This is a genomic window from Clostridium sp. AF37-5, from assembly GCF_003477605.1.
Lineage (GTDB): Bacteria > Bacillota > Clostridia > Lachnospirales > Lachnospiraceae > Eubacterium_F.
On the sequence record NZ_QUDR01000013.1, the window covers coordinates 1 to 42281 of the forward strand.

General features: G+C 40.8%; 35 protein-coding genes and 1 pseudogene. 9 read left to right on the plus strand and 27 right to left on the minus strand.

Annotation, left to right across the window (positions count from 1 at the left end; translation table 11 throughout):
• The first annotated feature begins 11 nt into the window (after window positions 1-11).
• Complete coding sequence (locus DW019_RS09110; protein ID WP_279217644.1) at window positions 12-86, plus strand: hypothetical protein; 75 nt, start codon at window positions 12-14, stop codon at window positions 84-86.
• A gap of 674 nt (window positions 87-760) precedes the next feature.
• Here DW019_RS09110 and DW019_RS09115 read toward each other — a convergent pair.
• Both DW019_RS09115 and DW019_RS09120 read right to left on the minus strand, forming a co-directional pair.
• Entirely contained in the window at window positions 761-1096 is a 336-nt protein-coding gene (locus DW019_RS09115; RefSeq protein WP_117478763.1) for a hypothetical protein, read from the minus strand.
• Between the two features lie 307 nt (window positions 1097-1403).
• Entirely contained in the window at window positions 1404-1751 is a 348-nt protein-coding gene (locus DW019_RS09120; RefSeq protein ID WP_118443173.1) for a hypothetical protein, read from the minus strand.
• A gap of 796 nt (window positions 1752-2547) precedes the next feature.
• Here DW019_RS09120 and DW019_RS09130 point away from each other — a divergent pair.
• The 3 genes from DW019_RS09130 to DW019_RS09140 all read left to right on the plus strand — a co-directional run bounded on the left by DW019_RS09130 (window position 2548) and on the right by DW019_RS09140 (window position 6872).
• Complete coding sequence (locus DW019_RS09130) at window positions 2548-4668, plus strand: methyl-accepting chemotaxis protein (RefSeq protein WP_118443174.1); 2121 nt, start codon at window positions 2548-2550, stop codon at window positions 4666-4668.
• Window positions 4669-4870: 202 nt separating this feature from the next.
• Window positions 4871-5377 carry an SEC-C metal-binding domain-containing protein gene (locus DW019_RS09135; RefSeq protein WP_117478760.1) on the plus strand — a complete coding sequence of 169 codons (507 nt, stop codon included), beginning with the start codon at window positions 4871-4873 and terminating at the stop codon, window positions 5375-5377.
• 136 nt (window positions 5378-5513) lie between these two features.
• Entirely contained in the window at window positions 5514-6872 is a 1359-nt protein-coding gene (locus DW019_RS09140) for an MATE family efflux transporter (protein WP_118443175.1), read from the plus strand.
• Between the two features lie 435 nt (window positions 6873-7307).
• Here DW019_RS09140 and metF read toward each other — a convergent pair whose 3' ends face one another.
• The 7 genes from metF to DW019_RS09175 form a co-directional block, all read right to left on the minus strand.
• Entirely contained in the window at window positions 7308-8159 is an 852-nt protein-coding gene (gene metF / locus DW019_RS09145; RefSeq protein WP_118443176.1) for a methylenetetrahydrofolate reductase [NAD(P)H], read from the minus strand.
• A 101-nt stretch (window positions 8160-8260) separates the two neighbouring features.
• Window positions 8261-9751 (minus strand): alpha-N-arabinofuranosidase, encoded by a 1491-nt coding sequence (locus DW019_RS09150; RefSeq protein WP_207663925.1) that lies wholly within the window; start codon window positions 9749-9751, stop codon window positions 8261-8263.
• A 91-nt stretch (window positions 9752-9842) separates the two neighbouring features.
• Window positions 9843-11129 carry an endo-1,4-beta-xylanase gene (locus DW019_RS09155; protein ID WP_118443178.1) on the minus strand — a complete coding sequence of 429 codons (1287 nt, stop codon included), beginning with the start codon at window positions 11127-11129 and terminating at the stop codon, window positions 9843-9845.
• Window positions 11116-12360, minus strand: coding sequence for an acyltransferase (locus DW019_RS09160; protein WP_117478755.1), 1245 nt, complete (start codon window positions 12358-12360; stop codon window positions 11116-11118). The genes DW019_RS09155 and DW019_RS09160 overlap by 14 nt, the downstream gene beginning before the upstream one ends.
• 12 nt (window positions 12361-12372) lie before the next feature.
• Complete coding sequence (pta, locus tag DW019_RS09165; RefSeq protein ID WP_022377318.1) at window positions 12373-13350, minus strand: phosphate acetyltransferase; 978 nt, start codon at window positions 13348-13350, stop codon at window positions 12373-12375.
• A 526-nt stretch (window positions 13351-13876) separates the two neighbouring features.
• The gene (locus tag DW019_RS09170) at window positions 13877-14545 is read right to left on the minus strand and encodes a response regulator transcription factor (RefSeq protein WP_118443179.1); all 669 of its coding nucleotides are present in this window, start codon (window positions 14543-14545) and stop codon (window positions 13877-13879) included.
• A complete protein-coding gene (locus DW019_RS09175) occupies window positions 14542-16227 on the minus strand; it encodes a Na/Pi cotransporter family protein (RefSeq protein WP_118443180.1) in 1686 nt (561 codons plus the stop codon). The genes DW019_RS09170 and DW019_RS09175 overlap by 4 nt, the downstream gene beginning before the upstream one ends.
• A 162-nt stretch (window positions 16228-16389) precedes the next feature.
• Here DW019_RS09175 and DW019_RS09180 point away from each other — a divergent pair, with 162 nt between their 5' ends.
• A complete protein-coding gene (locus DW019_RS09180) occupies window positions 16390-18111 on the plus strand; it encodes an ABC transporter ATP-binding protein (protein WP_118443181.1) in 1722 nt (573 codons plus the stop codon).
• On the opposite strand, the gene DW019_RS09185 is transcribed toward DW019_RS09180, so the two are convergent.
• Genes DW019_RS09185 through DW019_RS09195 form a run of 3 tightly spaced genes read right to left on the minus strand, consistent with a single transcriptional unit; the run spans window position 18112 to window position 21348 of the window.
• Window positions 18112-19272, minus strand: a complete 1161-nt coding sequence (locus DW019_RS09185) for an ABC transporter permease (protein WP_118443182.1) — start codon at window positions 19270-19272, stop codon at window positions 18112-18114.
• Window positions 19259-20392, minus strand: a complete 1134-nt coding sequence (locus DW019_RS09190) for an ABC transporter permease (protein WP_117478750.1) — start codon at window positions 20390-20392, stop codon at window positions 19259-19261. The genes DW019_RS09185 and DW019_RS09190 overlap by 14 nt, the downstream gene beginning before the upstream one ends.
• A gap of 14 nt (window positions 20393-20406) precedes the next feature.
• Window positions 20407-21348 carry an ABC transporter ATP-binding protein gene (locus tag DW019_RS09195; protein WP_117478749.1) on the minus strand — a complete coding sequence of 314 codons (942 nt, stop codon included), beginning with the start codon at window positions 21346-21348 and terminating at the stop codon, window positions 20407-20409.
• Between the two features lie 157 nt (window positions 21349-21505).
• Between DW019_RS09195 and DW019_RS09200 the strand changes: the two genes are divergently transcribed.
• Together DW019_RS09200 and DW019_RS09205 are read left to right on the plus strand one after the other, a co-directional pair.
• Window positions 21506-22567 (plus strand): histidine kinase, encoded by a 1062-nt coding sequence (locus tag DW019_RS09200; RefSeq protein WP_118443183.1) that lies wholly within the window; start codon window positions 21506-21508, stop codon window positions 22565-22567.
• 2 nt (window positions 22568-22569) lie between these two features.
• Window positions 22570-23187 carry a response regulator transcription factor gene (locus DW019_RS09205; protein ID WP_117478747.1) on the plus strand — a complete coding sequence of 206 codons (618 nt, stop codon included), beginning with the start codon at window positions 22570-22572 and terminating at the stop codon, window positions 23185-23187.
• Here DW019_RS09205 and DW019_RS09210 read toward each other — a convergent pair.
• Window positions 23178-24362 carry a pyridoxal phosphate-dependent aminotransferase gene (locus DW019_RS09210; RefSeq protein WP_118443184.1) on the minus strand — a complete coding sequence of 395 codons (1185 nt, stop codon included), beginning with the start codon at window positions 24360-24362 and terminating at the stop codon, window positions 23178-23180. The genes DW019_RS09205 and DW019_RS09210 overlap by 10 nt on opposite strands.
• Before the next feature lie 15 nt (window positions 24363-24377).
• On the minus strand, window positions 24378-25172 hold the full coding sequence (thiD, locus tag DW019_RS09215) for a bifunctional hydroxymethylpyrimidine kinase/phosphomethylpyrimidine kinase (protein ID WP_118443185.1): 795 nt from the start codon (window positions 25170-25172) through the stop codon (window positions 24378-24380).
• 532 nt (window positions 25173-25704) lie between these two features.
• On the opposite strand from thiD, the pseudogene DW019_RS09220 reads away from it, so the two are divergent.
• Together DW019_RS09220 and DW019_RS15740 are read left to right on the plus strand one after the other, a co-directional pair.
• A pseudogene (locus tag DW019_RS09220) lies at window positions 25705-25852 on the plus strand (UPF0236 family protein); the annotation flags it as partial.
• Window positions 25853-25993: 141 nt separating this feature from the next.
• Entirely contained in the window at window positions 25994-26101 is a 108-nt protein-coding gene (locus DW019_RS15740; protein WP_347474415.1) for a hypothetical protein, read from the plus strand.
• Window positions 26102-26320: 219 nt separating this feature from the next.
• Here the strand turns inward: DW019_RS15740 and DW019_RS09225 are convergent, their stop codons facing one another.
• The 13 genes from DW019_RS09225 to DW019_RS09280 all read right to left on the minus strand — a co-directional run bounded on the left by DW019_RS09225 (window position 26321) and on the right by DW019_RS09280 (window position 41628).
• Entirely contained in the window at window positions 26321-27367 is a 1047-nt protein-coding gene (locus DW019_RS09225; RefSeq protein WP_118443187.1) for a Fic family protein, read from the minus strand.
• 122 nt (window positions 27368-27489) lie between these two features.
• The gene (locus DW019_RS09230; RefSeq protein WP_118443188.1) at window positions 27490-28830 is read right to left on the minus strand and encodes an MATE family efflux transporter; all 1341 of its coding nucleotides are present in this window, start codon (window positions 28828-28830) and stop codon (window positions 27490-27492) included.
• A gap of 3 nt (window positions 28831-28833) precedes the next feature.
• Window positions 28834-29766 carry a tRNA-dihydrouridine synthase family protein gene (locus DW019_RS09235; protein ID WP_118443189.1) on the minus strand — a complete coding sequence of 311 codons (933 nt, stop codon included), beginning with the start codon at window positions 29764-29766 and terminating at the stop codon, window positions 28834-28836.
• Window positions 29763-30539, minus strand: a complete 777-nt coding sequence (locus DW019_RS09240; RefSeq protein WP_022377283.1) for a TIGR03915 family putative DNA repair protein — start codon at window positions 30537-30539, stop codon at window positions 29763-29765. The genes DW019_RS09235 and DW019_RS09240 overlap by 4 nt, the downstream gene beginning before the upstream one ends.
• A complete protein-coding gene (locus tag DW019_RS09245) occupies window positions 30533-31915 on the minus strand; it encodes a putative DNA modification/repair radical SAM protein (protein ID WP_118443190.1) in 1383 nt (460 codons plus the stop codon). The genes DW019_RS09240 and DW019_RS09245 overlap by 7 nt, the downstream gene beginning before the upstream one ends.
• A 153-nt stretch (window positions 31916-32068) precedes the next feature.
• Window positions 32069-33442, minus strand: coding sequence for an SLC13 family permease (locus DW019_RS09250; protein WP_118443191.1), 1374 nt, complete (start codon window positions 33440-33442; stop codon window positions 32069-32071).
• Window positions 33443-33481: 39 nt separating this feature from the next.
• Window positions 33482-34684, minus strand: coding sequence for a cation:proton antiporter (locus DW019_RS09255; protein WP_117478740.1), 1203 nt, complete (start codon window positions 34682-34684; stop codon window positions 33482-33484).
• A 189-nt stretch (window positions 34685-34873) separates the two neighbouring features.
• Complete coding sequence (locus tag DW019_RS09260) at window positions 34874-36256, minus strand: TrpB-like pyridoxal phosphate-dependent enzyme (protein ID WP_117478739.1); 1383 nt, start codon at window positions 36254-36256, stop codon at window positions 34874-34876.
• 80 nt (window positions 36257-36336) lie between these two features.
• A complete protein-coding gene (locus DW019_RS15475) occupies window positions 36337-36663 on the minus strand; it encodes a hypothetical protein (RefSeq protein WP_243024135.1) in 327 nt (108 codons plus the stop codon).
• A gap of 22 nt (window positions 36664-36685) precedes the next feature.
• On the minus strand, window positions 36686-36865 hold the full coding sequence (locus tag DW019_RS15480) for a hypothetical protein (protein ID WP_243024136.1): 180 nt from the start codon (window positions 36863-36865) through the stop codon (window positions 36686-36688).
• Window positions 36862-37242: a hypothetical protein gene (locus tag DW019_RS09270; protein ID WP_147353021.1), complete on the minus strand. Its 381-nt coding sequence runs from the start codon at window positions 37240-37242 to the stop codon at window positions 36862-36864. The genes DW019_RS15480 and DW019_RS09270 overlap by 4 nt, the downstream gene beginning before the upstream one ends.
• A gap of 59 nt (window positions 37243-37301) precedes the next feature.
• On the minus strand, window positions 37302-38183 hold the full coding sequence (locus tag DW019_RS09275) for a LysR family transcriptional regulator (RefSeq protein ID WP_022377276.1): 882 nt from the start codon (window positions 38181-38183) through the stop codon (window positions 37302-37304).
• Window positions 38184-38235: 52 nt separating this feature from the next.
• Window positions 38236-41628, minus strand: a complete 3393-nt coding sequence (locus DW019_RS09280) for a DEAD/DEAH box helicase family protein (protein ID WP_118443193.1) — start codon at window positions 41626-41628, stop codon at window positions 38236-38238.
• Window positions 41629-42281: the final 653 nt, after the last annotated feature.

A 42281-nucleotide genomic window follows, 5' to 3' on the forward strand; every position in this document is an offset into this window, starting at 1 on the left:
AAGAGAGCATCTTGCAGCAGGCAGCTACTTCTATGCTGGCTCAGGCAAATCAGGCAAATCAGGGCGTACTTTCCTTACTTCAGTAAGAAATGTTGTTCGTTTCATAGAAAAAACCAGTCTTCGGACCAATGTCATTAAGTTAAGAATTTTGACATAATTATAAAACACATCATATTTGCAATTGTTTGATAAATATGATGTGTTTTTTTCTTTTGTCTATTTTGCAGCACAACAAAAAGACAGATTGTTTATCTGTCAAAAAAACTTATAATTATTTATGATTAAGCCACTCTATATGGAAAGCTTACAGATGCCTGGGGTTTGACTTTGCGAGGGTCTTTTCGACCAGGTCTTACTGGTAATACATGCTTTTCTAGCCTTATATGTGATTTCTGTCCGTCGGACCAAAGATTTGCTTACAGCTTCCTTCAGATTCCATCTCACGATGGACACCCTTGCTGTTCAGCTATACACTTCCCACTATCTGGGCGTGTTCGAGACTTTCACCCGTTAGAGCGCGCCCATGGCGCGCAAACTAAAAAGACCCTAGCATCATTTCTGATGCTAAGATCTTGATTGGTCATCTTAACTTAATGACATTGCCCTGATGGGTCTTTTTTCCATCCGCAGATATGGTTCCTTTCTCACGAATGGAGGTTTCTGCTTCATTTAATCTCGTCATTAATTCAATCTATTCGCATGTAAATTTGCAACACATTCTACATTTGTATTACGTTTTTGGAACGCTCACGGAGATATTCTATTCCTTCTCTCCCATCACTCCGCCATTCTTTTTTGCCTCTTCCTGCATTTCCTTTTTCACTTGTTTAAATGTTTTTCCCGACACATCCACATCGGTTACCGTGACTTTGAGAGAATCATCATCTTCAAGCACATACTTTTTGTCTTTTTGCGCTTTTTTTTGCTCACTGGCATCTGTCTCTTTAATTGCATCTGTTTTTGCACTTGCCTTTGATATGTTGGCATCATCGTTGTTTGCTCCCATAAAACTATGGGCAAAATATCCCCCTGTCAAAAACAGCAGTGCCATAACAACTATGGCGATATGTACTTTCTTGCTTTTAATTTTATTCATATTACCCTGTCTCCTTTCATCATGATTTAGTCAACGACAAAGAACACACACCCTTCGGAGTACATTTCGCTGTAAATACCCGGTGTTTAGTGTAAGATTTTTTCTTTGCTGACCATTTTATGTCTCCCGAAATCCAATATTTAGCCAGCGATCTGCTTTTACTCGCTGAAGATGTATACCCTGATTTTCTATTGACATAAGATGCGCCATTATAACGATAATAAATGTATTCCTTATCCGAAACATACGCATATGTGCCATTATACTTAAATTCCGTAGATTGCTCTAGTCTTAATAATTTTTTCCCTTAAGATGATGACACCTCATATATATGAAAACTAAATCCCGTTTTGTATCCAGCAGCCTTCGCTTGAGCACTAACCATACTACTTGTTAAACTAGTCGGAAACAACTGTTGATATGTAATTTCCGTTTCAGTAATAACTAAATCATGCTCATGTATAACATTAGACCTTTTACTTGTTGGAACCATACCCTCCTGTACTATTCTACTCAACAACATATCACTGTTTGTTGAATAATTACTTGCCACCTTATCGGTTGATGTCTTTATGCTCTCAATAGTTATAACATCTCCTTTAGCAATTTCTGCCGCCGAAACATCTGTAACTTGAAGCATCGTCAATGCACACATTAGAGCCATTCCTATTACTTTTTTTCATTCTTACTTATCCCTTCTTTTTTTATTATAATACTTTTTATTATTTTAGCAAGAAATATTTTTATAACCTTCCTTGTCACAAAATCCTAAAAAACATGTGGGAGCAATGTCATTAAGTTAAGATGACCAATCAAGATCTTAGCATCAGAAATGATGCTAGGGTCTTTTTATTTTGTAATAAATGCTTGACATATGATTCGAAATGTGCGGCCGCTTTCGCTATTGAATGATAATGAGGTAGTGAAAGCGGCCCTTGTAATTAAGAACATCTTGATTGCAAGGAGGTAACGCATATGAGCAATTACTTTTGTATAACTATTGTGAATTGATAACAACACATGTAATAAAACAAATGAAAGACAATGATAAAACAAAACAGGTGAACTTTACAATCGCCATTTATATTTGTAGAGAATATCTCCGTAATAAACGCAATCTTAGTCCACCTGATGTGATTAACCTAATAGAAAAGCATGTATTACCAGTAAGACCTGGTCGAAAAGGCCCTCGCAAAGTCAAACCCCAGGCATCTGTAAGCTTTCCATATAGAGTGGCTTAATCATAAATAATTATAAGTTTTTTTGACAGATAAACAATCTGTCTTTTTGTTGTGCTGCAAAATAGACAAAACAAAAAAAGTGCAAACGAACACTTGCCACAAACTTATGCTATTTTTTTTGACTATTCTCCCACAAAATGATAAAATACAATTATATCTTTGTTTTGAGGGAAAAAACTATATACTTACGTCGGGAGGAGGTTACTTAAGATGAATTATGACGAGAGTATCTATAAAGAGAAAGCGAACAGGCGGGCGCGGAAAATCTGGCTTGTTTTCGCCATTTTACTATCAGCCAATTACGGCTCTGACACAGCAAACGGACTACGGACCGGTCCTTATTATTTAACCTTTTTACTTCTATGCTGGGTTCCGTTTATTATCGGACAAATTCTATTAAAAGTAAAAGGTATGTCAACCGATTGGTACAAATATGGAATTGCCGTTGGATATGGTATCTTCTATTCCTTTGTACTGATTACCAGCCCATCCAACATTGCATTTACCTACATACTGCCGGTAACCAGTCTTTTGGTTTTATACAAAAACCAGAAATTTATGATTCAATACGGCGTTGCCAATGCGTTAATCATCATAGCCAATGCAGTTGTTAAATATATGAACGGATTCAACACCGATGCCGATGTCAAAGAATTTACTTTGCAGCTTTCCTGCATCATTCTCTGCTACATCTGCTATGTAATGTCCATCCGTCATTTGAATGAATCGGACGGCTCCATGTTAAACTATGTAAAAGATGATTTGCACCGTGTTGTAACAACGGTTGAGCAGGTAAAAGACGCAAGTAATTCGATTGTTGACGGCGTTACCGTTGTCCGCGAACTTGCGGTTGAAAATAAACACGGAGCGGATGTCGTTGTACTCGGCATGAATGAGCTGACCACAAACAATCAGACCTTGCAGGATAAAACAAATTCGTCACTCGATATGACAACGGATATCAACACGCAGGTAATCAATGTTTCTTCCTTAATTGAGCAGATGGTTGAACTTACCAAAGAATCCGGCGAACATGCTGCTACTAGCAGTAAAGATTTGGACGGCGTAGTTGAGACCACTTCAACGATGGCGTCATTATCCGCAGAGGTAGAAAATGTATTAAAAGAGTTCAAATCTGAATTCGAGCGCGTAATTACGGAAACCGGAACGATTGAGGATATTTCAAGCCAGACAAATCTTTTAGCACTGAATGCTTCAATTGAAGCGGCTCGCGCCGGTGACTCCGGTCGGGGATTTGCTGTTGTTGCTGACCAGATTCGAGTGCTGAGCACTGAAACACAGACCTCTTCCGGACAGATTCGCGATGCGCTGACCCGCTTGTCAGAAACTTCCGCAAAGATGACTTCCGCAGTCGAGCAAACGCTTGAACTGATTCAGCAGTCGCTAGAAAAAGTTACGCTGACAAACAAAAGTGTCGAAAAAATCACAACCGATTCCAAAGAACTCGGTGACCACATTCAGGTAATCGATTCCGCCATAAAAGAAGTAGAAACCTCGAATACACAGCTGGTTTCTAACATGGAACAGATTTCCTCCATTGTGGATAAGATGACAAAAAGCATTTCTCATTCAGATGGAACAACCCATGCAATGCTTAGTAAATATGCAGAAACAGCAACAAATATCAACAGCATTGAACATATCGTAGAGGGCTTGATGACAGAACTTGGTATCGGTGGCTTTATGGGTGTTGAAGATTTGCGTGCCGGCATGAAAGTTATGCTTTTGCCAAATGATGACAGCAAACATCCAAAAGAGTATCATGGTGAAATAGTAAAGCGTACAGACCAGAGTTTATTAGTTGCCATCAATCCGAAAAATCCTCTGCCAGTCACCAAAACAACCTGGCAGATGCAAATTACGGCAGGAAATATTTTGTACTGCTGGGAATCCGTAAACTGGAAAATGGTAGAACAAGATGGCAGGAATTTGTGTCTGATTGAGCTCCGCTCACTTCCAAAGATTCACAATCGCCGTAAATACCCTCGTATGGATTTGTATAATTTCTGTCAAATCACCGTACTGGAAACCGGCGAAAGTTATATGGGTAAAATGGAAAATATCAGTGCCAATGGTTTTGCTTTTGTATCCGGCAATGAATTTTTCGCCGACTGCAAAGGTCAAAAAATCCGCCTTGAAATTGAAAACTTTGAATTAACATCAGAGAGCACTTTGGAGGGTCGTATTCTCAGAAGTTCCGACAACAATGGCATTTACATTGTCGGCTGCCAGATGCCGGAGGACAATCCGTCAATTATGAAATATGTAGCAGGCAAATTGGAAAAGCAGAAAAAATCTCCCCGCCACTAAAGGCAGGGAGATTATAAGGGGAGGATAAGTATTCAACGCTTTATCCGCTGAATACAGCAAATCAAGGCAGAGGGGGAATCGACCTCGATTTGCCGGTACTACTATTGTTGCCGCTTTTTAGAAACTTATACATATTTTTTGATTTTTTATAAAAAATGTGATATAGTCAGTAACGTACTATTTATATCAGGAGGAAATTAGCATGGCTTTATTACAGGAATGGCGCGAATACGCCTATAGCGAAGAAATGCAGAATTCAAAAGAAGGACAGAAGTTGTGGGAGAACTATTTCACTCTGGAAAAGGGTATCTATGAAAAGTTATTAGCAAATCCATCTGAAATTGTAGAAGGTACCGTACAGGAATTGGCAGACCGCTATGAAGTACCGCTTTCCATGATGGTTGGCTTTTTAGATGGTATTAATGACAGTTTGAAAGAAGCAAATCCAATCGACGAAATGGAAAAAGATACCAAGGTAAAACTTGACATTGATTTAGAAAAATTGTACTACAACATGGTTGAATGTAAGGCAGAATGGCTTTACACACTTCCACAGTGGAACGATATTCTGCCGGAAGACAAGCGCAAGGAGCTTTATAAAAAGCAGAAGAATTCCGGTACGATTCATAATGAGAACCGTAAAGTCGGAAGAAATGATCCATGTCCATGTGGTTCCGGCAAAAAATATAAGCAGTGCTGCGGACGCTAATTAAACCACACCCATTTATTTGAATGTTTTGTAATGAAAAGAACATGAAAAATTAATAGATAATACATTGACGATTGACTTAGAAACGAGTATATTAGGAATTCGAAATTTACAAAAAAAGTGAGGTATATTCAGTATGAAAGGAAATCGTTCGATGCAGGATATGACAGAGGGAAGACCAATTTCACTGATACTGAAATTTTTCTTTCCTCTTTTATTTGGAATGTTATTCCAGCAATTTTATAACCTAGTGGACACTGCCATTGTCGGAAAGTTTTTAGGTCCGGATGATTTGGCGGCAGTTGGTGCTACGGGTTCCGTGAACTTTTTAATTCTCGGATTCTGTATGGGTGTCTGCAATGGCTTTTCCATCCCTGTTGCCCAGAAATTTGGTGCAAAGGATGAGAGCGGTCTTCGCCGCTTTGTGGCAAACAGCGTTTGGCTTTCTGTCATTTTTGCAGCCGTCATGACCGTTGTTGTCTGTATTTTGTGCCGCCAAATTTTAATTTGGATGGACACCCCGGCAAATATTTTAGAAGGTTCGTACCGCTATATCTTTGTGATATTTTTAGGAATCCCTGTCACCTACTTATATAACCTGCTTTCAGGCATTATGAGAGCACTTGGTGACAGCAAAACCCCACTCATTTTCCTCATTCTGTCCTCGGTCTTAAATATTGTTTTTGACCTTGGTGCGATTTTGATTTTACACATGGGTGTTGCAGGAGCTGCATGGGCTACCGTTACGGCTCAAGGAATTTCCGGCGTTTTGTGTTTGATTTACATGAAAAAGAAATATACGATTTTGAAAATTTCAAAGGATGAATGGAAATTAAACGGAAGCTGTATTGCCAGACTCTGTGGTATGGGAATTCCTATGGGGCTTCAGTATTCGATTACAGCAATCGGCAGTGTCGTTTTACAGACTGCCGTAAACCGTCTTGGTTCCACCGCAGTTGCAGCTGTTGCCTCCGGCGGAAAACTTGCCATGTTCTTCTGCTGTCCGTTTGACGCAATGGGTTCCACAATGTCCACATATGCCGGACAGAACTTAGGAGCCCAGAAACTTGACCGTGTAGACAAGGGAATTTTTGCATGCAGCGGATTAGCTCTTGTTTATTCTGTGATTGCCTGTGCTGTCCTTTTGTTTACCGGACAATATTTAGCACTTTTATTTGTCGACGGCACAGAAACCCGGTTAATTGAAATGATTGCTGCATTCCTTCGCTGGAACTGCATTTTCTATTTCCCATTAGCACTTGTAAACATTGTCCGCTTTACGATTCAGGGCTTGGGATTCGGAAAATTGGCTATTTTAGCCGGCGTGTGTGAAATGGCTGCCAGAAGTATTGTCGGATTCTATTTTGTTCCGGTATTCGGCTTCACCGCTGCCTGTCTGGCAAGCCCAATCGCCTGGATATTGGCAGATGTGTTTTTAATTCCGGCGTATTTTCTTGTGGTGAGGCATTTAAAGAAGGAACTTTGCATAAGCTAGGTTTTTAATTTCATAATTGTTTCTCCTAAATAAATTGGTATCTCTTGTGCCGCTCCCGCTCTAGCAAACGCGTAAGGGTATCGACATGTAAACTACACATGTCTCATACCCACGTGTTTGCAGCACAATCAATACCAATTTATTTAGGAGAAACTATCAGAAATTAAGAACCTCTCCTCAAAGATTCCATCTATTTCTTTTTTTGTGCATTTAACCTTCCGCTATTTAGCTATCATTTTTTTGCAGTCGATGTTCGCAGACATTTTAGGATTCGAGTAATTTATCAAAAAAAGATGGATGGAGAGTGGGTTTGAACGCGTCAGCAGGAAACACTGGTATTTTCAGTGTCCCTGCTGCTACGCAGTTCAACAAACGGGAGTGCCCACTCTCCATCCATCTTTTTTTGATAAATTACGGAAACCAAATATGTCCCTCTTATTCATAAATTGCCTTAGCAATTTCTACTTTATTCATAGAGTACAAATGGATTCCGTCTACGCCATGCGCAAGCAGATTCTCCATCTGACGTTTGGAGTAATCTAAGCCGGCTTTTTTCAAGTCAGCCGGATTATCTTTATATTTCTCAATGGCATCTGCTAATTCCTTTGGAATTTTGGTGCCTGACATTCCGATGATGTTTTTGACCTGTCCGGCGGATGTAATCGGCATTAAACCAGGAAGAATCGGTACTGTGATTCCGGCATTACGTGCCTCGTCCAAGAAACGGAAAAATGTTTCATTGTCATAAAATAGCTGTGTAATCAAAAAGTCTACACCTTTATCCACCTTGATTTTCAGGTTTGCAATGTCTTCCGAAAGGCTTGCTGCTTCCTGATGTACTTCCGGATAGCACGCTCCTGCCACACTGAAATCAAACATCTCTTTTACATCGGTAACCAAATCCGAAGCATGGTCATAATAGCGGGCGTCAAACTGCTCATCGCTCATCCACTGCGGTTTATCGCCACGCAGCGCTAACAAATTGTGAATTCCATTGCGGTACAAATTCGTCAAGAAATTTTTCAAGAATAACCGGTCCGGAATGGCTGCACAGGTCAAATGGGTAAGTGCCTCAATCCCACACTGATTCTGAATATAAGAAGCTATGGCAAAGGTGTTTTCTGCTGTGTTGCCACTAGCTCCGTAAGTCACACTGATAAAACTTGGGTGAAGTGTTTTAAACTCATCTAATGCGTCATAAATAACGGATACATCGGCGTCCTTTTTCGGTGGAAAAACTTCCAAAGAATAGGTTGGCCGGTTTGTATGAAATAAATCTTTAATCATGTCTTTTTTCCTCGCTTTCGAGACATTAGTATAACATAAAAAAGTGCGCCTGAAAAGCGCACTTTCTTAATTTTCAGCCATAGCCTTATACTAAATATCTATCACTTGGTATAGAATCTAACTATATTGTATGAATGAGGTTCTAAAATAACGACACCGTCTTTGACACCGGTTCCTTTTTTCGGCACTACATTTTCAGGATTTTCCGGTGAGTTTACTGCTTTCATATCGTCATTGTTAAGTACCATATGCTCTGCCAGTGTCAGTTCGCCAAAGCCCTCAAAGTCAAGAGAAACCTCTGCTGTTTCATCCATATTACGGTTCACGGCAAATACGGTCAGTTCTTTCTTCTCTTCATTCCAGACAACGGAGCTGTCCACATATGGAATCGCATCACGCTTGCCGGCTGCATAAGTGCCACACTCAACATCTGCCTTCAAGGCAACACCCTGTCCGTAACGGCAGGCATACATAAATGGATAGAAAATCGTCTGAAGCCACATTTTACCACCATTTACTGTCATAATCGGTGCAATTACATTGACAAGCTGTGCCAGACAGGCAATTTTTACACGGTCCGAATTATTAATCAGCGTGTTCAATAGACATCCGACTGCTAACGCATCTTCCATCGTGTAAATATCCTCTAACAGTGGTGGCGCAATCTGCCATTTCTCCTGTTTTTTATCCTGCTCCTGTGAATGGAACCAGATGTTCCACTCATCGAAAGAAAGGAAAATATCTTTATCACTTTCCTTTTCTTTCTTAATCCTATCGCAGATGGCTCCGACTTTTTTAATAAAATCATCCATGTCCATCGAGCAGCTTAAATACTTCTTCGTATCATCATCCGGATTTCCGTAATACTCATGCATCGACAAATAATCAATATGGTCGTATGCCTCGCGAAGCACCGTTTCTTCCCATTCGCCAAAGGTCGGCATGTTCTGATGAGAACTTCCGCAGGCAACCAGCTCAATGGAGTCATCGATCCATTTCATGATTTTTGCTGCTTCACATGCAGTACGTGCGTATTCAGTCGCTGTTTTATGTCCAATCTGCCAAGGACCATCCATCTCATTGCCAAGACACCAGGTATGAATGCCAAAAGGCTTTTCAAAGCCATTCGCGCGGCGCATATTAGCATAATAAGTATCGGTTACGGAATTGCAGTATTCGACAACATTACCGGCTTCTTCCGGCCCACGTGTTCCGAGATTTACTGCCATCATAATGTCCGTTCCCACACGTTTTGCCCATTCCTGAAATTCATCGATTCCGACTTCATTTGTCTCCACGGAACTCCATGCAAGCTCCATTTTCTTCGGACGCTTTTCTTTTGGTCCGGTTCCATCTTCCCAGTGATAACCTGATACAAAGTTACCACCCGGATAACGAACCATAGGAATGTTCATCTCACGGATAACCTTAAGAACATCCTGACGAAATCCCATATCATCGGCAGTCTCATGTCCCGGCTCATAGATACCATGATAAACGGCTCTTCCCAAATGCTCAATAAATGAGCTGTACAATCGTTTGTCAATCGCACTGATTTGTTTTTCTTTGTCTGCTTTAATTACTGATTTCATACTTACCTCCATCGAACTCTTTTTCCCTATTGTATATCAGTAGTTTATCTTTTACCATGTACTATTCTAACCTAACACTGGACAATCATTTCTATTTTGATTCGCCTACTTCCCGCACACGATAGAACGATTCCTTAGGTTTTGCATTCTTATCCCAAAGGTACAAACACTGTACTAAATCATCATACAGTGGATAATCATCACAGATACCAAACACCGTCACACTCGTAATATTACATGGTCCGCCACTCGCCGTATCCATCTTTTTCAACAGTTCAAACATTTCTTGATAGCGGTCTGCCTGGCGTTTTAAAGATTTTTCGTCACGCTCACCTGTCTCCTCATCAATCTTGAAACTCAATTCCGTAATCTGGATATCAACATTCAATTCGGCATATTTTTTCAAACAATTTTCAAAACTGTCGTAAGAATCGCCCTTCAATTCATCCGGATTATACAAATCTACCGTTGGCTGCAAACCGATTCCATCAATCAGATTTTTCTCTTTCAGTCCCTTTACAAGATTGTAAATATTCTGCTCTTTTGCAGGAACATAAACATTGTAATCATTGTAAATGAGTTTCATGCCCTTCTCTGCATATTTTCTTGCGTAAGTAAATGCTTTTTCCACATAGTCGGTTCCCATTGTGGCATACCAGAAATTATCGCCGCCGTTAAATGTAGTCCGGCAGTTCCAGTTCACAGAATCATCGCCCGTTCCGTCATCCACACACTCATTCACAACATCAAAACAATAAACAACACCGGGATAATTTTTCTTGCAGTACTCCAAAACACCCTTGATGTAGTTCTCCATGCGCTTTGCCATCACTTTTTTACTGACGTAGCCCTTCTTTGCATCATAATTCTTTTTAAAGAACCACTCCGGTGTCTGATTATGCCAGACAAGCGTGTGACCACGCATTTTAATTCCATTTTCTTTGCAGAAATCAAGGCTTTCTTTGCAGGAATCAAAATTCAGTGAAACATCTGTGGCATTTGCATTCTTTTTGCCCTTTTTCACACATGCCTTTTCGTCCAGTAAATAACATGGCTTCATCAGATTACTTAAGGTTGTTGAATTGTAATGTTTCTTCAAAATATTTGCCATGCCCTCATGGTGAATTGCTGCGGTACTCTTATCACTGCCGTTAATTGCGGCACCCATCATAAAATATTTTGCGTACAAATCTTTCAGTGCCGGACCGTCCACATCGCTTACATCACGACTTGTCTTTTTATTTTCCGTGACCGCAGAACCGGAAGCTGCTTTGTTTGAATTTGTCTTATTTTCTGTACTATTATTGCTGCCACATGCTGTCATGGACAACATCAGGCAAAAACACAAAATTAATGCTGTTATTTTACTGCTTTTCATTTTCTAGCTCCTTTTTTTCTCTTTTCTTCTGATACCATTTTTTTATTACCTTCGCTGCCGGAAGTTCAACCAGATACGTCATAGCAATTGCCACCACCAGAGAAAGCACAAAACACAAAATAGTATACTGCCACTGCCATTTAATATCTCCTGTCATATTTGGCAGTTCATCTCCCGACCAGTTCGGAATCCGAAACTCCTTTAATTTGACGGCAATGTACTGATGACAGATATAAAATTGGAACGAAATTCCTGCTAAAAATTTCATGACGCGGTTGTCAAGAATTTTGCGGAAATACTTGTGGGAAAGAATCATTCCAATCACAAACAGAGCAAATACAAGAGACAACAGAAAGCGGTTATCTAACTGCCACTGTGTTTCTCTGCCACTTGTCGAGCGCGCTATGCACATCTGATAAAAGAACATGACGGCACCAATTGCCATCACAATCCCGGCAAGACCTTCTGCCAGCGTTTGCTTTTTCCTCATTTTTGTATATTTCATATACAGCCAGGCTGCCATCATACCGTTAGCAAAAACGGAAAAGAACGTAAGCGTCTGATTCACTACTAAATTCTGGTCAATCGAATAGAATCGGCTGCTAAAATACCACGCACTTCCCACACCGATTGCCGTCATTCCAAGATATGTACCCACCGGACATTTGCGAAACAGCCACACAAGCAGTGGGAAAATCAGATACAGCTGCATTTCTACCGCTACCGTCCACAGAACGCCGTTTAGATGCGTCATACAATTTACATCTCCAAATAAATTGTTCGTAAATGTCAGATGCGTAATCAGATCTTTCATCATAAAACCGGTATCGCCGCCGTACTCCGAGAGTGGAATAGCAAAAGCAAACAATACGATTAACACCGACAGATAATACGATGGAACAATACGCGCCACTCTTTTTACGTAAAAGCCGGAAACCGTATCCGTTTTGTCGCCATACACCATGTCTCTGGCATATGGTAAAAAAAGACAGAATCCTGAAAGCAAAATCATCATATCTACTAAAATACTTCCGTTTCTTACAAGCCAGTCCAAATTTACATGTTCTGTAAGTGGCTGCAACCAGGACTGCTGCCAGATATGATACCACGCAACTAGAAAAATTGCGATTGCCCGAATTCCATCTAACACACCAATGCGATAAATTTCATAGTCACCTGCCAGTTCGGCAGGTGACTGTTTTCTTCTTTTTTTGTGTTGTCTTTTTCCCATAAAAACTCTCCGCTAAGCTAACGCAGCTGTAACGATTGCCATCGAGTATACTTCCGATGCGTTACATCCACGTGACAAATCATTAATTGGAGCATTCAAACCAAGCATAATTGGTCCGTATGCATCAAAACCGCCAAGGCGCTGTGCAATTTTGTAACCAATATTTCCTGCATTGATATCAGGGAAAATAAAGGTATTTGCAGAACCGGCAACCGGGTCTCCCGGACATTTTGTACGAGCAACTCGTGGTGATACTGCTGCATCAAACTGCATTTCTCCGGCGATCAAAAGATCCGGTGCAAGGTCTTTTGCTTTCTGTGCAGCATTTCTCATCTTGTCCACATCCTCGCCGGCACCTGAGCCGTAAGTTGAATAACTTAAGAATGCAATTTTCGGGTCAATTCCAAAAATCTTAGCACACTCTGCACAATCAATTGCAATTTCTGCCAACTCGCCCTCATTTGGCTTAATATTAATCGCACAATCACCCATTGCAAGTACCGTGTTACCACCGGTAGCGGACTCACGAACCAGAATAAAGCAGGATGCTACAATATTTTTACCAGGTTTTGTCTTAATAATCTGCAATGCCGGACGAACCGTATCCGCTGTCGAGTAGGTTGCACCGCCAAGAAGTGCATCCGCTTTACCCATCTTGACAAGCATCGTACCAAAATAGTTTGCCTGCTGACAGGTTGCTTTTGCTTTCTCCAATGTCATACCTTTATTCTTACGAAGTTCATACAGGCACTCAGCCATCTCATCAATGCCTTCATACTCCATCGGGTCTATAATTTCAGCTCCACGAATATTAAATGCACTCTCTTCTGCTGCCTTTGCAATTTCATCTTTGTTTCCAACCAAAATCGGTGAAAGGAAAGTACTTGCCAAAAGGCGGGATGCCGCTTCCAAAATACGTGGGTCACTGCCTTCTGTAAAAACAATCTTCTTCGGATTTTCTTTCAAGATATTAATCAACTTGCCAAACATACTACACGTTTCCTCCTAAATATTATTCTCTCTTAATCATACTATTTTTTGTACAAAAAACAAGGGGGTAATTAAGAAAAAATGTTAATAATTTTTTTAATTACGTAATTTGATTCAAAAAGTTTCCGTCACATGGGCGCTCCCGCTCAGACAACTACGCAGGGGTATCGACATGCACAAAACGCATTGTCTGATACCCGCGTAGTTGTACCCATGTGTCGTAAAACTTTTTGAACCAAATTACTGCAAATCAAAAAAATCAGTAACTATTTTTACCTATTATGAAAAATATTACCTTGCATTATACCAAACGGCAACAAAAAGCGTTGGGGCGTTTTGATTGGTGCACTTTTTAAATTCTGAATTTTAACAGAAAAAGATTTGTAACTTGTAGGTACGAACACGCGGGTATCAGACAATGCGTTTTGTGCATGTCGATACCCCTGCGCGTTCGTCTAGCGAAAGCGCCTACAAGCTGCAAACCTTTTTCTGCTAAAATTCAAAAATAAAAATCACCAACAAAAACCTACTCCAGACGATACCCAACATTCCTAACGGTATGTATCCGTTCTCCCGCCTCTCCCAATTTCTTGCGCAATGTTTTGATATGCATATCCAGTGTGCGGGATTCCCCCTCAAAGGTTGTTCCCCACACACGATCCATCAAAAGATTTCTTGGCATAACATTTCCGGCGTTACTCAAAAATACACGGAGCAGTTCGAACTCTTTATATGTCAGTTCAATAAGTTCATCATCCACATAAACACGGTGTTTCTCTACGTTCATCCGAATGTTTCCTGCCGATAATTCTTCAACAGATGCCTCCTGCGATTTGCTGCGGCGCAGTACGGCCTTCACGCGGGAAATCATCTCCAAAATACCAAACGGTTTCGCAATATAGTCGTCAGCGCCCGCGTCTAGCCCTCTTACCTTGTCAATTTCCGTGCCCTTCGCGGTTACAAGAATCACAGGAACATCGGAAAGTCTTGCATCTTCCCGCATTTTTTTGACAATCGAAATACCATCCTCATCCGGAAGCATAATGTCAAGAAGGACGAGTTCCGGAACTTCATTTTCACACAATTTCCAAAACTCTTTGGCGCACGACGCTTCTTTCGTCTCCATATGACAGTCCTTCATTGCGTACACTTCAATTTCCCGGATATTCGGGTCATCCTCTACAACACAAATCATTCCGGAACACCTCCTGCCTCATTTTCCTGCTCACTTACTAAACTCATGGCAATGTTTTCACAATGATCTGCCATTCTCTCATAATTAATCGCAAGTTCGTTGACATAAATTCCAATTTCCGGCGATGTTTTTTCTTTTTTTACCCGCTTTAAATTCTGCTTCTTAATGCGTTTGTTAATATCATCAATCTGTGTTTCTTTTTCTTCAATTACATTGGCAAGTGTGCCATCATCTTTTATAAAAGCAGAAACCGTTGTGCTTACAATATCATGCACCTGCTCCGCATAGAAATTCATTTCCTCCCTTAATTTCTTCGGCCATACGGCTTTGCTTTTTGAAATTTTTGCTGCTTCACTCATAATGTTTATCGTATGGTCAGAGATACGCTCTAAATCACGAATACAATACACAAGCAAATTCCATTTTGCATACTCTTCCACAATCACGTTGCGGTTTGCAATCTGACGCAGATATTCGCCTATTTCCTCTTCGTAACGGTCAATCTTTTCTTCCATTTCAATTACCTGATTACGCTTTTCTTCCGAGTAATCATGGATACCTTCTAAGGCAAGCGTCACATTTTCCAAAGTAAGATAAGCCATCTCATTTGCCGAGCGCTCACACTGCTCAAGAGCAAGTGCCGGACTATCTAAGAAACGAGAATCCAAACGTGCAAATTCCGACGTTGTTTCCTCCTCATCCTCTCGAATCGTAAGAGTTGCCAGTTTTTCAAGCATATTTGCAAATGGGAACAAAAGAATCGTTGCCCCAATGTTAAACAAACTGTGAATCACAGCAATTCCTGCGACTCCTGCTGCATCGTGCATAAAGGAAAAATCAATAAATGCATACAAAGAGTAAAATAAAACCATAAATACTGTTGTACCGATTACGTTAAAATATAAATGAACAAGTGCGGCACGCTTCGCATTTTTGCCGGCACCGATCGATGACAAAAGTGCCGTCACACACGTACCGATATTCTGTCCCATGATAATCGGAATTGCTGTCGCATAAGGAACACTTCCGGTCAGACAAAGTGCCTGTAAAATACCAACCGATGCGGAAGAACTCTGAATAATCGCAGTAAGAATTGCACCTGCCAACATTCCTAAAATCGGATTGGAAAACATCGTTAAAATATGCGTAAACTGTGGCACATCAGCAAGTGGTTTTACCGCAGCACTCATCGTGTCCATACCAAACATAAGGATGGCAAAACCAATCATAATTGCTCCGATGTCCTTACGTTTTTCCTGTTTGGATGCCATAATCAAAAAGATTCCGACAATCGCAAGAATCGGTGTAAACGATGTTGGCTTTAATAAAGTAACCAGTAAATTATTTCCTTCAATTCCCGTCAGACTCAGAATCCATGACGTCACCGTAGTACCAATATTGGCACCCATAATTACACCAATCGCCTGATTTAATTTCATGATTCCTGAATTTACAAAACCGACAACCGTTACCGTTGTTGCAGATGAACTCTGAATCACTGCTGTAACACCGGCTCCAAGTAAAACTGCCTTAATGCGGTTATCCGTCAACTTTTCTAATATTCGCTCTAATCTTCCCCCGGATAATCTTGTCAGTCCGTCTCCCATCACATTCATACCATAAAGGAAGAACGCAAGGCCGCCAATCAATGACAATGCCTGCAGCAAAAATTCTGTGTACATTTTTCATACCTCCATCTTTTTTCATTTCTTTCTACCAGTATTTACAATAACGTATCAAAGTAAAATTGAAATAGACGTTATGTAAAATTTATGTAAAAATTGAAAAATTTCTTTTCTTGTGCTAGGATAGGGCATGGAAAACAAGAATTGGAGGCATTATTTATGAATACATTAAAGAAATTTATTTCTTATTACCGGCCTTACCGTGCCGTCTTTTATTTTGATTTATTCTGCGCTGCCGTTATCAGCGTGGTCGATTTAGCCTATCCGCAGCTTTTGCGTAGTCTCACAAAAACACTTTTTACCGGGAACAAAAGCGCAATTTTAGGAGCACTGCCCTGGCTCTTCCTCATTTTACTTATGATGTATACCATACAAAGCCTGTGCAAATACTACGTCACCTGCCAAGGACACATTATGGGAGCGAAAATGGAACGCGATATGCGAAAACAACTTTTTGAACACTATGAAAAACTGTCCTTTTCCTATTACAGTACACACAACTCCGGTCAGATGATGAGTAAACTAGTCAGCGATTTGTTTGACATTTCCGAGCTTGCCCACCACGGTCCGGAAAACTTGTTTATTTCCTTAGTAAAAATTATCGGCTCATTTGTATTTTTGTTTTTGATTAATCAGAAACTCGCCCTGCCGCTTTTGCTGCTCGTCATTCTCATGATTTTATTTTCCATTCGGCAGAATAAAAAAATGCAGCAGACCTTTTTGGAAAATCGAATCCGCATTGGTGACATCAATGCCAGTCTGCAGGATACGCTCTCAGGCATCCGTGTCGTTCAGTCCTTTGCCAATGAGGATACGGAACTGCACAAATTTAATCACAGCAACGAGGCGTTCCTAGAGTCCAAAAAAGATAATTACCGATGCATGGGAACTTTTATGAGCTCTAACCTGTTTTTTCAGGGAATGATGTATCTCACAACGTTAATTTACGGCGGCTATCTGATTGCCATGGGACAAATGCAGGCGGCTGACCTTGCGATGTACGCTCTTTACATTGGTATTTTTATCAGTCCGATTCAAATCCTTGTCGAACTTGTTGAAATGCTGCAAAAGGGTCTTTCCGGGTTTCGCCGCTATCTCGAAGTCGTTGAAACTGAGCCGGAAATTCAGGATAAAGAAGGTGCCATTGATTTAAAAAATGTAAAAGGTGACGTTTGTTATGATAACGTTTCTTTCCACTACAGCGACGATAATAAAACTGTTCTCTCGCAGGTGTCCATTCACATTCCTGCCGGAAAATCCGTTGCACTTGTCGGTCCTTCCGGCGGTGGCAAAACAACAATCTGCTCCCTGCTGCCTCGTTTTTACGATGTGACAGCCGGAAAAGTTACAATTGATGGCAAAGATGTGCGTGATCTCACGCTCAAAAGTCTGCGAAACCAAATCGGAATGGTACAGCAGGACGTCTATTTATTTGACGGAACCATCCGGGAAAATATTGCTTACGGAAAGCCGGATGCAACCGATGAAGAAATCAAAGAAGCTGCCAGACGAGCCAATATGGATGACTTCATCATGCAGCTTCCAAAACAATATGATACCTATGTTGGTGAAAAAGGCACCCGCTTATCCGGCGGTCAGAAACAGCGAATCAGCATTGCCCGCGTCTTCTTAAAGAATCCACCGATTCTTATTTTAGACGAAGCAACAAGTGCCTTAGATAACGAGAGCGAACGCTACATCCAGAAAAGTCTGGAAGAACTGGCGAAAAACCGTACAACCATCACCATCGCCCACCGTCTCTCAACCATCAAACGTTCCGACGAAATCATTGTCATCACCGAAGATGGCATTGCCGAGCGCGGTACACACGAAACTTTACTTGCAAAAAACGGCATTTACGCCCGTTATTACAATTTATAATTATGCTGTCTGTTTTGTCTGCCGTTTCGCTCTTGCTAAAGCAAGTCCGAGGCAGACAAAACAGGCTGCAAATAACACTTCAATTCCCATATATCTCCACAGCAAGTCCGGTGAACTTTGATAATTTCCACTGTCAATCAGCCGTGCTCCCATGATATACCAGTAGGCCGGAAGGAAATGAGCAGCCTTTATAATTCCATCTCCCAGAAATTCAATTGGCACAAATACGCCGGACAGAAAACTCATTCCCAATGCAATGACATTTGATACCATGCTGACAGTCTCCGCCTTTTTCATAACCTGACCAATTAAAAATACAATACCAAGTGCCACCATCAAAAATGCAAGCAGGTTTAAACAGTGTAATCCGCCCTGCACGGTAAACACCCTTTCCCTTGCCCCAATCACGGCACACACAAGATATAAAATTCCAAACAACAATCCTGCCGATAAAGTACCCAAAATGGTTTCACGGTTTGTTTTAGCAAACGAGTACGAGGAGCACTGAATCCGTTCTCTAATCTGCGGTTTATGAAGCACTACCAAAACCGGTGATATTCCTACAATACACAGGCACAAAAGAATGTATGGAACATACGCAAAGAAATAATACACATAGCTGTGTGTCGTTTTTCCTCCTGTTTCCAATACGTTCACATCAACCGTTTTCTCATCTGCCTTTCCCGCTTTTGCAAGTGCCTCCTTCACAGAAAATCCGCCGCTAATATATCCTCTTACCAGATTCAAATATTGTGAAATCATCTGCTCAAATGATTCCTTGTAAATGGTTCCCGGAACACCGATAACTTCCATTTTTTTATTCTCGCTGCCACTCAGATAGGATTCAAAAAAACCGCTTGGAATCCGAAGGACACACGATATACTCCGGTTGTAAATCTCATCCTGAATGACTTCTTTTTTATCTTCAATATGGACTTTTTCATTTCCCTGCTCCAAATAAGCGATAAGCGCCCGGCTGATTTCCGAATTGTCTGCATCCATCACAGCAAATTTATACGTAGTTGGTGAAAATGTTGATTCTCCTGTCTTTTCTCCCTGTGAAGCAGCCGCTAATGCTACCGACAAAAAGATAACTAAGTACATAATAATCTGCCCTTTTTGCTTGCGCAGCACTTGAAAAAATAGTTTATATACTTGCATAACGATTCCTCCTTACACGCCAGATACAAATACCGCCAAGAAGCACGGTTAATCCTGCCAGTGACAATACATCTACAAAAAAGCGCTCATATGTGTCATAGACGTTTAACGCGTAAAATGCATCCGTGATTAACGCTGCCGGACTGATATCATTGACAATCGGTGCTGCTTTTTCAATGACTCCTTTTATCCCGGAAATCATCAAATCACTCATCGCACAGAGCACTAAGTTACTGCTGACTAATACACCGATTTTTCCACCTTCCGACAAGTGTGCAATGCTTCCAATCAACATACCAAACACAATACCAAAACTGGTTCCTACAAACAAAAGCAGTACAATCGCCGCATAACGCTCGCCAATTTGTAAATTCAAAACAAAACGCATATAGATGAGAAGTGCACATGCCAGAACAAACTGAACCAGCTCTGTCGCAGCAAAATCAGCTACAAACATGGTACTTTTTTTCATTCCGCATACATTACGCCTCTGTCCAAGCGGTGTCAGATTCGCCTGCATCTGAAGAATTGCTGCACAGCCGGAAAAGGATGCAAACAAACAAGTCATCGCAAAAATCGCATAGAAATAATTGACTACATTATCCTGATTTCCCCTCGTATTTTCCTCCTTTGTAAAATACGACATTTCCTGCTGCATCGGTTTCACTGCCTGCTCAATTTTATCCGGATTTTTTTGTGCCGTATCCTGAATTAATGTTTCATATTTTGTAAACTGTTTTAAAACGCTTTGCAGCATCGTCTCATCCATGCCGCTTTCTTTCACCGCGAGAGAAAGCTTGTTTCCCATATAAATGATGCCTTTTACCTGATCTTCTTCTAACAGTTTTTTTGCTTCCTTTTCTCCGGTATAAGTCGTAATAAGAAGTTTTTTGTCTCCCTCTGCCGACACTGCATTTAACATCGCCGTAAGTGTCATGTTATCCTGCTCTTTCACAATCGCAACCGGAACCGGTTCAAATTTTTCTGTCCGGTCAAAGATATCGCCAAGCGCCATATACATAAATGTGGTCAGTGCAAAAGGAAATAACAGCGTCCAAAAAATGAGTTCTCTGCTTCTCAATGAACTAAGAAGCATATACTTAAATTCACGAAAAAACATGAAATCTCCTCCTCTCACACATCCCGAAGTTCTTTTCCGGTAATCTCTAAGAATACATCATTTAACGTTGGCAGTTCCGAATATACTCTGCCAAATACAAGGTTTTTATCCTTCAGATAATCAAGGACATGAATCAGATTATGTGTACCGCCGCTGAAGTTTAACGTAAGTTTTCCTTCATCATATTCCGTTTTGTACACATGCTCCATACTTCCGAGTGCCTCTAAATTTTCTTCCTGAAGTTCCGGAATCTCAATCGAAACCGTCTCCGTATTTTTAATCATTTTTTTCAGTTCATCTTTCGTTCCAATGGCAATCTGCTGTCCCTTGTCCATAATGGCAATCCGGGTACAAATCTGCTCTGCCTCTTCCATATAATGAGTGGTGTAAACAATCGTTGCCCCCTCCTCATTTAATTTCTGGATACCCTCTAAAATTTTGTTCCGGCTCTGCGGATCAACTGCCACCGTTGGCTCATCAAAGAAAATGAGCTTTGGTTTATGGGCAATTCCACAGGCAATGTTTAACCGGCGCAAAAGACCTCCTGACAATTTCTTTGGATAAAATTTGCGAAATTCATCAAGACCGACAAAGGCAATTGCATCTTCTACATACTGCTTGCGGAGTCCCTTGTCTCTGATATACAAACCGCAAAAATAATCTACATTTTCATAAACTGTCAATTCATCAAACACGGCAACATCCTGCATGACAACACCAATTTCTCTTTTAATGTCATAAGAATCCGGCTTCATCTCCCTGCCAAATACTTTTACCGTTCCCTTATCGTATTTAAGCAGTGCAAGAATACAATTAATCGTTGTCGATTTTCCGGAACCGTTTGGGCCAAGCAAGCCAAAGATTTCTCCTTCTTCTACTTCCAGATTCAAATGGTCTAATGCCACTAGTTCCTTATATCGTTTTACTAAATTTTCAATTTGAATAACAACAGCCATCCTTATCCCTCCTCTTTGTGATGTTAAACACATTGTATCATTTTATGCCAGCCACAAAAAGTGTCATCCATCATTTTTGAATTGTGACATTTGTCATTTACTTTTTTTGTTTTTTTCCTTTATAATAGAACATATCAAATGATGGAGGTTAAAGAGCATGGTGCATTTGGGAAATAAGGCAGTTCTTTTTCTGCTTTGCAACTATTTTTTTATAAATAGTCAGAACATCACACAAACAAGCATTCTCTTTTTGTTATGCGCCTTTATCATCGGATGCCTTTTTTCCTATTGGGAGGGTTCAAAAGGAGGAATTCTTTTTCTAACCGCTCTCGTCTGCCTGCTAACGCTTTGTTTTCCTGCTTTTGGTTTTTATCTGCCTGTCTTTATTTATGATATCATTCAGGCTAAAGATTATTTTTTACTGATACCGGCAGGAATTGGTTTGATACGTTTTTGCCCTGCCTTTTTATCCTCTGCTTTTATTCTCATTCTGCTTATGATGCTGTCAGCAATTTTATCGTATGCTTTTGGCAGAATTTCGGATTACAAAGAAAAACTGCACCATATTCTGGATACCAGCAAAGAGCATGCCATTATGATGCACGAACGGAATCAGGCATTGATTGAAAAGCAGAATGCAGATATACACGCCGCCACGCTCTCGGAAAGAAACCGCATTGCCAGAGAAATCCACGACAACGTCGGCCATATGCTGACGCGTTCTCTCCTGCAGGTCGGGGCACTGAAAGTCATTGCCCGTGATGATGCTTTAGATGAACCATTGACTGAGCTGCAAAATACATTAAATACAGCTATGACAAATGTTCGCACAAGCGTCCACGATTTACACGACAACGCAATTGACTTAGAAAGTACCCTTTGGGAAATTATCGATGGGGTAAACACAACAAAAATATCCTTGGAATATGACGTGGAAGGGACACTTCCAAATCCGATTAAATATGCCTTTATTGCAATTGTAAAAGAGGCGGTAAATAATATTCAAAAACACAGTAACGCAAAAAATGCTTTTATCCGAGTCTGTATGCATCCCGGATTTTACCTGCTCTCGATTACTGACAACGGCACCAAAATTTCCACAACGGATTCCCGCGGAATCGGGCTGAGCAATATGGAAGAACGGGTTCGTGCCTTAAATGGCGTAATACGATTTGATACGGAAAATGGATTTAAAATAACAATTATCATACGGAGGTAGCTATGAACATTATAATTGTAGATGACGACAAATTAGTTTCTTTATCCTTAAAGACCATTTTGGAAGCCTCCGGCGAGGTTAATGTCTGTGCCATCGGAAACTGTGGGGAGGAGGCTCTTTCTCTTTATCCGAAATTCAAACCGGATATTCTTTTAATGGATATCCGAATGGATGGAATGAGCGGACTGACTGCCGGAAAGCAGATTCTTGAAACTTATCCAGATGCCAAAATTTTATTTCTCACCACGTTTTCGGATGATGAATATATTGTGCGGGCACTCCGCATGGGTGCAAAAGGATATCTACTGAAACAGAATTTTGAAAGTATTCTTCCTGCCCTTCAGGCGGTTCAGAAAGGACAAACGGTATTTGGCGAGGAAATCACGGATAAAATTCCGGATTTAATTAATAAGACGACGGCGCAGAGAGACTTTGCCAAGTATGGCATTACAGAAAAAGAATATGCCATTATTGAACAGGTAGCAAATGGTCTCAACAATAAAGAAATTGCTGAGACCCTCTACTTAAGTGAAGGCACGGTCCGCAATTACCTCAGTTCCATTTTGGAAAAATTGGAATTACGCGACCGCACCCAGTTAGCTATTTTTTATTACCGGTAACTTTCTGCAAGTGCCTTAAATGCCGGCAGTGCTTTTTCAATCTGCTCGGTGCTTACACAGTAAGAAATACGGACAAAGCCCGGAGTCCCAAAGCTGTCTGCCGGAACTAACAACAGTTCATGCTCTTTTGCACGCTCAGAAAATGCATTGGCATCCTTTTCGAGTGCTTCAACAAAAAGATAGAACGCACCGTCCGGTTTAATGCAGCGGTATCCATATTCCGTCAAAGCACGGTACAAGATGTCTCTGTTCTTTTCGTAAATCGAGATATCCGATGTTTGTCCAATGCATCGTGCTATAATTTTCTGGAACAGACTCGGAGCACACACAAATCCAAGGGCACGGCCTGCACCGCAAACTGCCGCATAAATCTGTTTCCAGTCTTTTGCTTTATCCGAAACCGCAATATAACCGATTCTTTCACCCGGTAAGGAAAGCGATTTGCTGTACGAATAGCAGACAATTGTGTTGTCATAATAATTCATAAGATACGGAACTTTTACATCCGAATAAACCAGTTCACGATATGGCTCGTCTGCAATCAAAAAGATTTCTTTTCCATATTCTTTCTGCTTCTTTTCCAATACGGCACAAACTTCTTTGATGCACTCCTCAGTAAGAACAACGCCGGATGGATTGTTTGGCGAGTTTAAAATAATTCCCTTTGTATGCTCTGTAATTGCATCTTCCAACAATTTGGTATCAATCTGAAAATCTTCTTTTCTGCTTGGTACAACAACGAGTTTTGAGCCTGTCATTTCAACAAACACACGGTATTCCGGGAAAAATGGAGCAAAGGTGATAAACTCATCGTCCGGTTCTGCCAGTGCTTTTAATGAAATCGTGAGCGATGCGGCTGCTCCAACGGTAACATAAAAATTGTCCGCCGTAAGATTTGTGCTATGCTGCTCATTTACGTAAGAAGCCAGTTTCTCACGAAGTGCTGCGTCTCCCTGTGCTGATGTGTAACCATGCAAGGCAACCGGGTCTCCGTTTGTGAGCAAATCAATAGCTGCTTCTTTTACACATTCCGGTGCCGGAACACTCGGATTTCCAATACTGAAATCAAATACATTTTCTGCTCCGATTTCTGCCTTTCTCTTATTTCCATACTCAAACAAATCACGGATTACCGAGCGATTTGTTCCTAACTGTACCATTTTTTCTGATAACATATCTATGTACTCCTTTCAATTTTTACTTGGGTTAAAGCGGAATGCATGGTTGAGCGGACCACTTCCCTGCCCTAAATCCATTCCATCCGCCAATGCGCCTGATATATATTCTTTGGCTTTTATAACGGCATCCGTTAATTCACAGTCCTGTGCCAGATAAGAGGCAATCGCACTGGAAAGCGTACAGCCGGTTCCATGCGTATTTTCATTATCAATGCGCTTACTCTCAAGCCAATTTCCACCATCTGCCCCATAGAGGTAATCGTTTGCATCCTCAATGCTGTGACCGCCTTTGCATATAACTGCTGTCTCATATTTGTTATAAAGTGCCTGTGCCGCCTGTTCCATTTTTTCTTTGGAATCAATCTTCGTTCCCGTAAGCACCTCAGTTTCCGGAATATTTGGTGTAATCACAGAAGCCATCGGCAAAAGTTCATTTTGCAGTGCCGCAACGGCATCCTCTTCAATCAGCCTTGAACCGCTGGTTGAAACCATAACCGGGTCGACCACAATAAACTTTGGCTTGTAAAAAGACAACCGTTCCGCAATCACATGAATTAATTCCGCAGAAGCCACCATGCCGATTTTCACAGCATCCGGTTTTATGTCAGTAAAAACTGCGTCCAACTGCTTTTTTAAGAATTCAGGTGTTACTTCCATAATACCGCTTACTCCCATCGTGTTCTGCGCCGTCAATGCGGTAATGACACTCATGGCATAAACACCATTCGCCATCATCGTCTTTAAATCTGCCTGTATTCCGGCTCCCCCACTACAATCACTTCCTGCTATCGTTAATGCCGTCCTCATCTGTCATTCCTCTCTTTCATTGCCTTTACTATTGTAGCGGAAAGGAAGGTTGTTTGTCAAATTTTTAGGGTTCCGTGTTTGTGTCAAGTGTTCGCTGGCACTTTTTTGTTTTCCGTAATTCCGTAGAAAAACTTTGCGTCTCGTGGTTCTACGTTCCACTCCGGTCCGCGCAGGTCAGAGGTTCCCCGAACCTCTTGCGCCACTTTCGCTTAACAAACGCGTAAGGGTATGGGCATGCAAAATACGCAAGCCTCATACCCACGTGTTTGTACCCACGAGTCACAAAGTTTTTCTACGGAATTACTGGAATCCAAAGGAACTGACAACGAACATTTGTTACAAACACGGGAATCTAAAAAATTGGCATCAAACACTTCATATAAAGTTAAAGTAATTCTTACAATGTAGCTCTTCCAATCATACAGTTTTTCTTTATGATGTTAGTTGCTAGAAAAACAATAAAGGAAACTAATTGTAGACGAAAACTTACTATCTTTCAAGGTGTTAGAGCAAAAAATATTCGATTATGAAACGAAAAACCTGTATCAAAACGGTATATGGCGAAGTAGAGTACAAGAGAACTGTATATCGTACAAAAACGGAACAAGAGGAAAACGCCTATGTCTATCTGTTAGATGAAGCCATGCAAATCGAATAAGATTGGATTGATTTCCACTAATCTTGCAGAAAAGATAGCGATGACGGCACCGGAATCACCTTACCATGTAACCGCAGAAACCATAAACAATACCTGCTCAGCAATGGAGGCGTATGGCTGCACACGCAGGATAGCAGTCATAAAAGAATGAAAAAAATACGATGTGGATGAAATTCAGCTAAGAATTCTAAGCGGAGATGGAGGAAGCTGGATTAAGGAAACGTATGACCCGGATGCAATTTTTCAGTTAGTTCGTTATCATGTTTATTAGGAAATCCTGCAAAAAATAAATAACCGAAGTGCGCAGAGAGAAGCAAGAAAGACATTTCGGAATGCGTTTATAAGATAAAGAAAAACTGAGTTTGGACTAATTGATTTGTGACAAATGTTCGCTGCCAGTTCCTTTGGATTCCAGTAATTCCGTAGAAAAACAAAAAAGTGCCAACGAACACTTGCCCCAAACAAAGATGTGGTATATCTTACTCTTAAACTATTTTAATCTTACATAGTAAGTAGCTTTTCCAGAACCACCTCGCATCAAATCGCCTTCTTTTACAAGCGTTCTCAATGAATTTTCTATCGAACTGATACTAAGTGATGGACAAAGTTCTCTGATATCTTGTTTTGAAAATTTTCCTATTTTATTTTCGGTAGCCTTACGCACCATCTCTATTGCCGGCCGTTTCACACCAATTATCGCAAAACGATCTTCAAATTCCTTATAAGCAGCAAGTACTGTTCCCAAAAGGTATTTTATAAAAGGAACAACATCCTCTTTCGCTTCATGCCAGCCATCTTGACTCTGTCCTAACGCTTCATAATATAAATCCTTATTCTTCGCAATTTTAGCCTCAAGCGAAATATACTTTCCTACGTAAAATCCGCTTTGATATAAAAGAAGCGTTGTAAGCAATCTGCTCATCCGTCCATTGCCATCATTAAAAGGATGAATGCAAAGAAAGTCATGTATAAAAACAGGAATAGCAAGCAGTGGCTCAACCTCTAGATTACCAATAACTCTATTGTATTCCTCGCAGATTCTTTCAAGTGCCTTTGGTGTTTCAAATGGTGTCACTGGTGTAAATAATACCTCTGTATGACCGTCCGGATATGTTGCACTGATATAATTCTGTACCGTCTTCGTTTGCCCGGCAATCGGATTATTCATATGACTGTAAAGTATTTTATGAAGTTGAAGAATATAATTCTTTGTTATCGGAATCACATCAAAACTTTCATGAATAATGTTTAATACATCTCTATATCCTGCAATTTCCTCTTCATCTCTGTTCTTCGGAGTTGTTTTTTCTTCAACCAGCTGCTTGATTCTTGTATTTGTTGTCACAATCCCCTCAATTGCATTGGAACTTTGAGTACTCTGAATCTTTGCAATTTCTACAAGTTTGCCCAATTCGTCTGGTCTTTGTTTTAAATACAATTCCTGTTTACCCGAATATTTATATATAGCAGCAATAAGTCTCAGCACATCAGAATCCCATTTCTGCTCTTTTATTCTACTATAATTAAACTCTCTCATTCCCTTAAGTTCACTCCTTTCCCTTAAATATTAGCACATTTTAAGGGAAAGTCAATTAGGTTATGTGTATTTTCCCTTAAAACATATACAAAAATAAGAGTATCCAATTTACTAAAGATCATTCATCCCAGTTTTGTCAAACAACTTCTCTTCCTCTTAACAACAAGTGGAACAGAAAACAGCACTGCCTTACATACATTGTCTGCTATCATGCAATACCACACAGTTTCAAGACCAAAGTGCCAGATTTTGACGCAGAAAAAGGTAAACAAAATACGGATTCCCCACATGCAGAAGGTTTCTACATAAAAAGCGTACTTTGTTTTCCCAAGCCCATAAAAGATTCCCTCCGTGACAATCATCAATCCATAAAATGGCTCGGAGAACGCGACAATACGCAGCATGCCGGCACCAATCTCAACCACACGGCTGCTCTCGGTAAGAAGTCCCATCAAGGGTCTTGCCACAAAAAACAAGATAACACCACTAACACACATTAGTATCATCGTCAATTTTACACTCACTGACGCAACGGCTTCCATTTGCTTCTCGTCTTCCTCACCAAGAGAAATGCCTATCAGGGTAGAGGTTGCCGTTCGGAGTCCGTAACCGGAAATATAAAAAATAGTTTCGGCGGTAACGGCAATCGAGTGGGCAGCAAAGATGGTTGTTCCCATCCCGGAAACAAGACCGGCAAACACAACATAACCAAAACAGGATGCAATACTGCTAAAAAGGACCGGCAGACCAATTCGCATACACTCTTTCATCACTTTGCCATCCACAGCAAAATGTTCCCACTTCCAGTGGAGATATTCGTTTCTCCGGTACGCAGCAAACATCAACAATCCGGCTGTCGTATAGGATATTGCGGACGCAATTGCCGATCCTCTGACGCCCAAACCCATTCCATAAATAAAGACAATGTTTAAAAGGATATTGGTTCCGTTGGCTCCCAGATTTATTAACATCGGCGTTTTTGTATCTTTTGTTCCCCGAATCGCAGCGCCCATAATCATCGTTGCCGAGCGGAAAATCATCGGAAGACTGACAATCAGGAAATAATCGGAAGCATCCTGCCAAATAGATGGCTCCGCCCCCATCCAAATCGGAATGTATGGACTTAGGATGACAGAAATTCCGCCGGCAAAAAGTCCACACGCAAAAACCAAAATTAAAATCTGCTTTGCGATTTTCTGCAAATACTCTCTATCGCCGCTCCCCAGTGCCTTTGCTGTCATTGACAACACCGCCACACCAAGTGCCGCCGGAATACTGTTCACAAGCCATGTCACCGTTGTTGTAACACTGACAGATGCTGTCGCTTTTTCTCCCAGGTGTCCAACCATCGCCGTATCCACATACTGCAATAACGTCGATAAAATTTCCTCTAAGATGGTAGGAATTGACAACATAACTAACGTTTTTAAAATTTCACGGCGGTTAATTTTTTGTTCCTGCATTCCTTACACCTCGTTTCCTGATTCCAGCATAAGCATAAGTTTATCATATTCTATTAACCGATTTGTTTTTCTTACCTTTTTCCATACTTTTTTCCCGTTCGGGTACCAGTTTACGAGATAAGACCAGATTTCTTTCATCTTAAATAACACCGGCTGATCCGGCATACACGCCTGATAAGCCACTTTCAATTCTCGCAAAAATACATGCAATTCATCTTTCTGCATCTTCTCCCCAGTCTGAATTTCACGGACAAGCCCCGGATTTGCAATCAACCCTCGTCCAATCATAATTGCCTCAATTGTAGGAAAACGCTCGCAAAAACGTTCATATTCCTCTACCGTTGTGATATCCCCATTATAGCAGAGCGAATTCTTACTGTGTTCCACTGCATATTCAAACATATCAAGGTTCGGTGTGTTTTTATAATAATCATCCCGAATTCTCGGATGAATGGTTAACTCCCGAATCGGATACCGGTTATAAATCTCTAGAAGTTCCGGAAATTCATCCGGTGAATATCTGCCCAATCTCGTCTTAACAGAAATCGGCACCTCACACTGTGAAAAAATATCATCCAAAAAGCGGTCCAGTTCCTCCGGTTTCGCCAGGAATCCAGAACCCCTCCCCTTCGACACAACTGTCCCTGACGGACAGCCTAAATTCAGATTAATTTCATGATATCCATATTCAATCAGACGACTGGCTGTATAAACAAACTCATCACTGCGGTTACTGAGAATCTGAGGCACAACCGGTATTCCCTGATTATGCTCCGGTATCACATCCTTTTTTGCCCGGCTCTTAAAATCATGATTCGAAGTCGGTGACACAAAAGGTGTAAAATATTTATCCATACTGCCAAATTTCTGATGATGTAAGTTTCGGTAAATATACGTTGTAATGCCCTCTAAGGGAGCAAAATAAAACTGCTTCATTCTGATTCGCTAAACTCCTTCATATATTTACGAAAACGAAGTGGCAGCATTTGTCTCTGCAATTTGGGATTTACACGTTCTTTAATCGCAATTGTGTCAACAAACAATTTCCATAATTTCTGAAGCTGCTTTTCGTCCTCGGAATAAGTCAGAGTAAGTTCATCCATATCTACTTCATCCATGGATAAATACACCGTTTTGTAATTTGCTTTATGAAGCAGCACCGTACGGTGCACGGTATCTGCAATCACCCACTGCTCACCGGCAAAGCGATCCGCAAAGTGGTCAGCTAAATATGGCAGAACTTCACTCTTAGGATTTATTCTACCAAATAATGTGCCATTTTCCAATTCCTCAAAACGAAGTATTTCAATAAAAAAATGTGATTCATTTGTAAAATTCCGCTCAATCGCAAATAAGGTCTGCATATAAGGGGCTGTGAGATGGCTCATAACCGCCCTTCCCATCCGAAGTCCTTCCTGCACAAACCGGTAAATAGCATCCGCCTTCTGCGCCTCATAAGAGCCGCAGCAGCGATGAATAAAATCATATGCCTCTTCTGAAATCTTGCGACGGATGGTGCGCGCTACTTTCACCGCATGCTCAAAATTTGTCACAACTGTGTGATATTCGCAAAAAAGCTCCATATTCCGCCCCTCTGTATCAATCACAACTTCATTATGCTCGTGGGGATAACCCTCCTCATAGGCACGGTATATCGCCGAGAAAATCCCTTCTGCACTGTTTTCACACAAATAAATATGTCTTACCATCCCTGCATCACATCCTCTAACATCATCTGTCTTCCGGTTCCCTGCGCCTCAATTTCCTTTGGAAGACGTTCCTTCAAGCCAAGCAGGTTAGCAAGAATAAATGTGCGGTTTAAGCGGATTGGAATCATCATATGCCCGTGACAAGTGATAAAGTACATCGCCCGTTTTAATACAACACCAAATTTCTTTAACGCATTAAAATCGAGCGTTCCTCTTCTTCGTGCCATTATAATACGCCTTGCCGATTTCACGCCAATCCCCGGCACACGTAACAATGTATGATAGTCTGCCTTTTCCACCTCAACAGGAAATGAATCCAAATGATACAGCGCCCAGTTACATTTGGGATCTACGGAGACGTTTAAATTTGGGTTTTCTTTTGTAATAATCTCATCCGCTCGAAACTGATAAAACCGCATAAGAAAATCTGCCTGGTACAGCCGGTGTTCACGCAGAAGCTCCGGTCCCCTCTCTTTCGTATCGGGCAAACGAGAATCCCCTGTTGTATTCACAAATGCCGAATAGAATACACGCTTTAAATCAAACTGCTGGTATAACGCCTGTGCCATATGGACAATTTCATAATCCGTCTCCTTCGTAGCTCCAATAATCATCTGCGTACTCTGCCCCGCCGGCACAAACCTTCCATCCTGATGAAACTCCTGCAAAGTCCCACCGGAAACCGCCGGTAACACAGTCTGGCTTTCCGACTGATACAGAGAAAGACGCCGTCTTTTTTCAATTCTCGCATCCTGCAGTAAAAGACTCTCACTTCTGCCAATCTGTATCTGGCGCATTGGTGTCAAAATTTTCTTCCGGCTCTTCTGCGGTGCCAGCAAATCAAGCCCCTTCGCCGTCGGCAGTTCCATATTTGCACTCATGCGGTCAGCAAGCCACCCGGTCTTCTCAATCAAAAGCGGATCCGCTCCCGGAATCGCTTTGACATGAATATATCCATTAAATTTATACTTCGTGCGGAGCAGATAAATCGTCTGGTACATCTGTTCCATCGTATAATCCGGATTCTTCTGAATGCCGGAACTTAAAAACAATCCCTCAATATAATTGCGGCGGTAAAAGGAAATCGTAAGTTCCGCAATTTCCTTCGGTGTAAAACCGGCGCGTTTCACATCATTGGACATGCGGTTCTGACAATATTTACAATCATACACACACTCATTGGTCTGCAAAATCTTCAAAAGAGAAATACACCTGCCATCTGCCGCAAAACAATGGCAGATTCCCCCGGCCACGGTATTTCCCATCATCCCCTGTCTCCCTTTCCGGCTGCTTCCGCTCGATGTGCAGGCAACATCGTACTTTGCCGCATCTGTCAAAATTTCTAACTTTTCAAATATCTCTTGTGTCACTGCCATACCTGCGCCTCCTTCTATATCGAACGTTTGTTCTATTATAGCGCAGCTTTTTATTTTTGTAAAGTAAATCTTTTAAATTTTCTTCTCATGTACGCAAAAAAGCCCCCTCGTCTCGTGAACATATCTCATCACAAAACGAGAGGGATTTCTTTTCTACATCATCAACAAATCGCCATATCGAATAAAAATGACAATCATTGAAATCAATACAACAATCAACGTCGCCGGTACTGCCGCTTTACAGTATTTTCCCCAGCCAATTCTATGACCTTCTTTTTCCGCCACGGAAATACCTACCACATTTGCCGAAGCGCCAATCGGTGTAGCACTACCACCGATATCCGTCCCCATCGAGAGTCCCCAGGCAAGAACCGGCAAAAATCCAGCCGGGCCGCCGGCACCTAAACTCTTAATTACCGGAACCATCGTTGCTGCAAACGGAATATTATCCACAAGGGCACTTGCTACCGCTGACAGCCAGATAATAATTCCTATCATTAAGAAACTATTTCCACCGCTGATTGTTTTAATCGCATCGGCAATTAATTCCAAAACACCGGTTTCTTCCAGTCCACCAACGACAACAAACAAACCAATAAAGAATAAAATGGTCTCATAGTCCACTTTTTTCAAGATGGCAAGTGCGTGTTTTCCCGCTGCCAAAAGCGTAAGAACCGCAATCAAAACACCAATAAACGCAACCGTAAGTTTCGTCTGCGCATGTGTCACTAAAAGAGCAACTGCCAGCAAAAAAATAGCAGTGCTGATTACAAAACCTTTCTTATCATGAATGGCTTTTGACGGGTCTAAATCCGCTTCCGTAACTTCAATTTTTCCTGTTTTCACTTTCAAATCCTTGCGGAAAACAAAGTAAAAATAAATCACAATTACAATCAGGGAAATACCGGCAATCACACCGGTATTCGACACAAAATCCGCAAAACTGTAATGAAGCGCTGTTCCAATAATAATATTCGGAGGGTCTCCACACATAGTCGCCGAACCGCCCAGATTTGCGCAGAAAATTTCTGCCATAATCATCGGCACCGGATTGAATTTCAAAAGCGATGACAATTCAATTGTCACAGCCGCCAAAAACAAAATCACCGTAATACTGTCGATAAACATAGCAAGAACTGCGGACATAATCATGAATGTAATGAAAATCGGAATGGTGTTAAAATGAACCATCTTTGCGATTCTCATACAGAGCCAATCAAAGAAACCAACTCTCGCCATACCTTCCACCATAATCATCATACAGGCAATGAAAATAACGGTTTCCCAGTTAATTCCAATCCCGGATTCCGCAGCCCCTGAACCCTGATACCAAAAGTCCAGTGTAAAAATGCTTCGCAGATTAATAATTTCCCATATTGCATTCACACTTCTCATGCAAATGCCAAACACCCCAATCAGGGTAAGTGCGCCGCAGCCAAGCGTAATATACTGCCTGCCGAATTTGTCCATCACAATCAAAACAAACATAGCGACAAAAATGGCTACCGCTAAGCCCTGTGCTACCATCTTCTTTCCTCCTAGTTTTTGCTTTCCCCAAAGTAAAAATTAAGCCTTCTCTTTTATCTCTTTTTTATCGTGGAACACCGGTTTCAAAAGAATCGGTGCAACAATTGTCGTAATAATAACAACGATAACGACCGGTCCCATCAGCTGCTCACTCATAAGACCAAGTGCTTCACCTTTGCTGGCAACAATCAACGCAACCTCACCACGCGAAATCATACCAACACCAATCTGTAACGATTCCCTTCCGGAATATTTACATAGTTTTGCGCCTAATCCACATCCAACAACTTTTGTCAAAATAGCTACAACTGTAAGCACAATGGCAAACCAGACAATTGTTGCTGACATCTGTGGAATTACCACTTTCAAACCAATGCTGGCAAAGAAAATCGGTGATAAGTACAAATACGACAAAGTTGAAAAACGCGATGCCAGATAATCTTCTTTCTGAATCATCGAAACAACCAGTCCGGCTACATACGCACCGGTAATATCAGCTACGCCGAAGAACTCTTCTGCCACATATGACATCAGCAGACAGAAAACAAAACTGATAATTACATATCGCTGCAAACCGTTTTTTGTACGGTTGCTGTAGTAATTGAAAAACTTGTAAAACAGAAAACCTGCCACAGCAGCAAATACAAAAAATCCAACAATTTTTACAAGTACAACCCAAAGTTTAACGGTCGGGTCTGCCATACTGGTAATAACTGTCAAGGCGATAATACCAAGAATATCATCAATGACCGCTGCACCAAGAATCGCATTTCCTGCTGCCGAATTTAATTTACCAAGTTCTTTTAATGTCTCAACGGTAATACTAACCGATGTTGCGGTAAGAATAACACCGATGAATACGTTCTGCAATACTAAACTGGTACTTACATTCGACTCAATCATACCCGGACGGTTAAAGAACCATGCAGTAGCAAAGCCTCCTGCCAATGGAACCAACACACCAATCACGGCGATAATCGTCGCTGCTTTTCCACATTTTTTTAATTCCTTTACATCTGTTTCCATGCCGGCACAGAACATCAGGATTACTACACCAACTTCTGCTGTCTGCGTCAAAAACTCTGTCTGTGGAATAATCTTAAACACAGCAGGTCCAAGCAGCAAACCGGCTAACAATGCACCAACAACCTGTGGCATACGTGCACGTCTTGTCAAAAGTCCTAAAAACTTCGTACACATCAAAATCAATGCCAGATAGAGTAAGTAGTTACATGTTTCCATGATAAAACCTCCTTTGACCATAAAAAAGGGGACAAATGTGACCACTCACCGCTGACCACATTGCCGCCTCATTCTGACCATAAAATTTTTATTGCTATTTTCTCATGTCAACATTATTATACTCTCAATTTTCGAAAAAGCAAGCACTTTATTTTTTTTGTTTTTTGGGTCAAAAATGTCCTCTTTTATTTAGTTTAATCCCGGTACTTTTGGAAGTTTTGCAATGCTTGCCGCAATTTCTTCATCCGTCAATGTATAGTTTTCCATTTTACCATCATTGAATTTCTCATAAGCATACATATCAAAATATCCGGTTCCGGTAAGTCCAAACAGAATCGTTTTTTCTTCTCCGGTTTCACGACATTTAATTGCCTCGTCCATTGCTACACGAATTGCATGAGAACTTTCCGGTGCCGGAAGGATTCCTTCTACTTTGGCAAACTCTTCTGCTGCCGCAAATACATCGGTCTGTGATACGCTGACTGCTTCCATCAATTTATCATCATAGAGCTGGGACAATACCGAACTCATACCATGGTAGCGAAGTCCTCCGGCATGATTTGGTGCCGGCATAAAACTGCTGCCAAGTGTATACATTTTTGCAAGCGGACAAATTGCTCCGGTATCACAGAAGTCATACGCATAAGTTCCTCTTGTGAAACTTGGGCAGGATTTTGGCTCTACTGCGATGAAACGGTAATCTGCCTCTCCGCGAAGTTTTTCACCCATAAATGGTGCAATCAAACCTCCTAAGTTTGAACCGCCACCCGCGCAACCAATAATGATATCCGGCTTTTCACCATATTTATCCAGTGCAATTTTACTCTCCAAACCAATTACCGACTGATGAATCATAACCTGGGCAAGTACTGAACCAAGTACATAACGATAACCTTCCTGTGTCGTTGCCGCTTCAACCGCCTCTGAAATAGCACAGCCTAAGCTTCCGTTTGTATCCGGGAACTCTGCACGGATTTTTCTGCCGACCGCTGTTTTTTCGGATGGTGACGGAGTCACATTTGCACCATAGGTACGCATAACTTCGCGTCGGAACGGTTTCTGCTCATAAGAAACTTTTACCATAAATACCTGACAGTCAAGTCCAAGGAATGCACACGCCATGGAGAGTGCTGTTCCCCACTGACCTGCACCGGTCTCTGTCGTAACACCTTTTAAGCCCTGATTCTTTGCATAATAAGCCTGCGCAATTGCAGAGTTGAGCTTGTGGCTTCCGGATGTATTATTTCCTTCAAATTTATAATAAATCTTTGCCGGTGTCTTCAAATATCTTTCCAAATGATAAGCACGTACAAGCGGTGCCGGACGATACATTTTGTAGAACTGCAAAATTTCATCCGGAATGTCGATGTACGGTGTTTTGTCATCCAATTCCTGCTTTGCTAATTCTTCACAAAAAATACCGCTTAATTCTTCTAATGTAACCGGTTTGCCGGTTGCCGGATTCAAAAGCGGAGCCGGTTTGTTAATCATATCGGCACGAAGATTGTACCACTGTTTTGGCATCTCGCTTTCATCCAAATAAATTTTGTAAGGGATTTCCTTTTTACTCATTTTGTTTCTCCTTCTAATTATCATTTATTTACAGGCTGCCTAAGCAAGTTACGCAAGCTGTCGGGCTGCCCTGTTTTCTTCTATTCAAACAAATATTGGTACTTTCTCATCTGTCTGCTTATCAAATCATAAACGCGTTCTTTTACATCGTTTGAATAATTCTGTTCCTCTGCAATGATTTTTTCTACAATTGCTCGATCAAAGTGAAAACGAATTTGTCTTCCATATAATTCTTCCACAGTATCTAATTGTTCATCAAAATCATCATGAAATGTCTTGGCTTTCACTCTTTTAACCAAATCTTGTATTTTCTCTTCCATCGGATAATCCTGTATCGTATCCGAAAGAAGTGATTCACCATTATCAAAAATAGGGCAATAATGAAATTGGTCACAATCATCTAACAAAACAGCAATATTATGGGTATGTCTAGTTTCTTTTCAAGGAAGAATATCCTAAAAGACAGGAAACAAAATACTCAACTAAGCCCTCATAGCCTGTGTAATCTGCCTTATACCAAATGCCATTCTGACTTTGCCACTTTAATTGATTTCCCTTTGAGGACTGCCTGTCATTTAACAATATGTCCTGTTCAAAAAGTTCAATCATCTATCCTGCCTCTCAATCTCTAACCAAAAATCGTCATCAGCCATTCGCCCTTTTGTCTTTTCAATTATCAGCATCGGGTCATAAAATGGCAGTTCCAAATGCCTCAACATCAATTTCATTTTATCTCTGGTTCTAGGAAAACAACGAGATTCCAAAAATTTTTCATACTGTTCATAAGTTGGTTCTTCCACACAACCAAACGCACGATACAGTAAATTTTCCGCATAATTGTGAAGTCTAACCTTCCGTGAATACTCATCCACATCAATAATAGTACATACCCCTTTCGGACACATATACCAAAATCGCAATGGATATTCTTTTTTCGGCGCAATGATTTCCTCACCGGATACTGCTATTCGTTTCTTCTCCATCATACACGCCCCCTTTTGTTTTCCTATATAATAAGTATACCCCAGAAATAGGGCAAACGCAATTATTTTACATATTCCTCCTGCTGGTACATCGCAAGCACCCGATTATAAAATGTTCGCACTGCCGGTGCCATGTTATCCGGATTCAGTGCAGCAATTCCAATAATGCGGCAGGCATCCGGTTTTACCGGAAAACAATCCACTTCATACGGAATATCTTTCATAACCATTTCCGGCATCAAACAAATTCCAAATCCATTTGCCACCATTACAACCGTAGACAAATCGTCAACCACATGGTAACTTGACCGGACATCCAAATGATTTTCCTTCATAAAATTCTGAATGTCGGCATCTGTACTTTCACGCTGTGTAACAAACTGGCAGTTTTTCATTTCCTCAATGCTCATCGGTTCTTTCGATGTCCTCCGCCCCTTTTGCACGACACATAACAGAGGGTCTTTGTACAGCGGCTCGATTGGAATATCCGCGGCACTGGATACCGACAAAAAGCCTACATCCACCACGCCATTTTTTATCCAGTAAACAACATCATCATACGTTCCCTGAAAAATTTCCATACTGATATCCGGATATTCTTCATGGAAAGAATGAATCAGCTCCGGAATCCAGTTCGTACAGACGCTGGAAAAACATCCGACTTTTACTTTTCCCTGTTTTAATCCGTTAAATTCCGATATCGCCTGCTGTAAACTTTCATCACTGTTCAAAACTGCATTTACATAAGGAAGAAGCCGCTCTCCATAATTGGTAAGCGTCACGCCGCTTTTGGCGCGGTTTAATACGCAGAAACCAAGTTCTGCCTCCAGCGAAGATACCGCATGACTGACTGCCGATGGCGTAAGCCCCAGCAAATCCGCCGCCTTCCGAAAACTTCCCTGCTCCGTAACGGTTTTGAACACCTGGTAGGTAAGTAACGTCATTTACCTGCCTCCTCTCTTATCCTATCATACCAAAAGGCAGGGCAGGATGCAACTATGCAATAACGGCATTGTCCTTGATTTGGTTAATAATTTTCACGAATTCTAACTGCTCCTCACGTGTAAATATCACGCTGAATTTATAAGGACGATCAAATGGTGCTTTCATCAAATCCAGTACATTATTCACATATCCATTCTCAACCACATAGTCCACAACCTGTTCAATAAAATGAATCTGTTCCGCATTCGGCCGCTCTTTCGCAATAAACGCCGCAAACGCTGCATATGCTGCATCCCGGTCCATTTTTGCGATTTTGCGAATCAGCAAGCCAAACGGCGTATCCTGATAATTCATTTCGTAATCCTCTACCGTTCCCAGTTCCTCCGTGAAAATTCTTTCCAATTCCTTATAATCATCCGCTGAAATTGGCTTATTATAAAGAAGTTTATTAATAGCCGGCTCATTTCTATGCGCTGCTATGTACTCATTTACTTTTTCTCTATAATCTTCAAAATCAGAGGTTCCCATATCCACCTTGCCGCCCTCACTCCAAAGCGTTTTTTCATCCGCAAAATTGGTATAGTGAATATCCACTTTCGCAGGCGGAATAAATTTCATAATATCACGCAGCGATTTCCTCGTTTTTTCAAACTTAAGAATATCCTTCTGATTCCAATAAGTTTCCTGCGTAAGTTCAGTCAGTTCCGGTATTTTCGCTTTTACATCCGGAATAGTCGCACTATCCTTCAACAGTATATTAGCATTTTTCACAACATAACGTTTTAATCTACCAAGCGACTTTGCTCCCGTCATTGTCTCCAACATGATACCATACATACTCACGTCAAACTGAATGGCGGCCTCGTCTTTTTCTCCTGACACAACAAGTTTTGCAAGGTGGTTGATAATCTCTTCTTTATTCATATCATCCAAACACTCATATTGCTGTCTGGCTTTATACTGCTCCACATAACGAGCCTCTAAACGCACTTCCACACGCTCTGTACTCATCGCCTGAATATCACCAACCACATGATCAACCAAATTCTCACGGATAATCTGATATTCTTCCTGTGCATAATTTGCATTCTGAAGCTGTCTAATAATCTGCACCATACGTATAAATCTTGCCGACACGGGAGCAATACTTACTCCCGGCTCTTTTCCCTTTGGATTCTCGCCAAAAAATTGGAAATTACGCATATAATCAAAGATATAAAACTCCTTCTTGTCTCTGCCCTCTCCAAAAAGATTCTCGCAAAGTCTGGTACCTCGTCCAATCATCTGTTCAAACTTAATTCTGCTATATACCTTTTTTGCAAATACAAGATTCGTAATCTCCGGAACATCCACACCGGTCTCCAGCATATCAACCGTCACCGTAATAAAAGGATATTCATCCGGCTTTTTGAAATCCTCCAAATTTTTCTCTGCATATGGCTCATCACAAACAACTAATTTACAAAAAGCTCCTTTGTACTGCGGATACAGTACATCGAACCGCTCAATAATATACTTTGCATGTCTTTTATTCTGTGCAAAAATAATCGTTTTGCCAACATGATTTCCATTTTTATGTTTGATTCCATGATTCATCAAATCTGAAATCATGATATCAACCGTATCCCGATTAAATATATAGGTATTAATTTTCTCCGGCGGAATATGGTCAACCAAGCCGTCATCTTCGCAGAACTCATCTTCATACTGCTCCCGCTCTTCTTCGTCAAGTTTCTCATAGGTCAATCCATCATCAGCAATCTTAGTCGATGTTTCAATCAAATGATATGGCACCAATACATGGTCCTGATAAACCGCCTCATTGTATTCATAAACATCCGTTGGCATATTATTTTTCATATCAAAAAACTCATACGTTGACTGATGAATCGTGTTTTTCGGAGTTGCTGTCAATCCCAAAAGACACGCATCAAAATACTCAAATATCGCCTTATATTTATTAAAAATACTTCTATGTGCCTCATCAATCACAATTAATGAAAAATGTCCCGGTGAAAAAAATCGCGAACCATCCGAATTTTTCATGTTATCAATCGCATTCAACATCGTCGGATATGTAGAGAACACCATATTTGCATTTTTCTCTTCTTTATTTACAAGCAAATTACACATCGTCATATCCGGCAAGCACGATGAAAATGAATTTTTCGCCTGCTTAACCAATTCTTTCCGGTCTGCCAAAAACAAAACCCGCCCCATAATCTGGCTTCTTGTCATGACATCCACAACAGAAGCCGCTGTTCTTGTTTTACCGGTTCCGGTTGCCATAACAAGCAGACATTTACGAATTCCTTTTTCGTAGTTTTCACAGCATTTGGTAACCGCCCGCAACTGATACAAACGATTCGTAATGTCCTCATTAATAGGAATTGTACTAACCGGCTTAACAATTGTTCTCCGTGAAATCATGGCATCAATATCTTTTTGCGGAAAAATACCACTGACCACTCTTGGCGCACTTGTTACATCATCCCAAAGATATGTTTCAAATCCATTTGTATAAAAGATAACCGGACGACTCCCCTGCATATTTTGGATACAGTCTGCATAAAGTTTCCCCTGATTGCGTCCTTTATCCGCACTTTCGCTTGCTCTTTTTGCCTCTATTACGGCAATAATTTTTCCGGTATCGCCCCAGATGACATAATCAGCATATCCCGTTCCTGTTACATTTGGCATCCCGGTAACCGGGTACTCTTCTTCAACACAATTACGTTTAGCAGTTTGGTCAAACACATAACCATTTGCTTTCAAATCCGCATCAATATATCTTTTTCTGGTCGTCCATTCTGACATATCCGGATTATAACTATATTCGCGCGTTTTCAAGTTCTGGGATTTCTTTTTCTGCATCTCCTGCTGAAGTTCCTCATTTGCCTTTAGGAGACGAGCAATTTCTTTGTCCTTTTCATCTACAATCTTGTCTGTATTTTTCTGGACATCTTTTAAAACCTGTTTGTAACGGTCCTCTATATTTTCTGCTACTTTTGTCTTGTTTGGAATTTTATTCTCTGCAAATTCGCGTTCTTCATAATCACGTCCATAACAATAATCAATCCACTCCACAAAATCAAACAAAATATTTAAAGAAAGAATAGCATCATCTTTGGAAAGACCTTTGGATGTATGCACGGATTGATTTCCATTGCGGACAATGTACTGCAATCGTTTCCACAAAGTATAATCCATCAACGATGGAAACCCATTATTGTGCAGCAAAGACTGTAAACCTTCCCGATACCCAATTGGTTTTAATGCAGAATCAATCGAATAAACCCACTTCACCCCAAGTTCCAATGCTTTTCTCGATGCCACGGCACTCATAACCGGCGAAGATTCTAAAATGCACTCTGCATCAATACACGCCCCTGCAAATAATTCATATTCTTTTTTTGATTCAAGAAAAGAAAAATTTGTCTCCATTTGTAAACTCCTCCTCTCGGAATTTTATCCATTCCGTCCTCTGCTTTTGACTACCTTATTCGGATATCATAACTTGTTTCCCTTTGTGTCATTACTATCTCTTAAATTTTACCATTTTTTAGGGTATTGTCAATTATTTGGGTGGATTTTATGAGTATTTTGTGAGTATTTTGTGAGCTTAGTTTATTATAGATTTTGAATAGAACTATATAGATTGTTGATTTTTATTCACATGTTTGATAAAATATTGTCAGTGCTACCCTATTCGGTAGGCGGTTCGCCTTCGTCGCAAGAGTATTAGCTTGCGTTTACATAGAAATCCTTTGCGGAAATCTCATGAGGAGGATTGTGCTTATGCTTACAACGGAACTCTTTATAGCCATAATCAGCTTATGTATTACTTGCTTTGCTCTTGGTTATACCGTTGGTTCTAAGAGCAATGATAAAACACAAAAATAACCGCCCAGTCTGACGAACTTGCAGTTATTTTTGCCAAAATAATATCAGGCTAACCGTCTATCGGTAGCACTTTTTCTATCACTATATTAACATCAAACTATGTTTATGTCAAACATCTGTATTCATTTGTTTGTGTCAAGTGTTCGTTGGCACTTTTTTTGTTTTCCGTAATTCCGTAGAAAATCTTTGCGTCT

Excerpts from the sequence above, each read along its gene's own strand:
- DW019_RS09115 (WP_117478763.1), bottom strand. The coding sequence starts at position 1,096 with ATGAATAAAATTAAAAGCAAGAAAGTACATATCGCCATAGTTGTTATG.
- DW019_RS09120 (WP_118443173.1), bottom strand. The coding sequence starts at position 1,751 with ATGTGTGCATTGACGATGCTTCAAGTTACAGATGTTTCGGCGGCAGAA.
- DW019_RS09130 (WP_118443174.1), top strand. The coding sequence starts at position 2,548 with ATGAATTATGACGAGAGTATCTATAAAGAGAAAGCGAACAGGCGGGCG.
- DW019_RS09135 (WP_117478760.1), top strand. The coding sequence starts at position 4,871 with ATGGCTTTATTACAGGAATGGCGCGAATACGCCTATAGCGAAGAAATG.
- DW019_RS09140 (WP_118443175.1), top strand. The coding sequence starts at position 5,514 with ATGAAAGGAAATCGTTCGATGCAGGATATGACAGAGGGAAGACCAATT.
- metF (WP_118443176.1), bottom strand. The coding sequence starts at position 8,159 with ATGATTAAAGATTTATTTCATACAAACCGGCCAACCTATTCTTTGGAA.
- DW019_RS09150 (WP_207663925.1), bottom strand. The coding sequence starts at position 9,751 with ATGAAATCAGTAATTAAAGCAGACAAAGAAAAACAAATCAGTGCGATT.
- DW019_RS09155 (WP_118443178.1), bottom strand. The coding sequence starts at position 11,129 with ATGAAAAGCAGTAAAATAACAGCATTAATTTTGTGTTTTTGCCTGATG.
- DW019_RS09160 (WP_117478755.1), bottom strand. The coding sequence starts at position 12,360 with ATGGGAAAAAGACAACACAAAAAAAGAAGAAAACAGTCACCTGCCGAA.
- pta (WP_022377318.1), bottom strand. The coding sequence starts at position 13,350 with ATGTTTGGCAAGTTGATTAATATCTTGAAAGAAAATCCGAAGAAGATT.
- DW019_RS09170 (WP_118443179.1), bottom strand. The coding sequence starts at position 14,545 with ATGATTTGTGTTGTAGAGGATGACCCGAATATCCGGGAAATTGAAGTG.
- DW019_RS09175 (WP_118443180.1), bottom strand. The coding sequence starts at position 16,227 with ATGTACACAGAATTTTTGCTGCAGGCATTGTCATTGATTGGCGGCCTT.
- DW019_RS09180 (WP_118443181.1), top strand. The coding sequence starts at position 16,390 with ATGAATACATTAAAGAAATTTATTTCTTATTACCGGCCTTACCGTGCC.
- DW019_RS09185 (WP_118443182.1), bottom strand. The coding sequence starts at position 19,272 with ATGCAAGTATATAAACTATTTTTTCAAGTGCTGCGCAAGCAAAAAGGG.
- DW019_RS09190 (WP_117478750.1), bottom strand. The coding sequence starts at position 20,392 with ATGTTTTTTCGTGAATTTAAGTATATGCTTCTTAGTTCATTGAGAAGC.
- DW019_RS09195 (WP_117478749.1), bottom strand. The coding sequence starts at position 21,348 with ATGGCTGTTGTTATTCAAATTGAAAATTTAGTAAAACGATATAAGGAA.
- DW019_RS09200 (WP_118443183.1), top strand. The coding sequence starts at position 21,506 with ATGGTGCATTTGGGAAATAAGGCAGTTCTTTTTCTGCTTTGCAACTAT.
- DW019_RS09205 (WP_117478747.1), top strand. The coding sequence starts at position 22,570 with ATGAACATTATAATTGTAGATGACGACAAATTAGTTTCTTTATCCTTA.
- DW019_RS09210 (WP_118443184.1), bottom strand. The coding sequence starts at position 24,362 with ATGTTATCAGAAAAAATGGTACAGTTAGGAACAAATCGCTCGGTAATC.
- thiD (WP_118443185.1), bottom strand. The coding sequence starts at position 25,172 with ATGAGGACGGCATTAACGATAGCAGGAAGTGATTGTAGTGGGGGAGCC.
- DW019_RS09225 (WP_118443187.1), bottom strand. The coding sequence starts at position 27,367 with ATGAGAGAGTTTAATTATAGTAGAATAAAAGAGCAGAAATGGGATTCT.
- DW019_RS09230 (WP_118443188.1), bottom strand. The coding sequence starts at position 28,830 with ATGCAGGAACAAAAAATTAACCGCCGTGAAATTTTAAAAACGTTAGTT.
- DW019_RS09235 (WP_118443189.1), bottom strand. The coding sequence starts at position 29,766 with ATGAAGCAGTTTTATTTTGCTCCCTTAGAGGGCATTACAACGTATATT.
- DW019_RS09240 (WP_022377283.1), bottom strand. The coding sequence starts at position 30,539 with ATGGTAAGACATATTTATTTGTGTGAAAACAGTGCAGAAGGGATTTTC.
- DW019_RS09245 (WP_118443190.1), bottom strand. The coding sequence starts at position 31,915 with ATGGCAGTGACACAAGAGATATTTGAAAAGTTAGAAATTTTGACAGAT.
- DW019_RS09250 (WP_118443191.1), bottom strand. The coding sequence starts at position 33,442 with ATGGTAGCACAGGGCTTAGCGGTAGCCATTTTTGTCGCTATGTTTGTT.
- DW019_RS09255 (WP_117478740.1), bottom strand. The coding sequence starts at position 34,684 with ATGGAAACATGTAACTACTTACTCTATCTGGCATTGATTTTGATGTGT.
- DW019_RS09260 (WP_117478739.1), bottom strand. The coding sequence starts at position 36,256 with ATGAGTAAAAAGGAAATCCCTTACAAAATTTATTTGGATGAAAGCGAG.
- DW019_RS15480 (WP_243024136.1), bottom strand. The coding sequence starts at position 36,865 with ATGATTGAACTTTTTGAACAGGACATATTGTTAAATGACAGGCAGTCC.
- DW019_RS09270 (WP_147353021.1), bottom strand. The coding sequence starts at position 37,242 with ATGATGGAGAAGAAACGAATAGCAGTATCCGGTGAGGAAATCATTGCG.
- DW019_RS09275 (WP_022377276.1), bottom strand. The coding sequence starts at position 38,183 with ATGACGTTACTTACCTACCAGGTGTTCAAAACCGTTACGGAGCAGGGA.
- DW019_RS09280 (WP_118443193.1), bottom strand. The coding sequence starts at position 41,628 with ATGGAGACAAATTTTTCTTTTCTTGAATCAAAAAAAGAATATGAATTA.